The organism is Candidatus Nitrospira nitrosa, from assembly GCF_001458735.1.
Classification (GTDB): Bacteria; Nitrospirota; Nitrospiria; order Nitrospirales; family Nitrospiraceae; genus Nitrospira_D; species Nitrospira_D nitrosa.
The window spans coordinates 1-57,671 of the sequence record NZ_CZQA01000015.1 but is presented as its reverse complement, the minus strand read 5'-3'; the positions used below and the strand labels follow the sequence as shown (position 1 = coordinate 57,671).

46 protein-coding genes and 3 pseudogenes (1 of these 49 running past the window's edge) are annotated in these 57,671 nt (G+C 53.7%); 22 read left to right on the top strand and 27 right to left on the bottom strand.

Features of this window, described 5'->3' with window-relative positions:
- From COMA1_RS20365 to COMA1_RS20315, 12 genes are all read left to right on the top strand, one after another.
- Positions 1–2,104, top strand: the 3' portion of a protein-coding gene (locus COMA1_RS20365; protein WP_090751370.1) for a PAS domain S-box protein. The gene continues 161 nt to the left of window position 1, outside the view; only the last 2,104 of its 2,265 coding nucleotides appear in the window; the start codon falls outside the window, past its left edge; the stop codon is at positions 2,102–2,104.
- Positions 2,105–2,117: 13 nt separating this feature from the next.
- The gene (locus tag COMA1_RS20360; RefSeq protein ID WP_090751369.1) at positions 2,118–2,813 is read left to right on the top strand and encodes a response regulator transcription factor; all 696 of its coding nucleotides are present in this window, start codon (positions 2,118–2,120) and stop codon (positions 2,811–2,813) included.
- 144 nt (positions 2,814–2,957) lie between these two features.
- Entirely contained in the window at positions 2,958–3,491 is a 534-nt protein-coding gene (locus COMA1_RS20355) for a response regulator transcription factor (protein ID WP_090751368.1), read from the top strand.
- 60 nt (positions 3,492–3,551) lie between these two features.
- Positions 3,552–4,826, top strand: a complete 1,275-nt coding sequence (locus COMA1_RS20350) for a glycosyltransferase family protein (RefSeq protein WP_090751367.1) — start codon at positions 3,552–3,554, stop codon at positions 4,824–4,826.
- Between the two features lie 3 nt (positions 4,827–4,829).
- Positions 4,830–7,472, top strand: coding sequence for a glycosyltransferase (locus COMA1_RS20345; RefSeq protein ID WP_090751366.1), 2,643 nt, complete (start codon positions 4,830–4,832; stop codon positions 7,470–7,472).
- 22 nt (positions 7,473–7,494) lie between these two features.
- Positions 7,495–9,456 (top strand): alginate lyase family protein, encoded by a 1,962-nt coding sequence (locus COMA1_RS20340; RefSeq protein ID WP_176698227.1) that lies wholly within the window; start codon positions 7,495–7,497, stop codon positions 9,454–9,456.
- A gap of 125 nt (positions 9,457–9,581) precedes the next feature.
- On the top strand, positions 9,582–10,949 hold the full coding sequence (locus COMA1_RS20335; protein WP_176698226.1) for a phosphotransferase family protein: 1,368 nt from the start codon (positions 9,582–9,584) through the stop codon (positions 10,947–10,949).
- Positions 10,946–11,599 (top strand): histidine phosphatase family protein, encoded by a 654-nt coding sequence (locus COMA1_RS20330; RefSeq protein WP_090751363.1) that lies wholly within the window; start codon positions 10,946–10,948, stop codon positions 11,597–11,599. The genes COMA1_RS20335 and COMA1_RS20330 overlap by 4 nt, the downstream gene beginning before the upstream one ends.
- A 4-nt stretch (positions 11,600–11,603) precedes the next feature.
- Positions 11,604–13,001 carry a phosphotransferase family protein gene (locus tag COMA1_RS21295; RefSeq protein ID WP_176698225.1) on the top strand — a complete coding sequence of 466 codons (1,398 nt, stop codon included), beginning with the start codon at positions 11,604–11,606 and terminating at the stop codon, positions 12,999–13,001.
- A complete protein-coding gene (locus COMA1_RS20325; protein WP_176698224.1) occupies positions 12,998–15,037 on the top strand; it encodes a glycosyltransferase in 2,040 nt (679 codons plus the stop codon). Before COMA1_RS21295 ends, COMA1_RS20325 begins: the two co-directional genes overlap by 4 nt.
- On the top strand, positions 15,034–16,866 hold the full coding sequence (locus COMA1_RS20320; RefSeq protein WP_090751361.1) for an ABC transporter ATP-binding protein: 1,833 nt from the start codon (positions 15,034–15,036) through the stop codon (positions 16,864–16,866). Before COMA1_RS20325 ends, COMA1_RS20320 begins: the two co-directional genes overlap by 4 nt.
- 67 nt (positions 16,867–16,933) lie before the next feature.
- Complete coding sequence (locus COMA1_RS20315) at positions 16,934–18,364, top strand: alginate export family protein (RefSeq protein ID WP_176698223.1); 1,431 nt, start codon at positions 16,934–16,936, stop codon at positions 18,362–18,364.
- Positions 18,365–18,477: 113 nt separating this feature from the next.
- Here COMA1_RS20315 and COMA1_RS20310 read toward each other — a convergent pair whose 3' ends face one another.
- On the bottom strand, positions 18,478–19,032 hold the full coding sequence (locus COMA1_RS20310; protein WP_176698222.1) for a Slp family lipoprotein: 555 nt from the start codon (positions 19,030–19,032) through the stop codon (positions 18,478–18,480).
- Between the two features lie 166 nt (positions 19,033–19,198).
- Between COMA1_RS20310 and COMA1_RS20305 the strand changes: the two genes are divergently transcribed.
- The 3 genes from COMA1_RS20305 to COMA1_RS20295 are packed head-to-tail and all read left to right on the top strand — an operon-like array spanning position 19,199 to position 21,196.
- Positions 19,199–19,855 (top strand): DUF2959 domain-containing protein, encoded by a 657-nt coding sequence (locus COMA1_RS20305; RefSeq protein ID WP_090751358.1) that lies wholly within the window; start codon positions 19,199–19,201, stop codon positions 19,853–19,855.
- A 25-nt stretch (positions 19,856–19,880) separates the two neighbouring features.
- Positions 19,881–20,753, top strand: coding sequence for a KPN_02809 family neutral zinc metallopeptidase (gene ypfJ, locus COMA1_RS20300; RefSeq protein WP_090751357.1), 873 nt, complete (start codon positions 19,881–19,883; stop codon positions 20,751–20,753).
- Positions 20,750–21,196 carry an FUN14 domain-containing protein gene (locus COMA1_RS20295; protein WP_090751356.1) on the top strand — a complete coding sequence of 149 codons (447 nt, stop codon included), beginning with the start codon at positions 20,750–20,752 and terminating at the stop codon, positions 21,194–21,196. The genes ypfJ and COMA1_RS20295 overlap by 4 nt, the downstream gene beginning before the upstream one ends.
- 509 nt (positions 21,197–21,705) lie before the next feature.
- Here COMA1_RS20295 and COMA1_RS20285 read toward each other — a convergent pair.
- The 6 genes and pseudogenes from COMA1_RS20285 to COMA1_RS20260 all read right to left on the bottom strand — a co-directional run bounded on the left by COMA1_RS20285 (position 21,706) and on the right by COMA1_RS20260 (position 25,086).
- On the bottom strand, positions 21,706–22,071 hold the full coding sequence (locus COMA1_RS20285; RefSeq protein ID WP_090751354.1) for a hypothetical protein: 366 nt from the start codon (positions 22,069–22,071) through the stop codon (positions 21,706–21,708).
- A 59-nt stretch (positions 22,072–22,130) separates the two neighbouring features.
- A complete protein-coding gene (locus COMA1_RS21290; protein WP_176698221.1) occupies positions 22,131–22,619 on the bottom strand; it encodes a S16 family serine protease in 489 nt (162 codons plus the stop codon).
- A gap of 506 nt (positions 22,620–23,125) precedes the next feature.
- Positions 23,126–23,836 (bottom strand): annotated as a pseudogene (locus COMA1_RS22065) (ABC transporter ATP-binding protein); the annotation flags it as partial.
- Between the two features lie 135 nt (positions 23,837–23,971).
- Positions 23,972–24,400, bottom strand: a pseudogene (gene rnhA / locus COMA1_RS22060) (ribonuclease HI); the annotation flags it as partial.
- A 19-nt stretch (positions 24,401–24,419) separates the two neighbouring features.
- The gene (locus tag COMA1_RS20265; protein WP_090751352.1) at positions 24,420–24,740 is read right to left on the bottom strand and encodes a transcriptional regulator; all 321 of its coding nucleotides are present in this window, start codon (positions 24,738–24,740) and stop codon (positions 24,420–24,422) included.
- Positions 24,741–24,756: 16 nt separating this feature from the next.
- On the bottom strand, positions 24,757–25,086 hold the full coding sequence (locus tag COMA1_RS20260; RefSeq protein ID WP_090751392.1) for a type II toxin-antitoxin system RelE/ParE family toxin: 330 nt from the start codon (positions 25,084–25,086) through the stop codon (positions 24,757–24,759).
- A gap of 86 nt (positions 25,087–25,172) precedes the next feature.
- Between COMA1_RS20260 and crcB the strand changes: the two genes are divergently transcribed.
- Genes crcB through COMA1_RS20245 form a run of 3 tightly spaced genes read left to right on the top strand, consistent with a single transcriptional unit; the run spans position 25,173 to position 26,732 of the window.
- On the top strand, positions 25,173–25,685 hold the full coding sequence (gene crcB, locus COMA1_RS20255; RefSeq protein ID WP_218055442.1) for a fluoride efflux transporter CrcB: 513 nt from the start codon (positions 25,173–25,175) through the stop codon (positions 25,683–25,685).
- A 3-nt stretch (positions 25,686–25,688) separates the two neighbouring features.
- The gene (locus tag COMA1_RS20250) at positions 25,689–26,030 is read left to right on the top strand and encodes a DUF190 domain-containing protein (protein ID WP_090751351.1); all 342 of its coding nucleotides are present in this window, start codon (positions 25,689–25,691) and stop codon (positions 26,028–26,030) included.
- 30 nt (positions 26,031–26,060) lie between these two features.
- A complete protein-coding gene (locus tag COMA1_RS20245) occupies positions 26,061–26,732 on the top strand; it encodes a DJ-1/PfpI family protein (protein WP_090751350.1) in 672 nt (223 codons plus the stop codon).
- A gap of 224 nt (positions 26,733–26,956) precedes the next feature.
- On the opposite strand, the gene COMA1_RS20240 is transcribed toward COMA1_RS20245, so the two are convergent.
- From COMA1_RS20240 to COMA1_RS20195, 9 genes are all read right to left on the bottom strand, one after another.
- Positions 26,957–27,574, bottom strand: a complete 618-nt coding sequence (locus COMA1_RS20240) for an alpha/beta fold hydrolase (protein WP_176698220.1) — start codon at positions 27,572–27,574, stop codon at positions 26,957–26,959.
- A 275-nt stretch (positions 27,575–27,849) separates the two neighbouring features.
- Entirely contained in the window at positions 27,850–28,152 is a 303-nt protein-coding gene (locus tag COMA1_RS20230; RefSeq protein ID WP_090751347.1) for a HigA family addiction module antitoxin, read from the bottom strand.
- Positions 28,153–28,206: 54 nt separating this feature from the next.
- The gene (locus tag COMA1_RS20225; protein ID WP_090751346.1) at positions 28,207–28,623 is read right to left on the bottom strand and encodes an endonuclease domain-containing protein; all 417 of its coding nucleotides are present in this window, start codon (positions 28,621–28,623) and stop codon (positions 28,207–28,209) included.
- A gap of 36 nt (positions 28,624–28,659) precedes the next feature.
- Positions 28,660–29,763 (bottom strand): chorismate synthase, encoded by a 1,104-nt coding sequence (gene aroC, locus COMA1_RS20220; protein ID WP_090751345.1) that lies wholly within the window; start codon positions 29,761–29,763, stop codon positions 28,660–28,662.
- Between the two features lie 15 nt (positions 29,764–29,778).
- On the bottom strand, positions 29,779–31,542 hold the full coding sequence (aspS, locus tag COMA1_RS20215; protein ID WP_090751344.1) for an aspartate--tRNA ligase: 1,764 nt from the start codon (positions 31,540–31,542) through the stop codon (positions 29,779–29,781).
- Positions 31,539–32,384: a pseudouridine synthase gene (locus COMA1_RS20210; RefSeq protein WP_090751343.1), complete on the bottom strand. Its 846-nt coding sequence runs from the start codon at positions 32,382–32,384 to the stop codon at positions 31,539–31,541. Before COMA1_RS20210 ends, aspS begins: the two co-directional genes overlap by 4 nt.
- Before the next feature lie 87 nt (positions 32,385–32,471).
- Positions 32,472–34,028, bottom strand: a complete 1,557-nt coding sequence (guaA, locus tag COMA1_RS20205) for a glutamine-hydrolyzing GMP synthase (protein WP_090751342.1) — start codon at positions 34,026–34,028, stop codon at positions 32,472–32,474.
- Between the two features lie 106 nt (positions 34,029–34,134).
- A complete protein-coding gene (gene guaB / locus COMA1_RS20200) occupies positions 34,135–35,601 on the bottom strand; it encodes an IMP dehydrogenase (RefSeq protein WP_090751341.1) in 1,467 nt (488 codons plus the stop codon).
- A gap of 10 nt (positions 35,602–35,611) precedes the next feature.
- Positions 35,612–38,575: a 6-bladed beta-propeller gene (locus COMA1_RS20195; protein WP_090751340.1), complete on the bottom strand. Its 2,964-nt coding sequence runs from the start codon at positions 38,573–38,575 to the stop codon at positions 35,612–35,614.
- A 612-nt stretch (positions 38,576–39,187) separates the two neighbouring features.
- On the opposite strand from COMA1_RS20195, the gene COMA1_RS21285 reads away from it, so the two are divergent.
- Positions 39,188–39,361 carry a hypothetical protein gene (locus tag COMA1_RS21285; RefSeq protein WP_176698219.1) on the top strand — a complete coding sequence of 58 codons (174 nt, stop codon included), beginning with the start codon at positions 39,188–39,190 and terminating at the stop codon, positions 39,359–39,361.
- Positions 39,362–39,453: 92 nt separating this feature from the next.
- Positions 39,454–39,975 (top strand): hypothetical protein, encoded by a 522-nt coding sequence (locus tag COMA1_RS20185; protein WP_218055441.1) that lies wholly within the window; start codon positions 39,454–39,456, stop codon positions 39,973–39,975.
- Positions 39,976–40,091: 116 nt separating this feature from the next.
- Here the strand turns inward: COMA1_RS20185 and COMA1_RS20180 are convergent, their stop codons facing one another.
- From COMA1_RS20180 to COMA1_RS20170, 3 genes are all read right to left on the bottom strand, one after another.
- Entirely contained in the window at positions 40,092–42,425 is a 2,334-nt protein-coding gene (locus tag COMA1_RS20180) for a polysaccharide biosynthesis tyrosine autokinase (protein WP_090751338.1), read from the bottom strand.
- Positions 42,426–42,498: 73 nt separating this feature from the next.
- Positions 42,499–45,045, bottom strand: a complete 2,547-nt coding sequence (locus COMA1_RS20175) for an SDR family NAD(P)-dependent oxidoreductase (protein WP_090751337.1) — start codon at positions 45,043–45,045, stop codon at positions 42,499–42,501.
- Positions 45,045–46,202, bottom strand: a complete 1,158-nt coding sequence (locus COMA1_RS20170; RefSeq protein ID WP_090751336.1) for a DegT/DnrJ/EryC1/StrS family aminotransferase — start codon at positions 46,200–46,202, stop codon at positions 45,045–45,047. The genes COMA1_RS20175 and COMA1_RS20170 overlap by 1 nt, the downstream gene beginning before the upstream one ends.
- Positions 46,203–47,467: 1,265 nt before the next feature.
- Between COMA1_RS20170 and COMA1_RS22260 the strand changes: the two genes are divergently transcribed.
- On the top strand, positions 47,468–48,094 hold the full coding sequence (locus COMA1_RS22260) for a fibronectin type III domain-containing protein (RefSeq protein ID WP_090751333.1): 627 nt from the start codon (positions 47,468–47,470) through the stop codon (positions 48,092–48,094).
- A gap of 228 nt (positions 48,095–48,322) precedes the next feature.
- On the opposite strand, the gene COMA1_RS20150 is transcribed toward COMA1_RS22260, so the two are convergent.
- The 5 genes from COMA1_RS20150 to COMA1_RS20130 all read right to left on the bottom strand — a co-directional run bounded on the left by COMA1_RS20150 (position 48,323) and on the right by COMA1_RS20130 (position 54,156).
- Positions 48,323–49,459 carry a DegT/DnrJ/EryC1/StrS family aminotransferase gene (locus COMA1_RS20150; RefSeq protein ID WP_090751332.1) on the bottom strand — a complete coding sequence of 379 codons (1,137 nt, stop codon included), beginning with the start codon at positions 49,457–49,459 and terminating at the stop codon, positions 48,323–48,325.
- 445 nt (positions 49,460–49,904) lie between these two features.
- The gene (locus tag COMA1_RS20145; RefSeq protein WP_090751331.1) at positions 49,905–50,954 is read right to left on the bottom strand and encodes a glycosyltransferase family 2 protein; all 1,050 of its coding nucleotides are present in this window, start codon (positions 50,952–50,954) and stop codon (positions 49,905–49,907) included.
- Positions 50,955–51,300: 346 nt separating this feature from the next.
- The gene (locus COMA1_RS20140) at positions 51,301–52,236 is read right to left on the bottom strand and encodes a polysaccharide deacetylase family protein (RefSeq protein ID WP_090751330.1); all 936 of its coding nucleotides are present in this window, start codon (positions 52,234–52,236) and stop codon (positions 51,301–51,303) included.
- Positions 52,237–52,425: 189 nt separating this feature from the next.
- The gene (locus COMA1_RS20135; RefSeq protein ID WP_141654439.1) at positions 52,426–52,779 is read right to left on the bottom strand and encodes a hypothetical protein; all 354 of its coding nucleotides are present in this window, start codon (positions 52,777–52,779) and stop codon (positions 52,426–52,428) included.
- A 222-nt stretch (positions 52,780–53,001) separates the two neighbouring features.
- Positions 53,002–54,156: a glycosyltransferase family 4 protein gene (locus COMA1_RS20130; RefSeq protein ID WP_090751328.1), complete on the bottom strand. Its 1,155-nt coding sequence runs from the start codon at positions 54,154–54,156 to the stop codon at positions 53,002–53,004.
- A 444-nt stretch (positions 54,157–54,600) separates the two neighbouring features.
- On the opposite strand from COMA1_RS20130, the gene COMA1_RS20125 reads away from it, so the two are divergent.
- Entirely contained in the window at positions 54,601–55,827 is a 1,227-nt protein-coding gene (locus tag COMA1_RS20125) for a right-handed parallel beta-helix repeat-containing protein (RefSeq protein ID WP_176698218.1), read from the top strand.
- Between the two features lie 284 nt (positions 55,828–56,111).
- Here COMA1_RS20125 and COMA1_RS20120 read toward each other — a convergent pair.
- From COMA1_RS20120 to COMA1_RS20110, 3 genes and pseudogenes are all read right to left on the bottom strand, one after another.
- Positions 56,112–56,383: pseudogene (locus tag COMA1_RS20120) on the bottom strand (IS3 family transposase); the annotation flags it as partial.
- 64 nt (positions 56,384–56,447) lie between these two features.
- Positions 56,448–57,278: an IS3 family transposase gene (locus tag COMA1_RS20115; RefSeq protein WP_090751325.1), complete on the bottom strand. Its 831-nt coding sequence runs from the start codon at positions 57,276–57,278 to the stop codon at positions 56,448–56,450.
- Positions 57,275–57,601 (bottom strand): helix-turn-helix domain-containing protein, encoded by a 327-nt coding sequence (locus COMA1_RS20110; RefSeq protein ID WP_090747029.1) that lies wholly within the window; start codon positions 57,599–57,601, stop codon positions 57,275–57,277. Before COMA1_RS20110 ends, COMA1_RS20115 begins: the two co-directional genes overlap by 4 nt.
- Between the last annotated feature and the right edge of the window lie 70 nt (positions 57,602–57,671).

Genomic DNA, 57,671 nt, shown 5'->3' with positions numbered 1-57,671 from the left:
CAAGGCCATCGCGTCACAATCGCGAACAGATTATCAGGAGCAGGACGTTGAGGGGTTGACATCTCTTCTCCAGTCGCTTGGTGAGGGAGAAGATGTCGTCGCCATCCTCGCCTATCTCCCGTCCAAGGCCCTGTGGATTGAGTTTTCTGGAATCCAACTCACTCCCGAGGACCTGACTTTTCCGGAACTCGGTGATCTATGGGAAAGAGATTTGGTCCTCACCGAAGGGTATCGGATCTCCGCGTTCGGAAGCGCTGTGACTGACGCATCGATTCCTGCAAGGAAAGACAGCTCGGTCTCAGCTCAGCCCCTCGGATGGGTCAGAATCTTTCTGGATCGGAGCGCACTTGAACAACGGCTCAACGAATTGATTCACCAAACCATCGTAACCAGCATGCTGACGCTCTTGTTCGGAGGCGGACTCTTCATCTTTCTGCTCAGACAATCCTTACAGGTCATCGCCCCCCTCACCGACGCCACAAAGAAGGTGGCCGAAGGCGACTTGCACGCCACCGTGCCCGTATCCAGCCGCGATGAGTTGGGTGAGTTGGCAAAATGTTTTAACAGCATGACCGAGCAGTTGTTGCACACCACCGTGTCAAAGAACTACGTGGACAACGTCATACGCTCCATGACTGATCTCTTGATCGTCCTGAATCCCGACGGCACCATACGAAGCGTCAACCATGCCGCCCTCAAGCTGCTCGGGTATGAAGAGCAGGAACTGCTCGACCAAGACGCCACCCTGCTATTTCCGCCACATGACAACCCGCTGTGCGGAGAAACATATCAGAATATGCTTCGACAGGGATCGATTCATCAGATGGCAACGACCTATCTTGCAAAAGACGGGCGCACCGTTCCCATATTCTGGTCTGCAGCCGTCATGCGGGGTGAGGCTGGCCACATCGAAGGAATCGCCTGCGTGGCCAAGGACATGACGGTGCTGAAACAAGAGGAAGAACAAATTCGACTGCAGGGCACAGCACTCGAATCCGCCGCAAATGCCGTCATGATTATGAATCGAATCGGCCGCATCACCTGGGTCAATCCCTCCTTCACCTCATTGACCGGCTATGCATCTGAAGATGTGATCGGCCAAAACATCCGCAACCTGAACGCTGAGCAACGGGACCAACCGTTCTATCAAAACCAGTGGCAGACAATCATGCGCGGCAAGGTATGGCACGGCGAAAGCACCAATCGCAAAAAAGACGGCACCCTCTACACGGAAGAGGAAACGATCACTCCCGTCCGCGACCGGAATGGAGAGATCAGCCACTTCGTCAGTATCAAACAGGATGTCACGAAACGGAAACAAGCGGTGGAGACGATTCAGGATGCACACCAGAAACTGAAAGCGCTCGACCAATTACGGTCACAATTTTTTGCCGATATCAGCCATGAACTCAGGACACCCTTAACCGTGATCAGGGGCGAGGCTGAGGTGACGCTCCGAGGAAAAGACAAACCGATTTCCGAATACCGGAATACCTTGGAACGGATCGTCCAGCTGTCGAGTCAAATGAACAAGTTGGTCGGCGATATCCTGTTCTTGGCTCGGTCGGAATCGGGCACGTTGCAGATGGATCTGAAGCCAACCCCGCTGGCACCGCTTCTTGAAGACGTGCGCCGAGAAACGAACATTCTTGCCCAGTCACGAAACATGGCCGTGACATGTGAAGGGTTGTCGCATGGTGTAATGATGCAGGGGGATACAGAACGACTCAAACAACTCTTCATGATTCTCACGGACAATGCCGTCAAGTACGGACGGAAAGACGGTATGATTGTGATTCGATTAGAAACCGTGGATCGTGAGGCGCATATCACCGTAACCGACAACGGGCTTGGAATTCCCGAAACAGATCTTCCGCATGTCGTCAAACGAGCCTATCGCGTCTGGAGAGGCCGTCCGTCGGCTGTCGGTGGATCCGGGCTTGGTCTGCCGATCGCCAAGTGGATCGCGGAAGCACACCATGGAACGATCTCGATTGCCAGCATTCTCCACCATGGAACCACGGTGACTGTTCGGTTTCCCCTTGATCGCCCCGTGACATCACAATCCGGTAACGAAGCTAATTGGGCTTCACGCACACCATAAAGGACATAACCTAATGGCAGCGACACACATCCTCGTGATCGAAGACGATGAACGCATCTCGAGTTTCATCAAGCGCGGGTTGGAGGCGGAAGGGTATTTGGTGGATGTCGTCCACGACGGTCAAGAAGGCATCCAACGAGGTATGGCCCCCTATGACCTGATCATCCTCGACCTTCTGCTTCCCGACAAAAGCGGGCACGAGGTCTGCCAGGATCTACGCCGCGAACAAATTCATACTCCCATTCTGATTCTGACGGCTAAAGATGCGCTGGAGGACAAACTGAGCGGCTTCGACCACGGAGCGGATGACTATCTCACCAAGCCCTTTGCCTTCGAAGAACTCATCGCCCGCATCAAAGCACTCCTCCGACGTCGCTCCTCCTACAGAGAGGAACCATCCCACTTATTGCAAGTAGCGGATCTCACGCTTGACCAACGCTCCCGCGAAGTGCGCCGAGGGGGCGACGTGATTGCCTTGACCAGGAAAGAATTCGATCTGCTCGCATTCCTGATGTCCAATCCCAACAAAGCACTTAATCGCACATCCATCCTGGAACAGGTCTGGGGCTATCACCATGACACTCTGACCAATACCGTCGATGTGTACATCGGGTACCTGCGAAAAAAACTCGACAGCGGCTCGCAGACAAAACTGATTCAGACCGTGCGAGATTTCGGATACAAGATCTCTGACAATCAACCAGCTTGATCGACCCACTGAGATAATTCCAACTGGGCACGCATCTCAGTTCTTATCAATTTCTCATCTCGCTCTCAGTCGCCTCTCATCTCGTTCACGTACAGTAGCCTCCTGACCATAGTGCGTTTCACGGCACCCAGACAGAGGACAGCTGTGCACATTCTAATCGTGGAAGATGATGAACGGATTGTGAGCTTCATGAAGCGCGGACTTGAAGCTGAATCGTACGAAGTCGCCATCGCGTCAAGCAAAGCGCAAACCCTGGATCTCACCGCAACCTGCACCTACGACGTCATCATCCTCGATATCTTTCTGGGGCCTGATGACGGACTCGACATCTGTCGAGCCCTCAGACAGCGAGGGGTGAGATCCTCCATTCTGCTCATGACGGCCAAGGGAACGGCTGAAATGGAAAAGGCGAGCCGAAGTGCTGGTGCGGATGCCTATCTCGCGAAACCGTTCTGCTTCGACGATCTCATCGCAACCGTCACGCGCCTCGAAGCGAGCGGCGTCCGTAGCGAACGGCGCTGGCCGCCCCTTGAACGGCTGAGAGACTCTACGGAAACAATGGGGGCCGAACCGTTTACGAAATGCGATTCACCTCGTCCAACGAACATGACCTTATCTGAAACGGACAGAACCGAATGTATCAGCACAAGCTTGAGCAGGATATCGGAGCAATCGTGACCAAACGTCTCTTCTATCGAGCCCCAGAGGTTTCAGATAGCGAAGGATGGAACTGAACCTATGCTGATCATGCTCTACTCGCACGACAGTTACGGCCTCGGCCACATTCGCCGAACGCTGGAAATCGCAAGCCAGTTGGTGGAACACATCCCTGATGCTTCGTTGGTTATTTTAACCGGCTCCATGCAGGCCCATACGTATGCGCTGCCGCCCCGCACAGAATACATCAAGCTCCCGACGCTCACCAAAAATGAAGCCGGGCTCTACTGTTCCCGGTCATTGCCTCACCCAATCAATATTACCATCGAGCTGCGGCAGCGAATCATTTGGGAAAGCTTGTGCATGCTGAAACCAGATATTTTTTTGGTTGATAAATCCCCTGCGGGCATTAAAGGCGAATTACTTCCCGCCCTGCGACATTGCAAATCCTTCCTGCCTGAAACCAAGCTCGTACTCGGGATGCGTGACATTGAGGACGATCCCCGTCATGTGGCGGAGGAATGGAATAAATCCGGCGTCATCCCATTACTCGAACATATCTACGACGCCATTTTCCTGTACGGCACCCCCTCGTTGTATGATCCGGTTCAGGAATACGGACTATCATCCTGCATCAAACAGAAGCTCATTCCGTGCGGTTACATCGGCCGAACTCAGCCTTCACGTCCGAAGGAACAAATCCGAAACGAACTGGGGTTGCGTACGGACCGATTCGTGCTCGTCACGCCAGGGGGTGGTGATGACGGGTATGCCATCGTCGACACGCATGTCCGCATGCTGCGCGAGAAGATTCACCCTGGTCGCCACAAGTTTGATTCACTGATCGTCACCGGGCCGTTGATGTGTTCAGATAAACGCCGCGTGTTGAAGCAGGCCGCCGACGAAGATTTGGCCCTCAAAGTTATCGACTTCACCCCACATCTTTACGAGTACTTGCGCGCGGCTGACGTTGTTGTGTCCATGGGCGGGTACAACACCGTCGTAGAAATTTTAACTGCGAACCAACGCGGAATCATCGTGCCCAGGGTCCATCCGCGACTTGAGCAATGTATCCGAGCCGAACGACTAGCAGCCAAGGGCCTACTCAGCATGATTCACCCTACAGAACTCACTCCGGACAGCCTGTTCCGTGCTATCACACGGTCGTTCCAACAGCCACGGCCTCCTCGCCCCCAGGACATCGGCATCCCGCTTAATGGTGCGATCACTGTATCCAAAGCCATGAAACAATTATTCCTTGCGACTCAACAGCACAAGATGACTGCGGCGCACCTCCGTCACTCACCTCGGTTTCGAGAGATCGGAACCGTGGTGGCACAGAAATGGATGGCTTGACCCATGCTCAGCCAGCCCTCGACGAAAACAATTGGGTACCTGGTCAAGGTTTTTCCCAAGGTCTCAGAGACCTTCATTCTTCAAGAAGTCTTAGACTTGGAAGCCCTGGGACTGGACTTGTCGGTCTTCGCCCTTGAGCCGCCTACCGATCCCGTCACCCACGATTTGGTCGGCCAAGTCCGCGCATCGGTCACCTATCTGCCTCGCTCGCTCGGCACCTTGCGCCACAATCCGTTATGGGCCCATCTTCGACTCTTCATCATCTCCCCTCGGCGGTATGTCTCAACCGTTCAATTTTGGCGTCGATCCACCGAGCAGCCCTCGTGGCCAAAGTTTCTCCAGGCCGGTTCACTCGCTGTAGCGCTTCTCAACCAACGCATCGGTCACCTCCACGTCCACTTTGCGAATGCCCCCACGAGCGTCGCTGAACTGGCTCACCGGCTGACAGACATTCCGTACAGCATGACCTGCCACGCAAAGGATATCTTCCTCACGCCACCAGCCACACTCCAACGGAAAATGCACCATGCGGAATTCGTCATTACCTGCACCGAGGATAATCGGCAGTACCTCCAACGTCTGTCGGACAACGGTACCCCGCTGCTTCGTCTCTACCACGGCCTGAATCTGGCCCGATTCGACCGGCTACAGCACGATCATCCTACTGCACCGTCGGCGATCCCCGCGATCATAAGTGTCGCACGTTTTCGAGAAAAGAAAGGGCTACTCACGCTCATCCACGCCTGCCATTTGCTGAACATCCGTGGCTACCGGTTTCACTGCTGCATCGTCGGATTCGGTCCCTTGCAATCCGCTATGGAAGCGCTGATTCAAGAGTTCCATCTCGAACATCTCGTCATGTTGATGGGACAACAACCACTCGAAGAAGTCGTGGGGCTCTACCAGCGTGCCGACATCTTTGCCCTTCCCTGTCAGGTCGCTCAGGACGGCGATCGCGACGGGATTCCGAACGTCCTCATGGAAGCCATGGCATGCCGACTCCCCGTCGTCACGACTGGAGTTTCAGGTATTCCGGAACTTGTCCGACACGATCACAACGGTCTTCTTGTTCCCCAGCGCGACCCTGAAGCGCTAGCGCTGGCCCTCGCCCATCTTCTGGATAATCCGGCAATCCGGCAACGCTTAGGACAAGCCGGGCGTGAGACCATTGAGCAACACTTTTCCTCCGGCTATGCAAGCCACCATCTTAAAGCGCTTTTTCTCACGGGAACGGCACCGACGGATGCAGCGCTATCGCAGCCAGTAGAACCCTTCTCGAATCCAGACCAAGACAAGATAGCAACCCACTCGTCCGACAGCGCGATCGGCTATATCTTGAAGGGATTCCCTCGCCGATCGGAAGCCTTCATCAACAATGAAATTCTGCTCTTGGAGCAGATGGGGCTTCAGCTTCGCCTCTTCTCTGCGTTTCAAGGCGAAACGAACTGTACCGGTCCTCATGGAAAGGCTCTTATTTCACCGCTCACCTATCTGCCCGAAGATAGCGAGAAGACAGACAGCGGATTTCTGTCCTGGCTGATCGCAAATCTTCCCCGATATTGTTCTAGTCATGCTCGACTCATTCGTACCGTTCCGCGCCGATATCTGCATGCCGCATGGGAAGCCTGGATATTGAGCTTGAGCTATAGGAGCAGTTTCTTCTCGTGGCCCAAGAAAGTGTTCTACAAGGATTTTATTCGTGCTGGTGCGATCGCCGACTGCGTTCTCGTTTCAGGAAACATCCGTCATCTGCACGCCCACTTTTGCCATGGCGCGACAACCATGGCGATGTTCGCAAGCATGCTGAGCGACCTCCCCTTCAGCTTTACCGCCCACGCCAAGGACATTTATCTACCTAAACTGAACCCCGGCGATCTGCTGTCACTTAAGCTACGTCGAGCGAAGTTCGTCGTGACCTGCACAGCAGCCAACCATCATCACTTACGGGGTGTCTCCCCACAGAGTGCACCCATACACACCATCTATCATGGAGTCGATACGACGCGTTTCGCTCCCGCCATTGACCGAGAGACGCTGGCAATCCCGACAATCCTGTCGGTCGGACGCTTCGTCGAAAAGAAAGGGTTTCCCTTTTTGATCGAGGCCTGTCGGCTCATTCATGAGCACGGAATCCCGTTCCGCTGCCGGATCGTCGGTGAACCGGATGAGCAGACCGATGTGGTACAGGACCTGATTCGCCGGTATGGGCTTGAAGAAGTAATCTCAATCGAACCGGGTGTGACACAAGACGCGCTCCGTGCGATCTATCAAGAGGCGACGGTCTTCGTACTCCCCTGTCATATCGTGGACAACGGTGATCGAGACGGCATCCCGAACGTCCTCGCCGAAGCCATGGCCTCCGGAGTCCCTGTGATTTCCACATTAGTCTCCGGCATTCCGGAAATTATTGAAGATCGACGTAATGGCCTGCTGGTCGCACCACGCGACCCGGTGGCACTCGCGAAAGCCATCGAAGAACTGTTGGTCGACTCCAACTTCCGCAACAGTCTTGCTCACGCAGGGCGTGAGACGATGTGCCGACTCTTTGACTCGAATCAGACCACGAAACAGCTCTTTGACCTTTTTCGGATGGAAACTGTTGGGACCACCACCAACCACCAGGAAACCCATGCAGCTTGCCACTAGTCAGCACCCTTCAAATGAACAGATGGATTCCCGGCACCTCTTTACAGAACCCTTCCAAGACTTGACCGTTGACGCCTTACTAGACCATTTCCAGACCAGGACGACGATCCACTATTTCCCGGTCCCTGATGCGGGTGAAACGGCACGCCCGAAGATGGACGACATACTGATGAATGAGTTTGAGTTCAACGGCGAACGTCACATCTTTACCGCATCACCGCTCTGGCTCACGAACCTCAGCAGCGACCAGGAATGGCTGATCCTGCTGCATAAATTCTATTACGCCGTCGGGCTCGGTATGGCCTATCGTGAAACAGATGATCGTCGATACGTCGAGAAATGGGTTGATCTCACGAGTTCTTGGATTCGAACGGTTCCGCTCGATTTCCTCCCCAGCGACGTTGCAGGACGGCGGATTCAGAATTGGATCTTCGCGCACTACTATTTTGTGAACGCTACCCTACCGAGCTGCGTCACCCCAGATTTCTATCGTTCTTTTCTGGAATCGCTGCACCACCAGGTCTCGTACCTTCGAGACCATGTCACGCCGTCTCGGAACCACCGGACCTTGGAGCTCTGCGCGATCTTTTTGGCTGCGGTCGTGTTCCCCGAATTCGTTGAATCCCCCGAATGGCTCCGGTGGTCGCGAGATGAGCTGGTCAAAAACATTCAATTTGATCTGCAACCCGATGGTGTCCATTGTGAGCAATCCACCGATTACCACCATTTGGTACTCAAGAACTATCTCTGGATCAATAGGCTGGCGCGCCTCAACCAGATCGAAATGCCGGAGCAGTTTGATCAGCTGATCAGGAAGGCTTTGGAGTTTTCGCTCTATTCCCATCGACCAGACGGCCTGATCCCCGCCCTCAGCGATGGCGATAGCCGCTGTTTCCTGGACCTCTTGCAGCAGGGCTATGACCTCTATGGAGGGGAAGACCTCTTGTACGTCGCGTCGCGAGGAGAAAAAGGACACGCTCCAACTGTGCGATCAAAAGGATTTCCCCATAGCGGCTATTATGTATTGCGAAGCGGCTGGGGTGACCAGGATGCACCCTATGAGGACGAACGCTATTTGATCTTTGATGGCGGACCTCTCGGCGCCGGCAATCATGGACATCTCGATCTATTCAGTTTCGAAGCCTATGCCTATGGCAGACCACTGATCGTGGACCCAGGTCGCTATACCTATGATGAATCAGGCCCCGTCAACTGGCGCGGCATCTTTCGTAGCACCGCCTACCACAATACTGTGCTGGTCGATGGGCGAAATCAAACTCGGTATGAGTGGAAAAGGAATCGGTTCAAGATTTCAGGGCCGGACCCTGAACGAACGGTGGCCGCATTTGTCAGCAAGCCCGGACTCGACTATCTGCATGGTATAGCGCGTAGCTATGAGTATCCGGTGATTCATGAACGGAAGGTGCTGTTCATCAACGGAGAGTACTGGATCATTTTTGACCTCCTGCGTGCAGACGAATCCCACCGGTATGACCTTCACTTCCATTTCGCACCATCCGCACAAGGGGAGGTTTCGCTCTCGCGGTCGCACGACACCTTGTCAGTCTACTCGCCCAAGCTAATCCTTGCACAGCCGCTGGTGCCGACCGTGCGCCCCTCCATCGAGGAAGGTTTTGTCTCCATTTCGTACGGCAAGAAAGAACGGGCGCCGATCGTCCAGCTGACGCAAGATGCCTCAAGCACGTGCTTTCTGACCGTCTTGTACCCCTACAAGCACGAGACACCAAAGATTTCCATCGCTACTCAACAGATCTCTGACATCGTCGGACCGGTGGGAGGAAAACATCGGGCAACTGTGTCTATCACCATCGCTCACACGAATAGCCATCAGTATTGCGATGAACTGGTCTTTATCGAGCATCAAGTCCAAGACAATGCCTCACTCGTGCCTTCCTATACAGATCATGTGTGCGTCACGCGCACAGGCAGCGATGGTCGACCACTATTTCAACATCACGCCTAGCCATGATGAATAACACCGTGATCCCGACAACAGGGACATCTCGAACTTCTCAGCGTGATGGACGTGACGACATTCCAATGGATGTCCGACTGCCACAGCTTTCGATGATCTTAGACACAGAAGCCATGAGAAAGACGTTGTGGAATGGCATGTTCGACTCGGCCAGTGTTCGAGACCGATTCCTGATCCGGCAGTGCGACATTATCCAGATCCGGTACAAACCGACATCGTCCTGCATGGTCAGCTATCGCCTGAACGTCGAGAACGTCGAAACGGGAGAGAGAGGGGAACAGATTCTCTGCGGCCGTGCGTTCCCGGACGGCCGCTCGCTGCCACAATGGGAAAAGGCCTCGACACGGGCCCTCGTGCAGCCGAGATTCGGGAAGCCACTGATCCATCTTCCCGAGGTCGAGATGGTTCTCTGGAGCTTTCCAAACGATCGCAAGATGCACACACTGCCGGCCTCCAGCCACGCAGCCTTCAGCACATCGAACATTCCGCCCAGCTGGATCCTGGCGCATGTAGGCACAGGCTGGCAGGTGGCCGATACCAAATCCCGTGTGATGCACTATGTCGGGGAACACACCTGCACGGTGCAGACATCATTTGAACTGATTCACTCATCCCAGGAGACGAGGCAGACACTGACGATCTTCGGTAAGACTTATTACAACGAAGAAGGGGCTCAGACAGATCTGGTGATGCGGCAACTCTGGGACAGTGAGGCCCGACGCAGTGGGCGGCTCGGACTCGCGCGGCCGGTGTGGTATGACACACGCCTCAAAACCCTCTGGCAAGAAGGTATTCAGGGCACTACGCTGGAGAACCACTCCATTGAAACCCCAGCCGGCATTACCCTTCTGAAGAAAGCGGCCCACACCGTCGCCACGTTCCACACAACCCCTTTGTCGAATATTCCGTCTACCCCAGTGTTGGAGCTACTCGACAAGCTCGAAGTCGTTGGATCCATCTTGATGCAGTGCCGACCATCTTGCCGCCCCACACTGGCTCCGCTGCGGGATCGATTAAGAGCACAGGCCAAAACCATTTCTCTTGGGCCGACCGCGACGCTTCACGGTGATCTCCACATGAAGAATCTGTTCCTGACACACGATAGCATTGCCTTGATCGATCTTGACAACGTTTATCAGGGACATCCTGGTCAGGATATCGGCAGTTTTATTGCCGGATTACTGACAACGGCATTGGCGAAGCAGATGCCATTGTCTCAGCTAGCAGGCCCACTGCAGGCATTTCTCCAGCACTACAATCAACGGACACCATGGAAGCTTGACCATCCAACGCTCGCCTGGTTTACCACCATGGCCTTGGTCACCGAGCGCTCATATCGTTGCGTGACTCGTCTCAAGGACGGTCGATTAGGGTTAATGGAACTCCTACTCAACCTCGCTGACGACATTTCCAAGACCGGTTCATTACTGTTGCCGATTGACGAATTGACAACCACCTGTGAAAGGAACCGTGGACAGTGATTACCCAGACAACAGTCCGCCACACCACAGTCTACCTGGTTCGGCATGGGGAAAGTCTGTTGAACCGAGAAAAACGTGTGTCCGGCCAGCTCGACACCTCGCTCTCTTCAAATGGTATCCAGAAGGGCCAACTCCTTGCCGATCGGCTTCGACAGGTCGCGTTAACGGGAATCTACACGAGCGCCTTGACGCGAACAATCGAGACCGCTCGACTGACGGCAGAACACCATGGTCTACCGATTCAGCGCACACCCGAATTGAATGAACTGCATATGGGAGTCCTCGAAGGCCGCTTTCGAGATACCCGTGATCCCGAAGCCAGCGCAATTTGGCAGGAACATAAAAAAGATAAACGCCACTACCGCATTCCGGGAGGAGAATGTTTCCTCGACCTTGCGAAACGGGTCAAGGCCTCATTCGGTGACATTCTCGCCCGTGAAAACGGCGGCGTCATCCTGATCGTCGGACATCGCAACGTGAACAGAGCGTTATTCGGTTTACTTATGCACCTGCCTGAAATCGGGTGGCCGGATCTGGATCTCAAAAGTCGGTATGTGTACCAGATTATGACGGAAAAACAGCCACGAATGAATATGGTCCGTCTCCTGGCTCAAACAGAGGACGGTGCCAGGACACAGCCCATGGTGTAGGGACATGGCACGTACTCACGCCATCAGAACAGAAGCCGCTGATACGCTCATGGGCGACGTCGATTGGGGAACGATGTATCGAGCATTTCACCGGTTCACCAGTCCGGCGACCGCGTCCAAGATCCTTCTGTCTTGCCTGCCTGAGCTGTCGCAGCATTCTCATGAAACCAGCACCTGTACGATTCAGGATGCGCGACTAAAGACCTTCGTGAAGTCTTCGAGCAAGATCAAATCCACATTGTCAGCTTGTTACCAACTCACCACAAGTGCCCCTTTAACGAATCAACGTTCTCAACGTTTCATTTATCTCAAAGCCTTTCTTGACGGACGGAGTGCTGAAACCTTTCGTTGCCTCACTCACAGATCTGCCGATTCAGAATGTGACCAAGCCGTGATCCATGTCCCAGAATACGATGCCATTATCTGGAGATTCCCCCACGACCCGGCCCTTCCTCACTTGCGTCAACTTATCGATCTGACGGCAGTCAAACGGCACCTCCCGGCAGAAGGCCTGGTCCAGATCGGCATGAGTAGGACACCGCGGGTCTTAGAAAGCCATGTCGTCAACTATCGTCCAGAAATTCGGTGCACCAACCGGTATGATCTCCATGATCCGATCCAAGACCGTACCTACCAACTGTTCGGCAAAACTTTCCACAATGGGGACGGGCGCTCCCTCAATCAACGCTTGGACTACTTCTGGAACCGGTCTCTCGCCAACCCGGATGCGATGGCTGTGGCGCGCCCTCTGGGATATTCAGAACAGACCCACACCGTCTGGCAACTTGGAGTCCTCGGTACACCGCTGCTTCAGATCCTCAACTCATCCAACTACGAGCAGTACAGCAGGACGATCTCGAAAGGGTTAGCATCGTTGCACACAAGTGATGCCGCCGGCTTACTGACACACTCGCCGGCGGACCACATTGCAGAGATCCAGAAGAAACTCGGGAAGCTTTCGGATGCCATTCCCCTCCTCTCCAGAAGATTGCACGCCTTAGGTGCTGAACTTGAACGGATCGCACCGCAGCCCTCGGCGATCCCGTTTTGCCCCATCCACTGGGACTTTCATATTGAACAACTGCTCGCCAGACAGGAGCAAATCATCTTTTGCGATCTCGACGAGCTCATCATCGGAGACCCGGTACAAGATCTTGCCAATTTCATGGTCGACCTGCATTTCCGAAACATCGACAAACAACTCATGCGCCTGATCACTGCGGAACTCTATTACGCTTATCGACAACAGGTGACATGGAGTGTCCCGATCGACCGCTTGGCCTGGCATGCCCGTCTCCAGTTTATCAACAAGGCCTACCGACATTACCTGCGATTCGCGCCAGGCTTCGAGGACACAGTCGAGCGGATACTTCAGTTGGCCGAGAGAGGATTCAGTCTATGAAAGACGAGCCCACATACAAAACGGATGACACGGAGAAACCACGCATCCTCATCTATTGCCAACATGTCCTGGGAATGGGCCATCTCATCCGAAGCATGGCTATCGCACGAGCGCTGAAGCATTGCACCGTTGTGTTCGTCAACGGAGGGGAATCGCTTTCCGGCGTGGAGGTTCCACCGTGGGTCACCGTCGTCAACCTGCCGCCGATCAGCTCTGACAGTGAATTCCAAGGGCTGAACATCCACAGCGACAACAGCACGCTTGAACAGGTTCAACTCGCCAGAAAGAAAGTATTGTTTGGGCTCTTCGATCATTTTCATCCCGACGTCGTGGTCATCGAGCTGTTCCCATTTGGGAGAAAGCGGTTTGCGTTTGAACTCCTGCCGTTGCTGGCCCATATCCGGCTTGCCGCTCCCTCAACGCAAGTCGTCTGTAGCCTGCGGGACATCCTGGTCACCAAGCCGGATCAGACTCGCCACGAGGATTGGGTGGTCAGCCTCATGAATCGATACTTCAACGTGCTCCTGATCCATTCGGATCCGACGTTCCAGACCTTGGACGAGACTTTTTCACGCTGCCAAGATCTCCACTGTGAGATTCAGTACACGGGTTTTGTGACCCAAGACTCCGATGTAGTAACGAGTTGTCAGACCCCGGGAGGCGACTCAATTCCTCCTGGTGTGCCTCTGGTCCTCGCCAGCGTCGGTGGAGGACGCGTGGGCTACGAACTGCTCGACGGTAGCATACGTGCCTCCGCGTTACTGATTCAGAAACTCACCCATCGGATGCTCGTGTTCACAGGTCCCTATATGCCCGAGCAACAGTACGTGGAGCTCCATGATCTTGCAGCTCAGCACTCACATATCCACGTTTGTCGTTTCACCTCATCGTTTGAATTCCTCATGCGTCAGGCCGCCCTCTCCATCTCAATGGCCGGCTACAACACCTGCATGAATCTGTTGAATACCGGCACACGCGCACTAGTGTGGCCCTTCACTGGACACAAGAATGACGAGCAAACCATTCGAGCACAGAAGCTGGAACAACGTGGGCTCCTCACCCTGCTACGGCCCGCCGACCTCGCCCCTGAACATCTCGCAGAAAAGATCCTCGCCTCTCTGCGTGGTTCGCACGCTCGTACTCCACATTCCATCAATACTAACGGTGGACGAGAAACGGCTCTGTCGATTGAACGGCTCGCTCAACAGCCGGACAATCGGACCACTCGCTCAGCGTGGGGATCGGTCTCCATGCCTCAACCTGGGCAATGGCACACCGCACTGAGACGGTTTCTGGACGAAAAAGAGACCGAAGGTCGAGAGCTCCATCTCTTTCTTCGAGATGACGATGTCGATGAAGACGAGGAATCGCTGAAGCATCTGCTCGACCTCGCGTTGGCCAGAGGCGTGCCGATGAATCTAGAAATCGTCCCCGGTCGGCTCACACCGGCCTGTACGGCCACTCTTAAGAATGTCCTTCGAGCCGACCGTGCGTTGTTAAGCCTGGACCAACATGGCTGGAAACATTCAAATCATGAAATGGAGGGGAGAAAATGTGAGTTCGGCCCTTCCCGTTCGTTTACGCAACAACTGAACGACATCGCGCAGGGGAAAGCGATTCTTGAATCCACGTTTGAGGACTTGTTTTTCCCAGCCTTCACCCCCCCGTGGAATCGCTGTACCACAGACACCTATCAAGTCCTTGATGAACTCGGCTTTCAGGTCTTGTCCAAAGATCGTGGGAAGGACGGCATCACTGGGTACAGGTTCTCCGAGATCTCCACAACGCTGGATCTCTACACCTGGAAACACGGAGCCCACATGAAGGCTCCGCATGAGATTGTTCAGGTCCTGATGTCGCAGATGGACATGCTGCCGATCGTGGGACTACTGCTCCACCACAAGGTGATGGAGCGCGAGGCCTTCCTCTTTCTCGACCAGCTCCTCGCTGAGCTTACGCGATCCGCAGCGGTGCGACTCCATACCTTTCGAACCTTGCTGCCGCTCACACGAGAGTCACAGATGGTGCCACAATGAAACAGACGGAGATCGCTCATCGGGGCCATGCTCGCTTCCGATCTATCATCGTCTCGCACTTACGCTCCGCCAAACGCCATCTGGCTCTGGCCGCCGGCTGTCTACTGGGTGTCACCGTCATGCAGCTCGTGGCGCCCTGGCCGCTCAAACTTATTTTCGATTACATCCTCCTGCAAAAGCCCTTGCCGCCGTCATTGACCTTCCTCGATCCGCTCATACAGTCATGGCCATTGGCCGTGCTGAGCGGTCTAGCCGCATCGCTTGCCGTCATCGCCGCCCTGAACGGTGCCTTGTCGTATGCCCAATCATTTGTGACGAGCAAGATCGGCCATCGCTTGGTCTTTACGATCCGGCAACACCTCTTCGCTCACGTCCAAGGGCTTTCGTTGTCCTTCCACTCGCAGACCCGTTCTGGTGAACTCTTGACGAAGCTCGCGGGCGATACCCAGACGTTGAAGAACGCCTTCACGGACATTCCATTGGCCGTGTCCGGTCACACGCTCACGTTCATCGGCATGTTCGTGGTTATGTTCACCGTCAATTGGGAACTGAGCCTGATCATCCTGGCTACGATGCCGATCCTCGTCACGGCACTCTTCATCCTAAATCGAAAAATCCTTGCGACCACGCGTGATCAGCGGGAACGGGACAGTCACATGACCTCCCGGCTGAATGAATGGCTGTCGTCCATTTCGGTCGTGCAGACCTTCGGACGAGAACGAGTAGAGCAAGACCGGTTCAACCAGGAAAGTACCAAACACCTTCACACCGGGCTTCGTACGGCCAGAACAACTGCCGCAGTGGCGCGGGTGGTATCGATCATTGGCGCAATCAGTACTGCCGCCACCATCTTTTTGGGGGCCTGGCAAGTCCTGAAGGCACGCATGACTCCGGGCGACCTGCTGGTCTTCGTCAGCTACATGAAGAATATTTATGGTCCGATCAAGGACATGTCCAAGCTCTCATCCCAATTTTCCCAGGCGATGGTCAGCGCCCAACGCATCGCTGATTTGCTCGGCAACGAACCGGACATTCAAGACCGCCCGGATGCCGTCAAGGCCGATCGGCTACAGGGAGCTATTCGTTTGGAGCACGTCTCATTCAGTTACCTTGAAGGGTGCCCGGTGTTGCATGACCTCTCCCTCCAGATTGCGCCTGGCGAGCGTATCGCGTTGGTCGGTCCGTCTGGAGCCGGCAAATCGACCGTACTCAGCCTGCTGCTCCGCCTCTATCAGCCATCTCAGGGAACGATCTTCCTCGACGGCAGGAGTCTTGCCGACTATGAGCGCGAGTCACTCCGCCATTCGATCGGCATGGTGCCGCAAGAGACACTTCTGTTCCGAGCCAGTATCGCAGACAACATCGCCTACGGCATCGAACAGGCAACTCAGGAGCAGCTTATCGAGGCAGCCCGGGAGGCGAATGCCCATGAGTTCATCATGGACCTCCCCGATGGGTACGAGACAGTCATTGGGGAACGGGGAAGCACCTTGTCAGGTGGACAACGGCAACGGATTTGCCTCGCACGCGCACTCGTCAAGCAGCCATCGATTCTGATGCTTGATGAACCCACCGCCTCACTGGACCACCGATCAGCCACCTATGTACGTGAAGCCATCGCACGGATCCAAGCTGATCGGACTACGATCGTCATTACCCATCACTTGGTTGGGATGGACCTGTTCGATCGCATCTTTGTTTTAGAGCAAAGCCGCCTCGTCGAACAAGGGACACACCTGGAATTGCTAAACCGCCAAGGGCTCTATGCAAACCTCTACGCGCAACAGTCGGATGATCTGGTTCGTCCTGCATCCCACAATCTGACCTAGCTCAACATATTTCTCTTTAATGGGCACGAACAAGGTCACGCCGACGCGTGCATTGCGTCCAACAGACATGAATCATATCTCTGTAGCTCGACTCACTCTACTGGCGGCAGCGTTGACCCTCGGGTTCACCAACATGGTGCATGCCGAAACGAAACCCACCGAAGAACCGACAAATCCATCAACTGTGCCATCGAACCAGCCTCCCGCAACGAATGGTCCGATCCTCCCAACCTACAGCGCCACGAACGGTCAAGCGACCGGTTCAACGATCGAGCCGTTTGACCCGAACGCCCCACCACGAGCCACGATCCCCATCGGTCCCAATTTGTTCGTCGGCGGCTATACCTCGCTCGAAGGAGAGACCAATCGTCACTATGACCTCTCGTCGACCTTGGGCAAAGCCGATACCACCTTGACGCCGATCTTCGCTCCCGCGTTCGCATATGAGCCCAATCAATATCTGCAGCTCTACGTGAATCCAGTGCTCGAAATACCGCTTGCCGTCGAGGAGATCGAGGAGAAGTCACAGACCACCGAGTTGAACATGAATCTTGCCTTTCTCACCGTGAAAAACGTGGTCCCTGGCGCACGACTCCAAGTCGGACGACAACGCTTCATCGACTCCCGGCGTTGGCTGTTCAATGAAAACATGGACGCGATCAGGCTGGGCTACCAGTATGAACAATTTTCGGTAGAGCTCTCAGTCAGCCAACTGAACCTCGTTCAGCGGAATCTCCTGAGGCGGGAGGCGGAAGAGGACGAGGAAGGGTTCATCAATTATTACGCGTATGCCGACTATAAATTCGGCAAAAAAAACCATATCGGACTCTTTGCACTCTATCAGGATCAGCAACGGCTCGGGACGGCCCAACCGATCACGTTCGGTCTCCAATCGGGTGGGCGGCTTTTCGACAACCTAAAATACTGGCTGCAAACTGCCGCGGTCCGTGGCTCAGATGGAGGCCAGCGCATTCGAGGTGAGGCGATCGACGTCGGACTCACCCAGGTATTCGAGAGGGCCTGGGAGCCGTCCATCACCATCGGATACGCCTATGGGACAGGAGACAGCAATCCCAACGACCACGTCGATTCGCGGTTTCGACAGTCTGGGTTTCAAGGCAACTCTGACAAACTCAATGGCGTTGCACGCTTTAAATACTATGGCGAGGTCTTGGATCCCAGACTAACCAACCTCATGGTCTTTACTGGTGGCCTGGGAATCAAACCGTTCTCCAAGACCTCCTTCGACCTGGTCTATCACTATTACCTACAAGATCATGCCTCGAAGCGCATTGGTGGATCCGACCTTGACACGGACCCGACGGGACTCAGCAAGCATATCGGCAGCGAAGTGGACCTTGTGGTGGGCTATCAAGGCATACCGCATCTGCAGACCAAGTTCGTCCTGGGGTACTTCTTCCCCGGAAAGGCCTTTAGCGAAACGTGGCATGATGGGGCACTCCTTGCCAGCTTCCTACTACGATATAATTTTTACTAGCTCAGATGGGTGAAATGTGAATGGCAAAAAGTAAACTGGATACTCTTCATTCAGTCATCAGTTAGGAGTAGGGAAATGAGACGGTCCACCGTCCAGGCTCCTCAACGCCTCACTCAAAATCCAATGGCGAATCCACCACCCCCACCAAGGCCGACTCCTGTCCCGCCCCCAAGCCCAATTGAGAATCTGGGCCGTGGGTGAGTATGGGTATACGACGGAGCCAGCCAGGAATGGAGGTGTTTTATGATCACAACCGGGTACCGGTATTCCACGTCATCGAGATAGTCGGTCTTGGCCACGGACACTTCTCCGACAATGGTCATGGCTGTTCCCTCAACAATCGTGGCAGGATCGAGAAATTCCTGTTGAATCGCCAAGAATCGCCCCTGTGATTGTTGGCGGTCAAGAATTGGCCTTTCGCCTGTATCGAGGGGTAACTGTAGGAGCTCGATCTGCGTCCCCGCCTTCAGACGCTTTGCCTTGAGGGCCACCCCACCGAGAATCACAACCTTCCCCTGGTACGATTCTGGAGTACTCAGGAGTTCATGAAAGCTGACAGTTCGGTCGACGAGAGGTTCAAGCGACTCCGGGACCACCCGTTGCGAAGAGCACGCTGTAACAAGAATAAACGCCGCCACCCACAAAGACTTGAAAGAGGCAAGACGCATAGGCACACTATAGCGCGAAGATGATGCCGTTTCCACGTACCAGCTTTCGTGAGAGCGGCAACTTAGGGGTTTTCTCGCCATACATCTTCAGTTATGATGCAGTGTCGAGCCGCCACCCAGCATGCAGGCTCGCTCGTTGACGCCATCCCAAGGGAGAGAGGTGAAGATGTTCAGGTTCCTCCTAGCCGCCATATTATCACTACTACCATTGAGTCTCGCCTCCTGCGATAAGGCCTATATGGCCACGATGGAGAAGATGGGCTATGCCAAACGCGATATCCTAAGCACCCGCGTCAAGTCAGCGCGAGATGCACAAGAAGATGCCAAGCAAGAAATACAAACTACGCTCGAACAATTCGGAAAAGTCGTCGCCTACGAAGGTGGCGACCTGGAAGCCACCTATAAGAAGCTGAACGGCGAGCTCGAGAACAGCGAGGACAGTGCCGAAGCGGTCCGGAAGAAAATCTCCGACGTCGAGAGCGTGGCCGATGCGCTCTTTTCCGAATGGGAAACAGAACTCGGGCAATACTCCAGCGCCGACCTCCGCCGGAAAAGTCAGGCTAAACTCACCCAGACCAAGGGCCGCTACCGAGAGATGCTGGGCGCCATGAAGCGGGCAGAGCAGCGAATTGAACCGGTTCTTAAACCGCTGCGCGACCAGGTCCTGTATCTGAAACACAATCTGAATGCGCGGGCACTCTCCGCCATCAAGGGCGAACTCGTGAAAGTGGACGCGCAGGTTGATCAGCTGGTGAAAGATATGAACCGTTCTATTGCTGAGGCCGACAAGTTCATTCAAACGATGGAGAAGGAATCGGACTGATCGTGCGAGGCACGAGGGAATTGTTATGCGGATCGACGACCAACGCGAAAGCGACAATATTGAAGATCGCCGTGGAATGGGCCCGGCCCGGATCGGCGGACGAGGCGGCTTTGGTATCGGGACTATTGTGCTGGCCCTGGCGGTCAGCTATTTTACCGGTGTCAATCCACTGACTGTTCTGAACCTCCTCACGGGTGTGCAAAGCGTGACCGAAACAATCGCGCCCTCAGCCCCATCTGAATCAGGAGCGGTCGGGGCTCCCAAAGATGAACTGGGGCGCTTTGCGTCCGTCGTCCTCGCCGACACGGAAACGACCTGGCGGGAGCTCCTTGGTTCACGATATCAAGACCCTCGCATGGTGCTGTTTACCGGCGCGGTGCAATCCGCCTGCGGGACCACGTCATCGGCAGTTGGCCCGTTCTACTGTCCCAACGACCGACGGGTTTATCTCGACCTATCGTTCTTCAATCAGCTGGCACAGCAGTTGGGCGCCACGGGTGACTTCGCCCAGGCCTATGTGATCGCGCACGAAGTCGGTCACCATGTGCAAAATGTCCTGGGCGTCGCCGAAAAAGTCCACCGCCTCCAGCAACGGGCTTCTGAAGTGGAAGGCAATGCCCTGTCGGTTCGCATGGAACTGCAGGCCGATTGCTATGCCGGTGTATGGGGCTATCACGCCAAACGTAACCGGAACTTAATCGAGCCTGGAGATTTCGAGGAGGGCCTCCGCGCAGCCGCAGCCATCGGCGACGACCGCCTGCAAAAGAAGTCACGTGGACACGTTCAACCGGAAAGCTGGACCCACGGTTCGTCAGAGCAGCGGATGACCTGGCTCAAGCGCGGGCTGGAATCCGGCGACCCAGCGGTCTGCAATACGTTTGAGAATAGTCGGCTATGAGCAATCCAGCTCCTGGGGCAAAAAGCAGCCTGCTTGCGAAAACACTAGGGCCCTTGCTGTCCGACCCGCCATGGGCCGCGAAGCCGTTCCTTGCCGCCGGCGCCACAACCGTGGCGGGGCTCGGAGCGTGGCTCACCGATATGATGTCTCCGGCGCTCGCCCGCGGGGGCGCCAGCTTTCTCGGTGGATTCTTAGTCGGGTGGGCCTTTCGGAAGACTCTCAAAATTGCCGTGATCATTACGCTCTCATTGGCGGCACTCGTCGCGATCCTGAAAACCACCGGTTGGATTCACCTCGAGTGGAACCTGATTCAGAGCGATGTGAATCGCACGCTCAATTGGGCACAAGGCCAAGCCCAGAGTTTGAAAGAAGTGGCGGTTGGCTACCTCCCCTCAGCCGGTGCGGGTGTCGCCGGAGCGTTTTTTGGATTACGGAAGAAGTAGCTGAACTTGTTGCCCGATTTCCCTTAACGTTTGAGCTTCATACTCTGATGCTGAAGTGGTAAAGCCGTAGGTAAAGATGACAGACGGTCTATGGGCATAACGATTCAGTTAGAAGACGAAAGCGGTAACCCCGAAGGAGAATTGCTGCTAGATACTTTTCTCTTCCTTGCAATTCCCCAAGCCACGAATAGTTCGTATGCTTGCCTCCGCTTTATCGATCTGTACGGAAACACGATTTTCAATCGGCTTCAGATACCAGTGCTCATAGAAGAGCTACATCGCATAGCTGATATCGCTAAAACGAACGAGGATAAACAATTCCTAACCAAGCTGCTAACCCTCACCGAAAAATGCCGAGCCAAACCTCACCTCTATCTCAGATTTATTGGAGATTAGTATTGTTTCAAGACTTGAACAAGTAAAGATGATCGCGTCAGTGGATTGTTTGTCAAGATTTGATTGCTGATCTTCTGCAGGAGACAGGAGTACGAATTCTGGCATGATATTTTTCAATACTTCTGCACCGCTTTCACGTCCAACGTCCCCAAATAATGCCCCTCGATCGTGACCTGATCGCCGTCTTTGAGAAGGACCGGCCCCATCTGACAGAGCGCCGCATAGCTGGCCTCGATCATTCCGCTCCCGTCATCAACGAGAAAGTTTTGAATACACTTCTCCAGCTTCGAGTTGCTCCCAATGAAGTGGTGCATCTGATAGCCACTGACCATCCCCGTGATCTGGACAACCTTCATCTTGTACGCTTCGGGATAGGCCTGCAGAGAGCTGATGGAGACCGGATCCGCTGCTCGTACGACGGAAACCAGCCCGGCTAGGCCCATCAGCGTCACCGCCATCACGCGTATGGTGGGGTTCATCACGTTGCCTCCTCTTTGTGAAATATGCTGCTCATGAAGCATTCCGGATCGTGACAGTTTTACGGAACGTGACGCAGAGCTTGCCCGGTAGCGGCACTATAGGCCTCCCCGAGTGTATGCACCTCGATCACCTGAATGGACCGCTCCGCCCCGGTGAAGCTCAGGTGACTGTTATCCAACGCATCGGGCACAATCATGGTGGTCTTTCTCAGTTCCCGACAAGCATTCATCTTATCCACGAGTCGCCCCACGGCTTGAATCTGCTCGTCCGATTCGATTGTCCCCGACATACAGATATCCGGGCGGATCGAATCACCAAGTAGGGCTGCCGCAATGCCCACGGCAAAAATCCCGCCGGCACTGGGCCCATCCATTCGCGTCGGAACCAAGATACGGACCGTGAGATAGCGAGGATCGTACCCCACCGCCTTGGTGGCAACGGCGACCGCTGTCTGAAAAGAAAGGGCAGAGACGAGCATCAAGTTTGAGTCTCCAAGAATCTCCGGCCCCTTCCCATCAGCCTTGTACCCGACGGCAAGTTGCGCCACATACCCCCTCCAGGAACCAGTAATCACACCAACCCGATCTTGCCCAACACTCAAGAGGGGCAAAGACAATGTGACGTCTGAGAAGGGCAAGGGCTTTCTCCCCGATGGTTGCTGTGAAAATTCTGACGAGACGGGATTCGCAACCGATGGGGAAAGATTGCGGCTTGGCGGCGCCTTTGACGCTGGGGATACAGTCAGCGGGGAATACGTCTTTCCGTCCCCGAGCTGCCGACAGCCCGGGTATTCACGGTCCGTATACAGATCTGCTTGCCCTGGCCTGGGACAGACCCAGGTCTCAGCCCAGGCGGGGCTAAGAAGGGTAGAGGCCATTGTACAAAAGTGACAAATGACAAGGAGAAAGGTCAGGTTCCGCCGCAACGTGAATTTCGAGAAGCCTTGATGCATACCTGGTTTACAAGAAAGATCAGCATCAGAAGCCTAGCTCTCGAACAAAATTTCGTCAAAAAACGGTGTTTTGAGGCATTGCCAGAGAAGCGAGTACGGTATTACCCAGGCAGAGCCTGATACCATCCATTGGCTTGCAAAAGCGTGGTTTTACTATCGAAGAGTCGGCTGACCTGCTCACTGGTCAGTAATTTTGACTTGGGACCGTCCGCAACAATGTTCCCCTCTTTGAGGAAGATGACTCGGTCGATCTCCGGTGGGATTTCATGAAGATGGTGGGTCACAAGGAGAACGGTCTTTCCTTTGGCCATCTGGGCGCGCAGCAGATCGAGATATTGGAAGCAGGCCTTGAGATCAAGACTGCTGGTTGGCTCATCAAACACCAATACCGGCGGATCATGTACGAGGGCTCGGCCTAATAGAAACCGCCGCTGCTCCCCGGTGGACATATGGCCGAAGCGGCGACCAGACAAGTCCATCACTCCCAATTCCTGCATCACCTCATACGCCCTGGTCATCTGTGTCTTGCTGAACTCTTGATAGGCATAGGTATCGTTGCTCGCATAGAATCCTGACAAGATCACATTCAGCCCTTCAGCACAGATCAAATAGTCTCGTTGCAGGTCATGCGACACAATACCGATCTGTTTACGCACATCCCAGACATTCCACTGTTCGTCGCCGAAAAGCGCCCACCGCGTCTCATCGTTCGGCATCGCGTGCACTTCACCCGACAACAACTTGAGCAACGTGGATTTCCCTGCCCCATTCGGGCCAAGGATGGCCGCATGCTCACCCTTATAGAGCGCAAAGGAAAAATCTGAGAAGACACAGGTGTCCCCTCGATAGACCGTCGCATGCTGAATCTCGACGATCGCCGTCGTCTTGGCTGAAGGAGGAGGCGGTTCGACAGGAACCGCCGCTGACCGATCGGCTGGTTTCCTACCTCGGCGTGCCTGCTCAAGCCCGGCTCGGGCCAGCGCATCGACCCGCTCATTCTCAGGGTGCCCGTTATGCCCCCTGACCCAATGCCATTCGAGCGTATGGCTGGCAGCCAACGTATCAAGCCTCCGCCACAGATCCTCATTCTTGACAGGCTCCTTGCCGGCAGTCTTCCACCCACGCTGCTTCCAGCTATGAATCCATTCGCTGATGCCTTTTTGCACATACTGCGAATCGGTGTAGACTCGGGCCTGCACCGGCTGAGAAAACGACTGTAAAGCCTCAATCACGGCGAGCAACTCCATCCGGTTGTTTGTCGTCGCCGGCTCGCCACCTGAGAATTCCGTTTCCGTCTTCCCGTCACGCACCAAGACACCCCAGCCCCCAGGCCCAGGATTCCCACTGCACGCTCCATCGGTATAGATGTCGATCATTCGCCTGTTACGCATTCGGTTAACTCGCTTTTGCGGTCACACGTAATTTCACACGCGCCTTCTTCTGGAGGGCGCAGACAATGCTAAAGAAATTGTCCGTGCTGGGATTACCACGAGGTGCCAACATCCGATGTAAACTCTTACTGGGTTTTTTCAGAGTCATGGCTAGTTCTTCGAACCCGACCGTTGCATTGACAAGATCCCGCAACATTGCCTTTCCCACAGTCGTATCTCCAGAAAAATATGCATTGAGCGCCTCAGTAAATAGAACTTCACGAAATCGAGGATCACGTTGTACTCGGGCCACTACGGTATGCCTAAATTCCCTCGTCAATGCCATGTTACCTCCCTAAACGTCAACCTATCTTGCTACTCTTACGACGTTTGTAGTCTGCCCATCGCTCTATGGCCGTCTTAATCGCCTGCTGCTGTCTCTGCTTTGTACTGCCTCCCAATAGAATAACGAGTTGGGCACCGTCCTTACCAAAATAGATTCGATACCCAGGCCCCGCATGGATCTTTCGCTCAAAGACAACTGACCCCACACCCTTTACATTTGACCAATTGCCAGTAGTAATCTGATAGAGCGCTGTTGTTACCTTAGCAGCCGCCTCAGCATTCAGCCCCTCAAACCAAATAGAAAACGGTGAGCGAGCCTGCAGATCAAGATATTCAAGTATACGGATATCCAACATACTCTATAGTAACTCATACGTTACCACCATGGCACCACAGGACGCAATAACTTACCGCTGAGCATTAGAATAAGTTCATGAGGGACGACAAACAACGTAGATCAACAATTCTCCCTCTACTCGCTCTCACCTGTTCACGTGACTCGACTGAAGCACTTCAGTACAATGAGGCGTCAATCGAGTGGACCTTTACAGAGAGTCATATTCTGCGAACGCTTTTCCTCATCGGCACCGGAGGGTTCATCGGCTCGATCCTTCGCTATCTGGTGAGCGGCTATGCTCAACAATTGAGCAAGAGCATTCAATTCCCGTTCGGCACCCTGGCAGTCAATATTCTCGGCTGCGCACTGGTCGGCTTCCTTGCGGAACTGGCTGATCAACGAGGTGTGATCACTGGGGAAACTCGAGCCTTTCTGATAGTCGGGCTGCTTGGTGGGTTCACCACGTTTTCAGCGTTTGGGAACGAAACGATGAACCTCTTACGTGATGGAGAACTGTGGCTCGCCTGCGGCAACATCATCGGCCATACGGTCCTGGGCCTTGGCGCCGTCTGGCTCGGCTACTCCACGGCCTATCTGTTATGGAAATGACCGATGCCTATTGAAAACGGTTGTGTTCTGAGAATCTACGCAGGGGAAGCGGACAAACACAACGGGCGGCCGCTTTATGAATGGATCGTCGCTCAAGCCCATGCCCGGCAACTAGCAGGCGCTACCGTCTACCGAGGGCTCATGGGATTCGGGCCCCACACCCGTGTGATCCACACCTTCAAGATTGAACGGTTGGCTGAGAATCTCCCCATCACCATTGAGATTATCGATACGCGCGACAAAGTCGAAGAGTTCCTCGCCTTCCTCGAACCACAGGTCTCGACAGACCTCTTCACCACGGTGCAGATGATCGAAATACGCTCTATTCAAGGACAGACCAAGTAATGGGTGTCCATGAAATATAAGGAGAGGGCAATGGAACAGGCAAGTGATGGAAAGAACTTACAAGTTGCGATCTTATTGTACGACGGCATGACCGCGCTGGACGCGATCGGCCCTTACGAAGTCCTTCAGGCACCAGGGCTCAAGACCGATGTCCGCTTTGTCGCAACTCAGCGAGGTGTGAAACGAACGGATTTTGGCAAACTTCGCCTCACCGCTGACTACTCGCTGGACGAGACACCCAGACCCGATATTCTCCTCATCCCCGGCACACCCTATCCGCAAGCCGTGATGGGCGATCCCAAAGTCATCGAGTGGATCACGCAGGCGCACAAGACCACCAAGTGGACGACTTCGGTCTGTACCGGGGCCTTAGCCCTTGCCGCAGCTGGCGTGCTTCAAGGCCTGCAAGCGACGACCCATTGGCTCGCCATTGATGCCCTGAAACAATTCGGCGCGATCCCGACCAAGGAGCGAGTCGTCCGTCAGGGGAAGGTCCTCACGGCTGCCGGCGTCTCATCCGGAATTGATATGGCACTCACCTTGGTCGCCGAAGAATTCGGCGCCGATGCCGCTCAGCTCACACAACTCCTCATTGAGTACGACCCGCAGCCCCCATTCAATGCCGGGAGTCCAGACAAGGCGCCGGCACAGATCGTCACCGCAGCCAGTGAGGCCTTCGCCAAACTCCAGGCGACGCAGTAGTGACATCGTAGCTTAGAAGGTCTGCTTTGATGTCTGTCCGTGAAATAAAGCAAGACAAAGCTTATTGGATTATCCTATGGAGGAAACACTATCCAGCGCGTCTGCCTTGAGATTAACAAGAGTCCCGGTCTACCATAGGCACATCGGATTTTGACTTTATGTCCGCGTGATCCACACCTTACTCCAATCCTTCCACATACATGGTGAGACATGACAGACCCTTATTAGCCAATCCGTTGGTTAGTCATGATAAATGTCACACACTCCTCTGCATGCGTCATTGAGATTAGGTGCCCACCATCAAGTAATAGATCAGCCTGCATTGGTACAGGAATAACAATGTCGTGTTTACCGTGGATTCGAAAGACCTTTGTGTTTGTAGCCCCAAGCCCGTCCCATTGGAAAATGGCTGAACACATTGCCCGAATAAATGAAGGCTCAATCTCCGCGAACATCTGTGCGACATCCATCGGGATCTTGCCTGCTAAAAATCGAAGCCACTCGATCGGGGCAATCTTCGCAAGCGGATGAAGCAGAGCCAAAAGTCCGTTAATCTCCTCTTTTTGTACCGCACTGCCAATCAAGTATAGAACCGGAATGCTTCTGATTTTTGTTATCTCGCATGCAACCATCCCTCCCAAAGAAGAACCCACAAGGATATCGCCGTCCTCAATGGACATTGCTTCACACATTGACCGAGCCACATCGGCCAGACTCAGCTCATTCGCATAGGGCATCCAGTCGTGCGCGAAGAATTCAGGCAGACTTGACCATGGAATTGGATACATGCGGCGGTCAGCACCCATACCGGGAATGGCATGGATCATAATGGTGTAGAACAATTCAATGTTTCACTGGCTAACCCAGTAGATATTTTCAGCAAATCCCCTGCTGACACCAAACCATCCATATGGACTGACCAGAAGTGTTTCATACACACAAAGCTATTACGCTTCGGTAGGATAAGGATTGACCCTCGATGCAGGTTTCAGCTTGTCTTACGAGTTCATCCGTTTGACCAATCCAGGAATTCTTGGCGTGGGGGGTGTTTACGTCCGCGTTCTGCGCCCAATGCAGCAGCGCATGGTCCATGAGGACAAGGGCCATCATGGCATTGTCACGCGACATAGGCCTGAATACATCGCTCAATTTCAGGCCCGATTGTGCGTTTGGTCACTCGTAAATCAAATTCCCCTTGGAGTCCGATCCAGAGGTCCGACGACGTCCTTAAATACTTGCCCAATCGAAGCGCCGTATCGGCACTGATGGCGCGTTTTCCATTCACAATGGAGCTGATCCGTCCCGGAGATACCTGGATATCCCGAGCCAACCGGTTGATGCTGATGCCCATGGGCTTCATAAACTCTTCGAACAAGATCTCACCTGGATGAATCGGCTCAAGCACCCGTTTCCGTGCCATTTGGCACCTTTCCCCTCTTGGGCTCTTTGGGCAATCGTGTGAATTGCCCTCTCCTCACCCTCTCCTTCTCAGAGGGAGAGGGTGGGACAAGGCCTGTTCAATCGCCTGCAATACAGCCTCACGATTAGCTAGCACATCGTGATCCCAAAACCGAAGTACCTGATAGCCACGCTGCATGAGGAAGGTTGTTCGCCGCTCATCTGCACGAATCTGCGCAGCATGGTAGCCGCCATCGAGCTCCACCACGAGTCGGTAGGCCGGACAACAGAAATCGACGATGTATGGACCGATGGGATGCTGTCGACGAAATTTGGACTGATGGAGTTGCCGGTCACGCAACCGCTGCCAAAGCACCCGCTCACTCTCGGTCTGTCTTCGGCGAAGCCCTCTGGCATGCCCAGAACTCCTGGCCCCCTCACCCTTGCCCTCTCCCCCGTTGGGGGCGAGGAAGTCTTGATCTTGTTGCGCCATCCGACTTCCACACGCATAAACCGAAAGCACTCTTTACTATTTCGAAGCTGATCCGGGAAGTTTAGGCGTGGCTGTCTTCACGTCCGCATTCTGCGCGCGATGCAGCAGCGCATGGTCCATGAGGACGAGGGCCATCATGGCTTCGGCGATCGGTGTGGCGCGGATGCCGACGCAGGGGTCGTGGCGGCCGTTGGTTTCGACCATGACCGGATTGCCTTGCTTATCGATAGATTTGCGTGGGATGCGAATGCTCGATGTGGGCTTAATACCGATCGTCACAACAACATCTTGACCGGTTGAAATCCCACCGAGAATTCCGCCGGCGTTGTTGGAGAGAAAGCCTTCCGGGGTCAGTTCGTCGCCATGTTCCGATCCGCGCTGAGTGACCGAGGCGAAGCCTGATCCAACTTCAACCGCTTTCACGGCATTGATGCTCATCATGGCAGCGGCCAAGTCCGAATCCAATTTGGCATAGACCGGTGCGCCCCATCCAACCGGCACATGTTCGGCGATCGTCGTAATCTTAGCGCCAACGGAATCACCGGCTTTCCGCAGTTCATCCATGAAGGCTTCCAGTTTGGCAACTGCATCGGGATCGGCTGAGAAGAATGGATTCTGCCCCACAGCATCCCAACTTTTGAACGGCAACTCATGCGGTCCGAGCTGGCTGAGATAGCCACGAATCACGACCCCATACTTTTCATTGAGCCACTTTCTTGCAATGGCCGCCGCAGCGACACGAACCGCTGTCTCACGAGCCGAGGCACGTCCACCACCTCGATAATCGCGAATGCCGTACTTCTGCCAATAGGTGTAATCGGCGTGTCCTGGCCGGAACGTATCAACCAAATTGCCGTAATCCCGGCTCCGTTGGTCTTCGTTCCGAATCAAGAGCGCGATCGACGTACCAGTCGTCTTGCCTTCGAACACCCCTGAGAGAATTTCAACGGTATCGGACTCCTGCCGCTGGGTCACATGGCGGGAAGTTCCAGGCTTACGCCGGTCGAGGTCTTTTTGAATATCTTCGGCTGAGAGTGCCAGCCCAGGTGGGCAGCCATCGACGACACAGCCGATCGCCGGCCCATGGCTTTCGCCGAAGGAGGTAACGGCAAAGATGTGACCAAATGTATTACCGGCCATATAGAGGGACACTCCCTACTCGACCAGATCTAGCTTAATGCGCAGCTCCTTCAGTTGATCAGCCGCGACAGCGGAGGGTGCGTCGGTCAGTGGACATTGCGCGCGTTGAGTCTTGGGAAACGCGATGACATCACGAATCGAATCGGCGTTGCCCAGCAGCATGACCAGGCGATCAAGCCCAAAGGCGATCCCGCCGTGCGGTGGCGCGCCATACTCCAGCGCCTCAAGCAAAAAGCCAAACTTGAGGACCGCATCATCCTTCCCGATCCCAAGCAGATCAAACACTTTGCTTTGTACATCGCGACGGTGGATACGGATGCTGCCGCCGCCGATTTCGCTGCCGTTCAGCACCATATCGTATGCCTTGGCCCGCGCTTTCAGCGGATCGGACTCCAATAACGGGAGATCCTCATCGAGCGGCGCCGTGAAGGGATGGTGGATGGCCATGTACCGCTTCTGCTCCGCATCATAATCCAGCATGGGGAAATCGATGACCCATAGAGGCTTCCAGGCGGTCTTGTCGATGAGATTGAGTTCTTCTCCCAACAGGAGACGGATGCGCCCCATCACGTCATGCACGACAGCCGGCTTGTCGGCGCCAAAGAGGACCAGGTCTCCCGGCTTCGCCTCCGGTAGTGCCACTGCAAAAGCCTTCGCGTCCAAGAACTTCGCAATCACAGACTCCAACTGCCCTTCTGCCGTCAACTTCAACCAAGCGAGACCTTTCGCGCCAAAACTCTTGGCCGTTTCTCCCAAGGCATCGATTCGAGTCCGGGACAGTGTCGCGCCACCCTTCACGACCAATGCTTTGACGATCCCACCCTTCGTCGCCGCATCCTTGAAGACCTTAAACTCACTCGCCGCGCCGAAGGCCGTCATATCATGGAGCGGCATATCAAACCGAAGATCCGGCTTATCAGACCCATAGCGGCCCATCGCCTCCGCATAGGTCATCCTAGGAAATGGCGTCGGCAACTGCACTCCTCCGACGTTGCGAAAAATCGTGACGATCATCCGCTCCATCAGGCTCATGATCTGTTCACGATCGACAAACGACATTTCCAAATCGATCTGCGTAAACTCCGGCTGCCGATCATTGCGGAGGTCTTCGTCTCGGAAACAGCGCGCGATTTGATAGTAGCGATCGACGCCGCTCACCATCAGCACCTGTTTGAATAGTTGCGGTGACTGCGGCAACGCAAAGAACTGCCCCGCATTCACCCGGCTCGGCACGAGATAATCACGAGCCCCCTCCGGCGTGCTTTTGGTCAGAATCGGCGTCTCGACCTCCAAAAAGCCTTCGGCATTCACAAATTCTCTGGTGGCTTGCGTAATACCGTGCCGAAGACTCAACAACTGCTGCATCCTGGGGCGACGAAGATCCAAGAACCGATACTTCAGTCGGATGGACTCCGTGACATCCGCATCGTCTTCGATTAAGAAGGGCGGCGTCTTGGCTTCGTTGAGAATCTCCACCTCGTCGACAAAGACTTCGATGTCACCGGTCGAGAGATCAGGGTTTTTCGACTCATCCGGTCGCGCCATGACCTGCCCGGTCACGGAGACAACACATTCACTGCGGAGCGAGTGAGCCGCTTGATGACACTGAAGATTGCGTTCAGCATTGAAGACCACCTGCGTAATCCCCGTGCGATCCCGCAGATCGATAAAGATGACCATGCCATGGTCTCGTCGGCGCTGTACCCAGCCGTTCAAGACTACGGTCTGGCCCACCTGGGCCTTCTTCAACTCTCCACAGCGATGCGTACGAATCTTCATGCCCCCCTGACTTTCTTCGAAGAAAATTGTTTCGCTCGCGCCGGCTTGGCCCATCCCGCTTGCCGAACTGGGCGCTTCGATTTTGGCGTCGGCTCTTCTCCCCGCTCAACCGCATCTTTCCGTTCTTCTACGAGCTCTCGCAGTGCGTTTGCTTCCCGATCGCTCAAGAATCGAAATTCACCTGGGGCAAGCCCACCCAAGGACAAGGGCCCCATCCGTATTCGCTGTAATTTCAGCACGGGATGTCCGACTGACTCCAACATCCGTTTGACTTGATGTTTCCGCCCTTCTCGGATGGTGACCTCTAGCCAAGAGTTCTGCTCCGCCTTCTTCACCTTCTTCACATAGGCGGGACCGGTCATGCCATCTTCGAGCCTCACCCCCTGCTCCAACTGTCTGATCTCCTCGTCCCCCAACACGCCCTTCACCTTGATCAGATAGGTTTTGGGAACATGGTATCGCGGATGTAACAGGGCCTGGGCCAGCTCACCATGATTCGTCAATAACATCAACCCTTCGCTATCAAAATCCAATCGTCCGACTGGAAACACTCGCACCAGCACACCGTGCAAAAAATCCTTCACGGTTGGGCGCCCGCCCGGATCATCTAAAGTGGACATCACGTTCTTCGGTTTGTTCAACACCAGATACACAAACGGTTGTGCGGAAGTCAGGTGTTTGCCATCGACCTTCACGTGGTCGCGCCCGGCATCGACCTTCGTTCCAAGTTCGGTCACGACCTTGCCGTTGACCGTCACGCGGCCGCTGGCGATCATCATCTCCGCCTTCCGGCGAGACGACAGCCCAGTACTGGCGATGAGCTTCTGCAATCTTATTTCCATAACTCCTAGCGACGGGTGACCAATGTGGGTTCTACTGCGCGCATGCGCCGAGCACAGAAGCCACCTGGCCGCACGTTGCCTCTCCTCCTACTCCCATTCAATCGTACTCGGCGGTTTCGAGCTGATGTCGTAGACCACCCGATTCACACCCTTCACTTCGTTGATGATCCGGTTCGACATGCGACCGAGTACCTCGTTGGGAATCTTCGCCCAATCGGCCGTCATCCCATCGACGCTGGTCACCGCGCGAATCGCAACGACGTGCTCATACGTCCGCTGATCGCCCATCACTCCCACCGTGCGAATCGGCAACAGCACGGCAAAAGCCTGCCAGATTTCACGGTAGAGTCCCGCGCTCCGAATTTCCTCATCGACGATGGCTTCCGCCCCGCGAAGAATTGCCAACCGTTCCGGCGTCACCGCACCCAACACACGAATGGCCAATCCCGGTCCTGGGAACGGCTGCCTCCAGACGATGTCGTCGGGCAATCCCAGTTCTGTTCCCAGCACCCGCACCTCATCTTTGAAGAGCTCTCGTAGCGGTTCAATCAGCTTGAGCTTCATACGCGCCGGCAATCCACCGACGTTATGGTGGGTTTTAATCGTAGCGGAAGGCCCCTTGAAGCTCACGCTCTCGATGACGTCCGGGTAGAGCGTCCCCTGAACAAGATACTTGCTGCCTTTCAATTTCTTGGATTCCACCTCAAACATCTTGATGAACTGCCGGCCGATGATCTTTCGCTTTCGTTCAGGATCCGTCACATTCTTCAGTGCAGCCAGAAATGGCTTCGTCCCATCAAGCACGCGGAGATTCAAATGCAGCTGCGAGGCAAAGGTCTTCTGCACTTGTTCCCGTTCGCCAGCCCGCAGGACACCGTTATCAACAAAAATACAGGTAAGCTGATCCCCGATCGCCCGATGCGTCAGCGCTGCTGCGACAGAAGAATCCACCCCTCCGCTCAACGCACAGATGACTCGCTCTTTGCCGACCTGTTCACGAATCTGCTTGACCGCCGTGTCGACATAGGACTGCATGGTCCAAGTTGGTTTGCAGCCACAGATCTCATACACGAAGTTGCGGAGAATCTTCGTCCCCTCCGGCGTGTGCGCCACTTCAGGATGGAACTGTAAACAATAGATCCGCCGCTCGGCATCGTCCCGCTTCATCGCCGCAACGGGAGAGTTACCGGTATGCGCGATCGATCGGAATCCCGGCGGCATCCGTTCGATCCGATCCCCATGCGACATCCAGACCGTCGTCAGCTTCTTGCTCCCCACGCCTTGAAAGAGATCACTCGCATCATCGATCATGAGCTCTGCACGACCATATTCACGATGGGTCGACTTGGCGACTTCTCCTCCAGACAGATGCGTCACCAGCTGCATTCCGTAGCAGATCCCCAAGATCGGGATGTTTTGATCAAATAGCTCCTTGGCAATGATCGGGGCCTTTTTTTCGTAGACGCTGGACGGTCCGCCGGACAGCACAATGCCCTTCGGCCGATAGGCCAGGATAGTCGCCAGTGAGGCCGTACAGGGGAAAATCTGCGAGTAGACCTGCGCCTCGCGAATGCGGCGGGCAATCAACTGCGTATACTGCGACCCGAAGTCCAAAACCAGAATTCTATCGTGCCAGAGTTCCATCTTGATGCGGTAAAGAATAAGAGGTGAGGCGTAAGGGGGACCTATTCATCACAGGACTGGTTAGGACTCGGCCCCCTCACTCCTTACTCCTAACCCCTTACCGAAACTATTCCCAATCCATTCGATAGTTCGGCGCTTCTTTGGTAATGATCACATCGTGGACATGACTCTCTCGGAGACCGGCGACGGACTGCCTGATGAATGTGGCGTTCTTCTGGAGATCGGAAATCGACTTACACCCGCAGTATCCCATGCCGGATCGGACACCACCGACCAATTGATACACCACAGCCGCCAAGGGCCCCTTGTACGGCACACGCCCTTCGATTCCTTCAGGAACCAACTTCTGCGCCGGGCGTCCCCCCTGTCCATAGCGATCGCCGCCTCCGCGCTCCATCGCGCCGATGGACCCCATGCCGCGGTAGACCTTATACGTTCTGGCCTGATACAGCACGGTCTCTCCGGGAGACTCTTCCGTTCCGGCAAACAGCCCACCGAGCATCACCGACGAGGCCCCCGCCGCGAGCGCTTTGGCAATGTCACCGGAAAACTTGATCCCGCCATCCGCAATGACCGGGACTCCGGTCCCCCGCAAAACCTTGGCACAATCAGCAATGGCCGTCAGCTGCGGCATACCGGCACCGGACACAATCCGCGTCGTACAGATCGACCCCGGCCCAACTCCAACCTTCACCGCATCGACCCCGACTTTCAGCAGATCCTTTGCCGCCTCTGCCGTACCAATGTTGCCCGCAACCAGCTCAAGGTCCGGATACAGCTTTTTGATCATCTTCGCCGTATTCAACACGGCTTGTGAGTGGCCGTGGGCGGTATCAATCACCACAAGATCCACGCCTGCCTTCTTCAACAGAGTCACGCGTTCTTGAGTATCCTGCCCAACACCGACCGCTGCTCCGACCCGCAAGCGTCCATGCCCGTCCTTGCACGCATTGGGATACTTGATTCGCTTTTCGATGTCCTTGATGGTAATGAGCCCCTTCAATTCGTACGCTTTGTTGACGACCGGCAACTTTTCAATCCGGTGTTCGTGAAGGATCTCCCGCGCTTTCTCGAGGCTCGTGCCTTCCGGCGCCGTCACGAGACGATCCCGTTTCATCACCTGCGACACTTTCAGGTCCATTCTGCTCTCGAACCGCAAATCTCGATTGGTCAAAATCCCCACCAGCTTGCGCCCCTTGGTAACGGGAATCCCGGAAATCCTATATTTCGCCATGAGCTGATGCGCGTCTCGGATAGTTTCATCAGGAGAAATCGTGACGGGATCCATGATCATCCCGCTTTCGGACTTCTTGACTCGATCCACCTCCATGGCTTGATCCGCCGGAGAGAGGACCCGATGCATAATACCGATTCCCCCCTCACGGGCCATCGCAATCGCCAATCGCGACTCTGTCACCGTATCCATGGCCGCACTGACCAGCGGAATATTGATCCTGATGTTCCGGGAAACGAAGGTGCTCGTATCGACTTCATTGGGCAGAACCTGTGACTTAGCCGGTACCAGAATCACGTCATCGTAGGTCAGTCCCAATCGCGGCTCTTTATCAAGCATCGTTCCCTCGTCAGACCTTCTGAGTTCGTTGCGTTTTTTCCAACTCGGCCAGATCCTCTGCCTCGTCTTGCAACCGCTCGCTCCCCTCTTCCGCTGGCATGAACTGCTGCACTCTGGTGTTACCGCTATCGATGACAAACACACTGCCTTTGGCATCGACGGTGACCCCGTACGGGAAATTAAACTGCCCGTCACCGTTGCCGAACCCGCCCCACTGTGTGATGAAATTGCCCTCGCGGTCGAACTTTTCGATCCGATGATTCCCCGTATCCGTTACATAGACATCGCCAGCTCCATCAACGGTGATGCCCCATGGCGAGCGCAGCTGCCCGGCCTCCTGCGCCAAGGAACTGCTGGCATGTCCGGCTGCCGGACTGCCTCCCCATTTCGTCAAGAGCTGCGGCAAGACGTTGGTACTGGTGTCGAATTTCTGAATGCGGTGATTGCCCATGTCGACGACGTAGACGGTTCCGTCCTCTTGGTCGACGGCCACTCCACGTGGGAAATAGAACTGCCCATCACCGTTACCAAAGCTGCCCCAGGCCATGATGAACTCGCCCGTCATGTCGAACTTTTGCACGCGGAAATTGGCACTGTCGACGACATAGACATAGCCCCGCACACGGTCGACGGCAATGCCCCAGGGGGCATTGAACTGCCCCTCGCCATTCCCGCGTGAGCCGAACTTCATCAAATAGCCACCGAGCTTTCCATCGAACTTCTGCACGCGATGGTTGTTGGTATCGACCACCCAAACATCGCCCTTTCCGTCACAGGCAATGCCGGTGGGGTTATGGAAGTTGGAATTCGCTGAACCGAAACTCCCCCACAAGATAATAAAGTTGCCCGCGCTGTCGAATTTCTGTACGCGATTGTTGCCGTTATCCACGACAAACAGCGATCCCTGCTGATCCACGCAGAGTCCGTACATCGGCGCCATGAATTCTCCGCCGTGCAACAATGATGCACCGCGGCCAGGCTTCCCCCATTTTGCGACACAGAGATAGCCCGAGGTATTGACAAGGATGGTGGTACTCGCCGGGGTCGAGACGTTGCCTCCAATGTCCTTAAACCATACATAAATCGTTTTCTGGCCGTCGGCTGGAGACAGAATGAACGGGATCGTCGCTCCAAACTTGATCGCCGGCGTCACTTCCACCCATCCCGGCGTGCCGGCCATGGGTGTCAATGGACTCTCGGAAATGAAATACGCCCCGACGCCTGTGTCCAAGTCCGTCGCGGAGATGGTCACCACCACATCCGGCGAATTCGTCATGAAGGCCCCGTGGTTAATCACGGCATAGGGGTTCTGCGGAGCCGTGATATCGATCAGCACAGGCATCGCCGTCACTTCTTCGGACAACCCGCTTTCCGTCCCATCTTCAAACGATGCCGTTACAGCATAAAAATAGGGGGTATCATTGGTAAGCCCCTCGTGCGTGTAGGGATTCGTCACGCCTTCAATCTTGGTAGCCCCCTCAACCGTAATGTGGGGTGAGGTACTAAAATAGAGGTTGTAGGCCTGCGCGCCCGACACCTCCATCCAGCTCAGAAAGACCTCCGTATCACCTGCCTTGACGGCAAGACTGCGAGGTGGCTGTACCACTCCGGGATCGGCAGCCTGTGCAGGCTGCTCTTTGCCGCGGTTTAATTCCTCTTCAGTCGGCACATACTTGAGAATGCGGTTATTCCCGCTATCGACGACGAAGACACAGCCTTCCTTGTCCACGGCGATCCCGTAGGGAAAGTTGAGCTGCCCCTCCGTCTTCCCGCGATTGCCAAATGAGCAGAGAAAAGTCCCGTTCCCATCGAACTTCTGGATCCGGTGATTGCCACTATCGACCACATACACATTCCCCAGGGCATCACAGGCGATCCCCCAGGGAGACCGGAATTGACCAGGCCCACTCCCCTCACGCCCCCACTTTGTTAAAAAACTTCCACGCGTGTCGAATTTCTGAATACGATTGTTGCTTTCGTCGGCCACATAGATATTTCCGACAAAATCCACCGCGACCCCGCGTGGGAAAAAGAAGGCACCATCGAAGCTGCCGTCTCGCCCCCACTTCAACAGCGGCTGCCCATCGGCTTGAAACTTCTGAATCCGCGCGTTGCTCGTATCGGACACATAGACATTGCCGTCTTGATCCGTTGTGATACCCCATGGCACATCGAACCTGCCCATCTCGGCGCCGCGCCAGGCAAACCCGAACTTTCCCCAGGCCTTCTGGGCGTTGCCTTCGAGATCGAACTTCTGCACGCGATTATTCCCGCTGTCTGCCACATAGACAACATCGTCCGGTCCGACAGCCAACCCACGAGGGTAGTAGAACTGCCCTTCTTGCGAACTGGGTTCTCCTCCCCATCGAGCCAGAAACTTCCCCGTCTTGTCGAACTTCTGAATAGAATGGTTATCGGTATCCGCCACATAGAGATTGCCTTCCTTGTCGAGCGTGATACCGGTCGGAGAACTGAGCTCCCCATCATCGACTCCCTCGCATCCAATCACCATGGCGAGGAGATACGGCGATGGAATCGCCATGACTTCTTGAGATTCGAGGCTTTCACCTTTCGACGTCACCACCGTGACGACATAGTGGTAGCAGGTGCCATTGGCGAGGTCGTCATGGACGTAGGGACTGGAGGCCCCTTCCAAGCAAGTCGACTTGTCCTTCTTGACCCCGATGGCGCTCTTAAAATCTTCGGGACCAGCGATGGGTCTGGTCAGCTCGGAAAACTTGATCTGCACACCCTTTGTTGTCTGAAAGTAGAGATTGTAGTACATGGCATCCGGAACCGGATCCCAGGTGATGGTAATGCGCCCATTCCCAGGCTTGGCATGGACACTTTGTGGAGGCAGCGGCAGCTCTTCTTCTTCAGCTACCGAATCTCCAGCACCCCATTCTCCTTGGAGCCCATCGATACATAGGCGACGATTGAAGCGATGCAAGTCATCACACAACCAGGCGTTCATCACAATATTGCCTCAGTGTTACTCGTGGAAATGGTTCAGAAACGGTGGAACTTTCAAATATTTAGATTGGTTCAGCACTCTAACAAAGCGATGGAAATAGAGTCAAGGCAACGACTGTGTGGCCATACACATCTTCTAGCTCAGACAAGACATGTCACTATGGTATCTGAGGCCGGATCGATTAAAATACCCTTGCTACTCGATAGGAAACTCCCGTGAAAGGTGACCATCCCCTCACGCCCCCATCCCCGGACGTGGGATAGATCTAAAGAAAGGAGCCTGACAGCAAAACGATGTGGAATTTCATACTCGGTGTTATAGTGGGCACCGTTCTCACCACCATACTGGTCCAAGCCGCCGGGAAAGATGGAGTCGGTGGGACTACACGACCTCTAGGCCTGAACGACGAGAGAGCGCGGCACTTTCAGCTTCAACTTGAACAGATGCGGCAACAGACGGAGCTGGAGCAGGAACGAATGCAGGGGAAAAAGAGACCCTGCTAACGGATCATCGGTCCACCGAGCTGATGACGTCTAGGGTCATTCTGAAGTGACCGGAGAGCTCCCAGTTGCTGGATCAATGACCAAAGAATACGCACAAAGGTGAATCAATATGAGAATGTTTCAAGTCAAACAGACAGTGAGCTATGAGCTCACCTTGGCTGCAGGAACGGAGCAGGAGGCCATTCTCAAAGCGAAAAGCATTCCACTAGCCCAATGGACTGCGGAGCCAGAGGAAGTCATGGTGGAGATGCTCGATGAAACTGACGAAATCGATGATTACTAACCACTACCCTTCCCACACTCCAGCATGAACAATCGATGATTGTACTCAGCCGTACACGATCCATAAAGAAGCGCATAGGAGGGGACGACACCATGCACATGACACGAGTCATCCATGCAATACCGTTATGTCTCGGGCTTGTTATCACGCTCGTCACAGGAGCGATAGCTGGTGAACAGACCAGGGCAAGTGGTCAGCCGCAGGCTTTGGATAGGAAGACTGCCGATCATGCACGGTATATCATCAAAATCGCTGGTTGTAACGATTGTCATACGACCGGCTACGCGGAGGCTGCAGGGAAAATCCCAGAGAAAGACTGGCTCAAAGGAGATGCGATGGGATGGCGGGGCCCCTGGGGTACCACCTATGCAAGCAACTTACGGCTATACATGTACAAGCTTTCAGAGGAGCAGTGGGTTCGGATTGCTCGCTCGGTCGAGTTTCGCCCCCCTATGCCCTGGTTTGTCCTGCGCGAAATGAAGGAGCAGGACTTGCGTGTTATTTACCGGTTTATCAGATATCTAGGACCAGCTGGTGACCAAGCGCCTGCCTACGTCCCACCAGATCAGGAACCTAGGCAACCGTTCATTCTGTTTCCTGCAGCCTCCCAATAGAGAGGCTGCGTCCCCCCCCTCCTGCCAGACCGCTTTGGCCTGAGGGGAGGGAGCCGCTGGTTTCAAGAACGACGGGAGATTTCTATCCATTTCACACTTATCCAGGGGCCCAATGCCTATACCGCCACGGACCGTTCCTTTGGCGAATAATCCAGCATGTAGCTTGGAAGTGAGTTGGACGCCACGCCATTTAGGATCACATGGATGGGCTTTTGCGCCCGTAGCGAACCAAGTGCCTGCTTGACCGCCTGCTTTGACGTCACATTTGCCCGCACGACAAGCACATGGAGGTCGCAATGGCTTTCCAGCACATTCATGGTTGCCACGGGGAGAATGGGAGGCGCATTCAGAAGGATGTAATCAAACTCCTCTCGCAACTGTGACAGCACTCGGCTTAGTTGCCCAGCTCGTAACAATTCATTAGAACCAGCAACCGATTGGCCTGCAGGCATAATCCAACAGGACACATCGGAAAAGGCGCCCATCGCTTGCTGTGGGGGAATATTGGTTCGTAAGCAATCAACAAGTCCATACTCGACGGGTGCTTCAAGAAACGCCGCCATTTCAGGAAATACAAAATCACAATCCACGAGGAGTACTCGTCTTCCAAAATCTCGGGCCAGTGTATACCCAAGATTGATCACGGTCGTGGTTTTGCCCTCACCCTTAATTGCACTTGTCACAGATACAACGATTGGCCCACCCGCTCCATTGGCGAGCTGTAACCGCGCTGCGGCCACTCGATATTGCTCGGCTGCCATGGAACGCGGGAAGAGTTTCGTAACAAATCTTCGATCAAGCTCCTGGAAGCTCGATTGCGCTACGGCAGATCGATTGTTGAGTGCAACCTCAGATCGGGAGTTCATGGTCATGCCGAGGGAAAGCCTTGGCAATGCGGATCGCTGCGGTGAATCTGAACCATTACCTGTCTGCCACAAGGATGAAAAATCAGGAATAGCAGCCAACAATCGAGGCCCCGCAAGTAGAAATTCCACATCCTCTGGACTTCGGAATTGTTCCGTCAGTCGTTCGCGTAGGATCGCCAGCCCTCCTCCTAACACACAGCCGAACAAAAGTCCTAGCGCCAACACTTTCACTTTGTTTGGGGCAACTGGTGCCAGCGGGAGCATAGCATGCTCGATGATGCGGAACTTCCCGCCTTGCTGTCGTTTCTCGATGTTCTCCTGGACGCGTGTGTGCAAGCGTTTATCGAGAATTTTTGCATAATTGTCCTTCAGATTACTGTAGTCGCGTTCAAGAACCAGGAGTTCTTGTTCAACGATGGGCGACCGCTCCAGTCGTTTTTCAAGATCTTGCCTGGAAACTTGTAATTGCCCGAGGCGCCGCTGGAGCAGCGAAATCTCTGCCCTCTCTTCACTCTGCAACTTCGCAAGGTCCTGAAGATACGGATCGAGCGGTGCCTTATCCGACCGGATTGCGTCTCGGCCATACACATTTACTAACTCATCCTCGACTTGTCGAATTTCTTCCTTTACTAAAACCACCTCGGGATACCCATCCCAGAACTCAGCCCTCAATTTCACAAGTTGTTCTCGCAGTTCTCGAAGCCTCTTAAACAACGGATCTGGTTCCATGGATCGTGAGGTTACAAGACTAGGACTTTGCTGCCCAGACGCTCGGTACTGCTGCACCGCTTGATTCAGCATGGTAAGCTTCTCAGAATGGCGCTGTAGATCCTCGTTCGTCTTCACGAGATCCACTTCCACACGATCCAGTGAACGCATATTGGCTTCTCCCTGGCTGGGAAGCCCTCCTACGTGTGTCTTCTTAAACTGACTGATGCGCTCTTCTTTTTTCTCCAATTCACGCTTCATCTGCTGCAACTCTTGATCCAAAAACTCTCCGGCACCCTCGACTTCCTTTTCACGTTCCTTGTTCGTATCTTCAATGAATTTGTCGGCCATGCGCGTCGTCACCCGCATGGCAGTTTTCGGATCCTGATCCATATAAGCGATCACAAATCCTTCCAAAAAAGTCGAGCTACTAAAGCCAGCCGATGCATCCATTTTGACACGTTCAACTCGTGTCCTGCGGGCTACCTGATAGAGAATATCTGCCTGCCCTTCTTCATCCAGCCCATCGGCATATAAACCCGTTTCCTTGGCAACTTCCCCCAAAAAATCAGGGCTGATGATTTGTCGCTGAATAAGAAACAGGATTTGATCAAATTTATCTTCGAGGTCGCCCTTTCTCCCTCCACTATCGAACCTATCGATGACACTATTGATGCCCTTTGGGCCTTCGGCAACGATTAACGTGTTCGATTGATAATACTTGGTGGCAATGAGGTAATACGCCAACGCCAAGACCAGAGAAAGTGCAAGTGATCCGAGAATGACCCATTTATTACGTGAAGCGATGACCAGATACTCACGAGCGGCACGAAAGCCATCTTGCTCTACGTGTACAGGGGCCTCAAAATGTTGCATGGTTACCTATGCTCCAAGTTTTGTGGGAAGACACGACCACGATGTGGACCTGTAATGCTTCTCCCTGTCGCCATCACTGTTTCACGAAAGAATCGACTCCGCTTGGAATGGCTTCCAGTTCAGACTCCGTACCCGCTGTCGCAAACATCGGAACAATTTCCTTCAGGTGTTCAAGCACGACAATGGGCTCATCATGAGAGCTGGCAACTTCCAGCGCCGATAGTTTCTCTCGAAATATGTCGAAGTCGAGAGGATTGACCGTCCGGATTTGCAAAATCTTGTCCAGCGGGGAGTTCACCGCGATCTCTCCCTCACCGACTAACTCCTCATACAGCTTCTCTCCCGGACGAAGCCCTACAAATCGAATAGGAACATCTCTACCGGGGACAAGTCCGGACAAACGAATAAGACTTCGAGCAATATCCAGCACTTTGATTTGCTCCCCCATATCGAGAATGTAGGTATGACCTTGCTCCCCAATAGTGGCCGCCTGGAGAACCAGCTGCACCGCCTCCGGAATCAGCATGAAGTAGCGTCGGATCTCCGGGTGCGTCACCGTCACCGGACCACCAGATCTGATCTGTTCCTGGAAACGAAGCAAGACGCTCCCACTACTGCCGAGAACATTTCCAAACCGAACGAGAAGAAATCTCGTCCGGCTGGTTCTGGCAATGTCCTGAATAACGAGCTCAGCCACTCGTTTGGTCGCACCCATCACACTCGATGGGTTGACTGCTTTGTCAGTCGAAATATGGACGAATTGCTCTACTCCATAAAGACTGGCCGCTTCAGCCACGATACGCGTGCCAATGCAATTATTCTTCACGGCCTCAACAGGATTCGCCTCAACAAGAGGGACATGCTTGTGCGCCGCTGCATGAAACAAAATCTGCGGACGGTATCGCTCAAGTACGGCCGAAAGTCTTTGTGCATCTGTAATATCCCCAATCAATGGAATAATTGAGAAGGGATACTTCTTATCATCAAGCTCCTTATGGATGTTATAGAGACTGTTCTCGTGACGCTCATACAACAACAGCACCTTGGGCTCGAACGACGCAATTTGGCGAGCCAATTCTGACCCAATCGATCCACCTGCACCAGTAATCATGACCGTTTTATCTCGCACTAGCTGTCTCGTGGCACGACTGTCGAGATTCACAGGGGCACGAGACAAAAGATCGGGGATGGACACATTTCGAATCTGACTAACAGCGCTTTGATCCGTGAGAAGCTCTTCCTTGCCAGGCAAGGTCTTAATTGACACATCATATGGCTCTAGCTTGATGACCAGGTCACGAAGGAACTCCGGTGTCGGATTGGGCACCGCAACCACAACAACCTCTGGCTTGAGCGTTTCCATCAGCTTAGGGATATCTTGCATGGCCCCCAGCACGCGAACTCCGTGAATACGCTGATTGAGGAGTAGACCATTGTCGTCAACAAGCCCAACAGGTTGGCAATTAAATACGCTGCGCGTCTTCATCTCTCGCACAACCCGCTCGCCCGAATCTCCAGCACCAATCACCAATACCCTTCGCCGTTTCTGAAATACGACTTTATCGCGCAAAACTCTCGAGGATAATCTCACGCCTGCAAGGAACCCCACTACGAGTATGGCATCGATAGCAAATATGGAACGAGGGTAGCTGTAAATCCCCATCACCCAATAAACCCAGCCGACAAACGCGACTGTGCTCGCCAGGACACCCTTCAGAATATTCTGAAGATCCCACAAGCTGGTGTATCGCCACAAACCTTCGTTCAGGCCATACAAAGCAAATGCAACTCCCCTGACGGCAACCAACCCCAGTACAGTCTGCTCAAAGACGTAGCGCTCGCCCTGGGGAATATTCCCATCGTATCGCAGGAAAAATGCTAGGTAGTTAGCCAGAATGATAAGCCCTACGTCGATTACAACAATAATGGGCCGCCTCCATCTGATAATGAAAGCAGACAAGCCTGACCATGGAGAATCGGTCGAAACCTCAACTGCAGCCTTGAGCTCCGGAAGCGTAAGAACCACAAGGGGCAATTTGGCAATACGAAGCACGGTCTGCAAGATAATGGCGAAATCAAGCCGCAAAGACATATGGCGGATATAGAGCTTTGCCAGCCGTAGCTTTTCCGGAAGAACTTTATGCTGATACTCTTCCTCAGGGTTCGCCGAAGCGTCGAGAATTGCGGCTTCATTAATGTACTTCAACGACGCCAAGTCCGTGATACCAGGTCGCACCGTAAGCACTTCGGCAAATTCCGCACGTGCACACTCCACATAACGAGGAACTTCCGGTCTTGGCCCCACAAGGCTCATATCCCCTAGAAGGACATTCCATAACTGTGGCAATTCATCAAGCTTAAGCCCCCGCAAAATATGCCCAACCCTCGTGATACGACGATCTCGACCAACAGTGACAAGTGGGCCGCCCACTGAATCAGTCGCGACCATTGTGCGAAACTTTCGAATCGCGAATGGGCGGAATCCTTGCCCGACACGAATCTGCCGGAAGATCACAGGCCCTGACGAGTCAAGCTTGATCAACAGAGCAATCAGAGCCAGGAGCGGCGAGGTGATGAGCAATCCAAGAGTTGCCAAACAAATATCACACGTACGTTTCATTAGCGTCGGCTCCTCGTCACAAGATCACGAACGATCCCGATGACTCGATCAATCTCATCTTCCGTCATCTTTGAATACAACGGCAACGAAACGATCCGCTGGAACATCTTGCTCGAGACTGGGAAATCTTCAGGTCGATAGCTTCCCTTATCTCGGTGATAGGGATGCAAATGAAGGGGGATGAAATGCACACTACACCCAACACCAGCTTCCTGAAGTTGACGAATGAACTCATCACGGCTAATCCGCAGGCGGTCCAACTCCAACTGGATCACGTACAAATGCCACGCATGTTGCACGTGTGCTGCAGCTTCAGGGCAGACAATCTCAGGCAGATCTTTAAACCCTTCCCGATACCTAGCCGCATATTGCTCGCGCCCCTTCCAAAACCGATCGCACTTCTTCAGCTGAGCCAACCCGAGGGCAGCAGCAATATCCGTCAAGTTATACTTAAAACCGGGTGACAAAATTTCGTAATACCATGACCCCTTCGAGGAATAGCGATTCCACGCATCACGACTGAGTCCGTGTAAACTCATCATCCGCATACGGGCAGCCCACTCAGCGTTATCCGTAGTAATCATTCCGCCTTCGCCGGTAGTAATATTCTTTGTCGCGTAGAAGGAAAAGCATGTGATATCAGAAATACTCCCAATCATTTTCCCGTGATATCGTGCCGGTAGCGCGTGTGCCGCATCTTCGATCACATGCAAGTTATTCGTTTTCGCAATCGTATGAATCGGCTTGAGATCGCACGGATGTCCTGCAAAATGGACAGGAATGATCGCCTTTGTCTTCTTCGAGATGGCTTTCTCAATCAAATCCGTGTTCAGGTTCAAGGTACCTTCAGTACAGTCCAGTAACACAGGCTTGGCCCTAAAGTACGTCACTACCTCGGCTGTCGCCGCAAACGTCATGGTTGGAACCAGGACCTCATCACCTTCACCTATGCCAATGGCCTCAAGGGCAAGATGGAGAGCAGCCGTGCAAGAATTAACAGCAATGGCATGCTGGGCCCCAACCATCGCAGCAAATTCTCTCTCGAATTCTCGCACCTTAGGACCCGTTGTCAGCCAGCCGGATCGAAGAACTTCAACGACTTCAGCGACTTCCTCTTCACCCACATCAGACCTATGAAACGGCAGAAAGTCTTTCATTCACTGAACTCCTCTCTGGCTAAAGGCCGCTCACCAAACAAGACACACTTTCCCATAACTTCAAAAATTCACAATCCTTCTTTGGGGGGGGCAGAAGAAACACGGCTACCCTGAAGGGAGGCTTTCTTGAGTGGAACACAGTCTACCCTCGTCATAATACAACACTAGGAAACTTAAGGCTATTAGAGAATATCGAGATTAAAGCGTTATAATCAACAATTCCACGAATAGGGGGTAAAATAGACAATCAGGAAGAGATGCCGTGGGCGTACGGCGTACATTTGGATGACCAGCACGGTATGGACAGCTAGCCCATGCTGGAGCTACCGAGCATCATCCGCCTTCAGTCAACTCTCAGTCCACCTACACCGTAATGGGCAGCCCCGCGGAGGGCGATGCAGGTAGTGGAACAACACTGCCCACCCCTACAGGCGCACAGCAAACCGGAATCGAAGTCGTCGGGCCCGTGCAATCAGATGGGCACAGCCAGATATGGCCACCCTTCCACAGTCAGCACACATGTACAATATCGATGCCCCAGACCTTATCCGGTCACCCGGTGACAACCATTTTAGCTAATTAGGCCCTCCCCACCAGCAGTAAGTGCTTTGCCCCGTTGTGGTCATGAACCCGGCACACCTGCGTGCAGCCTAGGTCCAGCTTCTTCCACAGCTGCCTAATGCTCCGGACCCCAACAAGGAACCCGCCGTAACGGAATTCTGCCTGGAGGCGCTCCGGCCCATAAATCTGCCCGGCGCGCACATGTGCGGCCTGAATCGCCACTTCTAAACGCACGGCCTTCTGAGCGCGTTTCGGAGAATTGGGGTTTTGACCAGGCAGGGTAGCCGCTTGGGGACACCAAAAGTGTCCTACACAACAGGATCTTGGCTAAATTGGCACCTCACACGCACAAGAATCGCCTAGACCTGCCTCCCATGTCTGTCGGTAACCATAGCAGAACACGGCAATGAGCTGTGATGCTCCACCAATCGGGATCGGTACCTTCATCCACGGCATTCACCTGGACGATTGTGAAGGGTGCCCCCTTCAGCTCACTACACTGCCAAAGTTTAGTATCAAAAACTATCCTCATAATTTTAAGGAGTTTGATAACAATTCTTACTGGCATATGTTTTGCTTTTTCCTGGCTTGCCAGCAAAAATTGGACGATGAATGATGATGTTGGGGTCTGGTTTGGCATACCACAATGGGCTAGTGCACCTACCACTTTTCGAGTAACCAGGTGATATAGGAAGACCTCTCTAATGTTAAAGAATAAAACGTGGTTAATTTTAGGCTATCGTATACTAATAGCAATCACGGTTCCTTTCGCGTTGTCGACTATCTTGGGATGCGGAGGGGGTGGAGAAAACAGTCCCTTACCATCTAGTCTCTCCACAACACCGTCTGCTGAAGCAGGCTCCGCCTCCAGAGAAGCGGACTCACCATCATCAGATGTAGCGTCCCTCCCTGATGAGTTACACGCCGGTGATGCAGAGGCCCCAGAAGATGCACTCGCTCTCACCCCTGATGCAAGTTTGACTGCTGGCTCTGCTGAGGAACCAGCAGCAGATAGTCCTCCGCCACAAGCCCCTACAGGAACCCCTCTGGTAGCTTTAAATTCAACGCCGTCGGGAGCCACGGCGGAAGTGACGTGGCAACCAAGTACAGATTCAAACGTGAATGGCTACTACATATACTACGGGAAACAATCTTCTGGAGAACCAGGAGTATGCTCCTATGAGGAGAGATATTCGGTTGAATCGCCCTCTGTTACGATTACGGAGCTTGAACCTAACACACCCTATTTCTTTGCTGTGAGTTCATACTCCAGTCATGAAAGTCCATGCTCGAACGAAACAGCTATAATAACACCACCTGCTAGAGCTTAGTATACATACCCAGTTGAAACCACCAACCATTATTCAGGGTAACGCAACATGAAGACACATGAACCACGGAATCTCTAATTGCAGTGGCCTATATCGTGCTCTTGCAGCCTCAAAACTCACAAAACATACCATACCAGGCGCTCACTAGCGCACAACCTCACTGTTGCGCGCTAAGCCCTGCAACATTGTTGAGAATAGTGCTCCTATTACGAGTACCGCCCTTCGTAGCTACCCGTAGAAGGCCGTCACCGTCTCAACCACCTCAACTTGCTGTTCCATCGTCAACTCCGGATAGATCGGAAGAGCGATCGTTTCTTTGGCCGCGCGCTCGGACTCAGGGAAATCCCCTTCCTTATATCCCAAATACCCAAAACATTCCTGGAGATGGAAGGGAACCGGATAGTAGATTTCCACCCCGATCTCCTTCTGCTTGAGGTATGCCACCAGCGCATCTCGTCGATCTACTCGAAGAATAAATTGGTTGTAGATGTGGTAATGATGAACACCTGATTCTCGATAAACCGGTGCTGGCAACCGTACCTTTGCCTTATCCAGGAGCCCGCTCAGCTTAAAGAGCTCTCCGTACCGGATCGCGTTTTTCTGCCGCTTTCTCGTCCATTCATCCAAATAGTTCAGTTTGATGTTGAGAACCGCAGCCTGAATCGTATCCAACCGAAAGTTTCCACCGATCAGCTTATGGTAGTATTTCGGTTTGCTCCCATGAACTCGCAAAATCTTCATCCGCTCCGCAAGCTCAGGATCACTGGTCACAGCCATCCCCCCATCACCTAAGCAACCCAAGTTCTTACTCGGGAAAAACGACAAACAGCCGATAGTCCCTATGCTGCAGGCCCGACGACCATCGCGGTATTCTGAGCCAATCGCTTGCGCTGCATCTTCAATAATGCTCAGTTTGTGCTGTTTGGCTACCTCCATGATCGGCTCCATATCAGCACATTGACCATAAAGATGGACTGGGATGATGGCTTTGGTTTTGGTCGTCACAACCTGGCTGATCTTGGCAGGATCAATATTATAGGTTATAGGATCGATGTCGACAAGAACCGGCTTCGCACCAAGACGAACAACAACTCCAGCCGTCGCAAAAAATGAATAGGGCGTCGTGATCACCTCATCCCCTGGAGCAATCCCGAGAGCCATGAGTGCAATCAAAAGTGCATCCGTCCCAGACGTGACTCCGACTCCATATTGAGATTGGCAGTAGGCGGCTATCCGCTCTTCCAACCTGCCCACATCGGGACCCAAGATAAACGCCTGGCTCTTAAAGATTTGTTCCAACGCCATCATGATTTCCTGGTGAAGCGGCTCATGATGTACTTTGAGATCAAGTAAAGGAACCCCCATGCAACTCCCCCTCCTTTGTGGAACACCAAGGAATCTTATGCGCGAGATTTCCCAGGGACAACCGCAGGCTGAAGGCTGAGAATCTTCCACATCGCGTCAACTCTGAGATCAGTTGGCTGTGAACAATTGAGGAATTTTGAGTCTTCATATCTTGATTTCTAGGTCCAAGCGCAACGCTACACGCCCGAATGGGCTAAAGGTGTTGCCATAAACACAACCTGCTATAGGCATTTATGTCTTGAAAAGCGAGTGACCTCCGAACTCCGGCCTTGCCCCAGTGGTGGAGGCCCCTGACATCGTGAGTATCTATCTCTCGACTACTTATGCTTCAATATGCCTAATAACATCGTTCCGAACCTAGCTCCATGTTCTCGGAGCTCTCTCCGGTTACCCGGATGGAATACAACATCCCTCATCATGTGATGAATGCATCTAGCGCTAATACCTATCGTGACAGTTGAAGTGCGAATGGATCAGATGCTTCTTGCTTCCTTAGAATAAGAAAGTCCAGGACCCCTTTCAAATACCCGATCCCGTAACTGATGTGCAGAATTGGGAAAACGATTGTCGACCACAGGCCACAACGGACACCTTTTTTAATGGCCACACTACTCCCAATACCGAGATCAACCAGGATATACGCAGTCCCACCAATTCCACAGAAGAAAGCCATGAGAGACGACCAGGGCGCTAATAGGGCCGTGACGAGCAACCACATCACAAAAGCTGATGGCACCAGTTGTCGCATCGTGACCACTGTCCCAAGCATACGTACAGCGAGCGGCTTATAGTAGCCATATTGGTAGTACATAACCCAAAGCTTCTTGAGGGAATCTCTGGCGGTATAGTAAGAGACGATCTCTGGGACAAGCAGAATCCGCCCCCCTCCCTTCGTGATCAATCGATGATTCAGCTCGTCATCTTGATTACGTACAAGCCGCTCGTCGAACAACCCGATCCGGTCAAACACTTCTCTTCGATAGCATCCAAACGGAACATGATCAACCCACTTTGGCTCGGTGACTCCTATCCTAAAATGCGAATTGCCGACTCCCCAAGGATGGGAAAGCCCAACAGCAATCGCGTGCGCCTTCGGACTTTCGTTGGCAGGTTGCGTGATGCAGACCCCACCGACATTGTCGGCACCACTTCGTTCTAGCCACTCGATCAACTTCGACACATAATCAGATGGATAGACAGTATGGGCATCCATCCGGATCACGATGTTCCCTTTTGCAGATTGAATACCGATATTGAGAGCGGCTGGAGTAATTCTTCGCGCATTCTCGAGGAGTCTAATCCAGGGGTATTGCTGACTGAACTCATCAACAATGTCTCTTGTTCTATCATCACTCTGACCATCGACAACCAACAATTCGAGCTGACCCTTCGGATAGTCGCTCCTAGCAACTGATTCTAAGCAAGAGCGGATCCCCTTTGCCTCATTCCTGCACGGGATAATAATTGACACGTGTGGTGATTGAACGTTTGTCATTTCCCCTCACGATCCGCCTATGGCCAAACATCAAACGGCAAAGACCTAGCTCACTGAAATATATCTAAACTCATCTGTGGATAAAGACCAGTCGCACAGGCGACAGATTAACGGCACCGCATGAATGTCCAACCTTGAACTCGTGGCATCCCTCCATAGTTCGCATCATAATATTTCTTAATGTGCGCTATTTTTCTGGCAAAGGCTTCGCTGGCTGGTTTACCCGTCCTCTGGCACGCCAGCTTGCCCTGTCCTTCTTCACAGGTAGGATCAGGAATATTCATTATTGTAGTGCCCATCGGCTGATATTCCCCGTTACGTTTTCACCTTACAAGATCCCAGGTGGCTAGTTGCGATCAGTGACTCCACCCGGTCTTGATCTCTCACTGTGAAGCCAGCTTTGGTCGAGCACGGGATCCAAGCTGCTCAGGCGAAATTCCTGCCACAGCTGCGAAGAAAGCATCTCCTGCATGGAGTATCCACCAAAACATCTCAGGAAGTCCCGAAATCGTTGTTCAAACCATCTCCGCCCGGCTCCTTGATAAAATCGAGTCGTAGGAGGAACAGGAATAGTAATCTCGCTGAGCTCTCGGATATCGAACTCATACGGATGGCAGTAAAATATGAACGGAACTTCCATCATGACCTTTCTCGCACAGTATCGACTTGCAAAACCCGGCAACAAACGATGGTACCCACCTCCACCTACCGGCCAATTTCGTCCGAGCACACGAAATGTCGGCAGTGGAGCCTCTAAAATACTGCTACCGGAACTGAGTTGCACCCGGACGGGGAGGACCGGCCAACCGGCGATCCCATAGCGAGGAAGTCGTGCCGGGACGATGCTCGAGTCATACTCGAATCCTGCCGCTGCAAGTACGTCGAGAGCCCACAGGGTCTCTCGGACAATGGAAAAATCTGGGGCACGATACCCTTTGATTGGCTTCCCCGTGATCTGCTCAAGAACGTCCTTGGAATGACGAATATCATCAAAAAACTCATCGGGAGACTGCCGGAAAACTTCCAGGTGTCCATGGCCATGACACGCTACCTCATGACCATCAGCCTGTATGTCTTTCACGACTTCAGGAAAGCGATCGGCAAACTTACCGAGGACGAACATCGTGGTTCTCACGTCCGCCTCACCTAGAATTCGGAGAAGGCGTCTGGTGTTCTGAGCCGCCCGTTCAGTAATTGGAAGACTCCGGTCCCAGGTTGACTGCGGCCAATCTTCCACATCAATAGAGATGACCGGTGTATTGTACTTCATCCCTTCAAACATACATAAAATTCCGTTCCCGCACTCGCAATTTACTGAATTCGGACGCCTGCAAATTTCGGCTTTTGACTAAAGGGCAAGAACCCTAATCTCCAGCTAAGTCGGGCTGAGTGCCAGGATGTGGACTCGTGCTAGCGCCACGATGGCCAGCTGCGCTGCAGTGGCGAGGCGTGACAGCGTACGGCGCGCATGCTAAATGACCTTTCCGACCGTATTGAGAACCAGAAACCGCATTCGCTTTGGTCGTGCCTCCGACAAATCTCCGGGTAAGGCCAGCTGCTCAGTGCACGTCACAGGGTGTCGGTCAGCACATTTCGCAGATTGCGCTGGGGCCTCGCACTCACGCTGCCAGGCGTACTCCGGCAGCCGCGTGATGGCGGCGTACAACTGCGAACCCAAATCGGCACTGATCGTAGAGCCGATCCCACGCGCTGGGGCCTCGCACCACGCCAGCACCGTCTGCTCATATAAGGCGCCGTCGCCTCGGACGAAGCGCTGCATGCTTCCCGGTAACAGGCTCGCAACGGCCCGCTCTAGAATTCGCACGTTACCTCACCCACTCGATGATTTCACACGCAATATAGGCACTCTGTGGAACGCCGAACCTCAGACGGTCGGACGCCACAGTGGGATCTTTCGGGCTCATGCTTAACCGGAGACGTAGGGGGAAATTTTAGGATCACAAAATGAATTAGGACCCAACTTAACGCTCTGCCCGAATTTCCAGAACCCCTCGGATCGCTACTCTTGCCCAAAATATTAAAGTTTTCAAGAAAGCGTTCGTTGGTATCTTGATGTGACCCCCTCGTACAACTCACCGATTCTTTTGCTCCACTGACCCAGCGAATGGTTCTCGATAACATACTGACTGTTCGCCTGGCCGAGGGAGCGTCGCTCATCTGCTTGCAACAATACGCCTTTCTCCATAAGCTCGGCCAGCATCTTCCAATCTTCCGTTGGAAACAACCAGGCCCCATTGGAGCGCCCATAGGTCTCCCGAGCTGCGGGAAGAGCAGAAGATATAACAAGCTTCCCTGCCGTCATTGCCTCCAGAACGGCGTAGGGCAAACCTTCGCTACGACTAGCCAAAACCAGTACATCGGTCACCTTCAATATAACGCTAAAATCTTCAACTGGATCAACAACTCGAAAGGCATCAGGACTGAGGGGGGATTTGTACCTTAATTGCGAAACAAACTCACGGGTTTCTTCTTTTCCCACGACAAGAAATTTGCAATTCGTAAACTTTCTGCCCAACTCTTCTGCAGCCTTGAAGAAAATATCGACACCCTTTCTCCGCGGACTCCAGCCCAGAAGCAAAAAAACCATGTCCTCACTCGAGAGGCCCAGGGTCTTTCGCGCTTCAGGTACAACTTCGCATTTATTAAAAAAACGTCCTATATTGACACCATTGTGGAGCAATATGGCTTTGTCAGGAGCCAGGCCCGCATCTCTGACGCTCTTGTACACTCCATCTCCAACGGCAATACAGTAATTCCCCAAGAGGTTGAGAAGTAATCTAATCTTCAGCACATCTTTGATGCTTTGCTTAACACTGCCTCCGCAGGGGTTATGGTAGTGCCAGACAATCCCTGAATTTTTGAACGTTGTATACTTAAGCAGAACTGTAGTCAGATCATACGTGAAAAAATGACTGTGTAAGACCAGCGGTTCCCGGCCCACTAGAAGGCTACGGATCGGTCCTGCAACATTCCTTTTGTGTGGAACAAAACCATATCCTATCCCCTCCGCATCCAAATTCGACAACCAACTCCGGTTCTTGGCCCTGTCCGGAAATATACAGAACGTGGCGACCTGCAATTTATCACGACAGTATCGGCTCAGGAACAAGAGCGAATCGATAAATGTCCCACCATATTGTGAGCCATAGTCACAGATGTGGCAGATGGTCGGGGTTTTCATGCAAAATCGCCCTTTCTCCAAATTAGAATTCTGTTTCGAGTAGGCACAGCTTAGGGAAGGTCTGATTAATTCAGTTTTTCGGCCAATGAACTTTCAAAACACCTGATATTTGACTGGCCCGCGATCGAAATTCAGAATAAATCAGACCTTCCTTAGGATAGACCTTCCTAACACCCGATTCCTCATCCACTATGCAACCTTCTAATGCCCAAACGTCAAGATAGGGTTCTCGAAGAAGCTGCACATTACAGTAGCGTTCACATCTACATACACTTCTGCAGATAATCAGAAAACACCACGACTCACAATTTCAACATTATTAGAATTTTACACTAAACCAGAATGGCACGAAACATGCTCTTATGAAATTCTGCATGGGGCTTCACCGCCTACCAAAAAAATAATAGGAAGACACAATTTTACACTGCCGTCAAGGAGATGAGGATGAGAAAACAACCGCATTACTTCCAACGCCGGTTCCTGTTCCCAATCTGTGCAGCGCCGCTTCTACTAGCTCTTCTAGGATCCGTGACGGCGCAAGCCGCGACATACTATGTATCGCTTTCTGGCAACGATTCATATCCGGGCACACAGGCTCAACCATTCCGAAACTTTGCGAGAGCCATCAGCCCACTTCGTCCTGGTGACACACTCTATATTCGTGGGGGAGTATGGACTCAACAGATTGATCTCCTAACGCCCAACAAGAGTGGGACGTCAGGAAATTATATCAAGATAGCAGGATACCCAGGGGAGACGGTCACAATTCGGTACGCTGACCCTTACGTCGCCTCTTATGGCCCGATAAAGTCTCGAGGAAATCGAGGGTACTTGATTTTTGAGAATCTTATACTCGACGGCAGCAACACCACGGAAAAGACCAACTGGCAAATTCGTGATGGCAACCACCATTTCATTCTTCGTAATATTGAAATCAAGAACTTCCGTGCATCAGGACTCTTTGTTCAAGCGAACGACATACAAGTCATCAATTGCAGCATCCACGATCAGCGTACCGTGGGGACGAGCCGGCATTACGGAATCTATTTCAATGGTGCTAATGGAGTAATCCAAGGTAACAGGATTTACAACAATCCGGGTGGTGGCGTTCACGCATATCCTGGCCCCATCTCGAATCTCATCATACGGGGCAATACCATTTACAATAACAGTACGAAACCGGATACGACAGTTGGGGGCATCCTCGTCTGGGGAAGCTCCTCGTCCAACATTAGCAACACTCAAATTTATAATAACCTCGTGTATAAAAACATCCCTTCAGTGTCCAACTCAACAGGTGGAATTCTCGTCGGCCCTTATACCAGCGGGACAAAGGTCTGGAACAACACTTTATATGGAAATAAAGGGAATGGACTGCAAATTGGGTTTAACTCTTTATTCGCCACGACTAAGTCCACAGTGGCTCAAAACAATATCAGCTACGGCAATGGCCAGGCAAACTATCTGAACGCTGGCACTAGCACAGTCTTTACCAACAACGTCACCACAGATCCGAAGTTTGTCAATGCCCCAGTCAACAACTTCCAACTTCAGCCGAGCAGTCCCGCCGCCAATAAGGGAGTTGTGTTGAGCAGTGTAAAAACTGACTATAGGAACCTCCCAAGACCCAAGGGTGCAACTTACGATGTCGGCGGGTATGAAAACTATTGAATATTTAGGGTTGGACAGTACCCGCTCACGATTTCTTGGACACGGTTATAGCCATATTGGACCAGGCCTGTGGTCGCGCCGCTGGGCGATCGCTGTTTCTGAGCCAACTGTGGGGGTCGTTTTTTGAGGGGCCACTTCACAAGCCACCCCCAACCCTCATTGATCGACCTGCTGGTCACGCGCCCTCCGAGGTGACCAGCAGGTCACAACGAACCTGGCGTGGTGAGCCGAACCGATGCCGCTCGACCAACCACTGCTCATTATAAAAACGGTAACCAGTCGAAATGATCCACGCCGATGAAGACCGTGACGGCTCCGTCCACCACCGTACTGGTCGCATCGATGCCCCACATCTGATTCGGGCGCTCGGTGGTAATCGTGCCATCGTGAACCCCAGTCCCACGACGCGCGGCACCCGGCTGGGAGCCAAGAGGTCGACCTGCCGCATGAGTCGGAGCACGCGGGGTTTGGACGTGCGAATCCCTTGCGCCCGCAGCCGCGCCCAGACTTTGCGATGTCCTTCCCCAAGAAACGGAGAAGTGGCCAGCACCGGGCGTGTCAAGTTTTCTGTGTAACTGATTGTGGTTAATCCCTGGTGGGCATGTAGTGCTCCCCTAAAATCAAGCCACCTGAGTTGATTGTTGGGCCCGATATTGGACGGGGCTTCGATAGCCCAGCGCTTGATGCGGGCGCTCTTCGTTGTACCACCGCAGCCAGTCTCGAATGACCCGCCGCGCCTCCTCAAACGTCTGGAACGCGTGCTGCCAGACACATTCCTCTTTGAGACTCCGAAAGAACCGTTCGATGATCCCATTCTGTTCCGGCGTGTACGGCGTGATGAACTCCTGCTGCAGCCGATAGTCTCGACAGGCTTGCCGGAACCGACGGCTCTGAAAGATCAGGCCATTGTCGCTGCGGAGGACCGGTGCGCCCACCGGACGCAAGGTCCCAAATCGCTGTAGGCACGCCGCTTCGACCGCCCGTTCAGCCTCCTTCGCCCGACTGCGCAAGGCAAACTCGTAGCCCATCACTTCCCGATCATGACAATCAATCACCGCCGCCAGATGCGCCCAGCCATCTTGTCCACAATCAATATGCGTCACATCCATGGCCCAACGTTCGTTGCTGCGATCCGCCCGACTCGTCCAGCCTTGCACGCGAGGACGTGGGGTGGAGACGCGTTGATGCACCAACCACCGTTTCTGTTTCAGCACACGATAGACGGCCTTCCGATTGATGCGGAGTCCGTCCCCGAATCGCAAGAGCACCCACAGCCGCCGATATCCGAACGTTGGATACTGTTGGATCAGCTGCCGCAATCGCTCCGTCCACGGCGGATCCGCCACAGAGCGTCGCCGGTCGCTCCCTGCCGTCCGAGGCAGGCCCGCGCGGCTGACACCGAGTACCTGGCAACTCCGCCGCTCCGAGACACCCGACACCGTGCCTCTCACGCGTCGGATGTCTTCCGGTCCAAAGGGTAGGGTTTCAAGGCCTCCCGTAAGATGTCGTTGTCCAGGACCAGATCGCCGATCTTCTGTTTCAACTTCTTGATCTGCTCGTCCTTAAGCGCCTCTTCGTCCCGTGGCCGAGTCCGAAGCGCGTTCTCCGCTCCCACCAGAAACTTCTCCCGCCAGTCGTCGATCTCGGCCACCGTCAGCCCATGCAGCCGGGCTGCTTCGGCCACCGACGTCTCTCCCTTCAGGAGACTGACCACCAGCGCCACGCGCCGTTTGGCCGTCCACCGTTCAATCGGTTCGGTTGTGTCTGTTGCCATCTCGCCACCTCCTCGGTCCGCTCAGGACCATGTCGTGAAGGTGGTCTCAATTTCAAGGGGTGCAGGATAC

What these genes read in the sequence shown, in the direction of transcription:
- COMA1_RS20360 (WP_090751369.1), top strand. Translation starts at nt 2,118, where the DNA reads ATGGCAGCGACACACATCCTCGTGATCGAAGACGATGAACGCATCTCG.
- COMA1_RS20350 (WP_090751367.1), top strand. Translation starts at nt 3,552, where the DNA reads ATGCTGATCATGCTCTACTCGCACGACAGTTACGGCCTCGGCCACATT.
- COMA1_RS20345 (WP_090751366.1), top strand. Translation starts at nt 4,830, where the DNA reads ATGCTCAGCCAGCCCTCGACGAAAACAATTGGGTACCTGGTCAAGGTT.
- COMA1_RS20340 (WP_176698227.1), top strand. Translation starts at nt 7,495, where the DNA reads ATGGATTCCCGGCACCTCTTTACAGAACCCTTCCAAGACTTGACCGTT.
- COMA1_RS20335 (WP_176698226.1), top strand. Translation starts at nt 9,582, where the DNA reads ATGAGAAAGACGTTGTGGAATGGCATGTTCGACTCGGCCAGTGTTCGA.
- COMA1_RS21295 (WP_176698225.1), top strand. Translation starts at nt 11,604, where the DNA reads ATGGCACGTACTCACGCCATCAGAACAGAAGCCGCTGATACGCTCATG.
- COMA1_RS20325 (WP_176698224.1), top strand. Translation starts at nt 12,998, where the DNA reads ATGAAAGACGAGCCCACATACAAAACGGATGACACGGAGAAACCACGC.
- COMA1_RS20320 (WP_090751361.1), top strand. Translation starts at nt 15,034, where the DNA reads ATGAAACAGACGGAGATCGCTCATCGGGGCCATGCTCGCTTCCGATCT.
- COMA1_RS20315 (WP_176698223.1), top strand. Translation starts at nt 16,934, where the DNA reads ATGAATCATATCTCTGTAGCTCGACTCACTCTACTGGCGGCAGCGTTG.
- COMA1_RS20310 (WP_176698222.1), bottom strand. Translation starts at nt 19,032, where the DNA reads ATGCGTCTTGCCTCTTTCAAGTCTTTGTGGGTGGCGGCGTTTATTCTT.
- COMA1_RS20305 (WP_090751358.1), top strand. Translation starts at nt 19,199, where the DNA reads ATGTTCAGGTTCCTCCTAGCCGCCATATTATCACTACTACCATTGAGT.
- ypfJ (WP_090751357.1), top strand. Translation starts at nt 19,881, where the DNA reads ATGCGGATCGACGACCAACGCGAAAGCGACAATATTGAAGATCGCCGT.
- COMA1_RS20295 (WP_090751356.1), top strand. Translation starts at nt 20,750, where the DNA reads ATGAGCAATCCAGCTCCTGGGGCAAAAAGCAGCCTGCTTGCGAAAACA.
- COMA1_RS20285 (WP_090751354.1), bottom strand. Translation starts at nt 22,071, where the DNA reads ATGAACCCCACCATACGCGTGATGGCGGTGACGCTGATGGGCCTAGCC.
- COMA1_RS20265 (WP_090751352.1), bottom strand. Translation starts at nt 24,740, where the DNA reads ATGGCATTGACGAGGGAATTTAGGCATACCGTAGTGGCCCGAGTACAA.
- crcB (WP_218055442.1), top strand. Translation starts at nt 25,173, where the DNA reads ATGAGGGACGACAAACAACGTAGATCAACAATTCTCCCTCTACTCGCT.
- COMA1_RS20250 (WP_090751351.1), top strand. Translation starts at nt 25,689, where the DNA reads ATGCCTATTGAAAACGGTTGTGTTCTGAGAATCTACGCAGGGGAAGCG.
- COMA1_RS20245 (WP_090751350.1), top strand. Translation starts at nt 26,061, where the DNA reads ATGGAACAGGCAAGTGATGGAAAGAACTTACAAGTTGCGATCTTATTG.
- COMA1_RS20230 (WP_090751347.1), bottom strand. Translation starts at nt 28,152, where the DNA reads ATGGCACGGAAACGGGTGCTTGAGCCGATTCATCCAGGTGAGATCTTG.
- COMA1_RS20225 (WP_090751346.1), bottom strand. Translation starts at nt 28,623, where the DNA reads ATGGCGCAACAAGATCAAGACTTCCTCGCCCCCAACGGGGGAGAGGGC.
- aroC (WP_090751345.1), bottom strand. Translation starts at nt 29,763, where the DNA reads ATGGCCGGTAATACATTTGGTCACATCTTTGCCGTTACCTCCTTCGGC.
- aspS (WP_090751344.1), bottom strand. Translation starts at nt 31,542, where the DNA reads ATGAAGATTCGTACGCATCGCTGTGGAGAGTTGAAGAAGGCCCAGGTG.
- COMA1_RS20210 (WP_090751343.1), bottom strand. Translation starts at nt 32,384, where the DNA reads ATGGAAATAAGATTGCAGAAGCTCATCGCCAGTACTGGGCTGTCGTCT.
- guaA (WP_090751342.1), bottom strand. Translation starts at nt 34,028, where the DNA reads ATGGAACTCTGGCACGATAGAATTCTGGTTTTGGACTTCGGGTCGCAG.
- guaB (WP_090751341.1), bottom strand. Translation starts at nt 35,601, where the DNA reads ATGCTTGATAAAGAGCCGCGATTGGGACTGACCTACGATGACGTGATT.
- COMA1_RS20195 (WP_090751340.1), bottom strand. Translation starts at nt 38,575, where the DNA reads ATGAACGCCTGGTTGTGTGATGACTTGCATCGCTTCAATCGTCGCCTA.
- COMA1_RS21285 (WP_176698219.1), top strand. Translation starts at nt 39,188, where the DNA reads ATGAGAATGTTTCAAGTCAAACAGACAGTGAGCTATGAGCTCACCTTG.
- COMA1_RS20185 (WP_218055441.1), top strand. Translation starts at nt 39,454, where the DNA reads ATGCACATGACACGAGTCATCCATGCAATACCGTTATGTCTCGGGCTT.
- COMA1_RS20180 (WP_090751338.1), bottom strand. Translation starts at nt 42,425, where the DNA reads ATGCAACATTTTGAGGCCCCTGTACACGTAGAGCAAGATGGCTTTCGT.
- COMA1_RS20175 (WP_090751337.1), bottom strand. Translation starts at nt 45,045, where the DNA reads ATGAAACGTACGTGTGATATTTGTTTGGCAACTCTTGGATTGCTCATC.
- COMA1_RS20170 (WP_090751336.1), bottom strand. Translation starts at nt 46,202, where the DNA reads ATGAAAGACTTTCTGCCGTTTCATAGGTCTGATGTGGGTGAAGAGGAA.
- COMA1_RS22260 (WP_090751333.1), top strand. Translation starts at nt 47,468, where the DNA reads ATGTTAAAGAATAAAACGTGGTTAATTTTAGGCTATCGTATACTAATA.
- COMA1_RS20150 (WP_090751332.1), bottom strand. Translation starts at nt 49,459, where the DNA reads ATGGGGGTTCCTTTACTTGATCTCAAAGTACATCATGAGCCGCTTCAC.
- COMA1_RS20145 (WP_090751331.1), bottom strand. Translation starts at nt 50,954, where the DNA reads ATGACAAACGTTCAATCACCACACGTGTCAATTATTATCCCGTGCAGG.
- COMA1_RS20140 (WP_090751330.1), bottom strand. Translation starts at nt 52,236, where the DNA reads ATGTTTGAAGGGATGAAGTACAATACACCGGTCATCTCTATTGATGTG.
- COMA1_RS20130 (WP_090751328.1), bottom strand. Translation starts at nt 54,156, where the DNA reads ATGAAAACCCCGACCATCTGCCACATCTGTGACTATGGCTCACAATAT.
- COMA1_RS20125 (WP_176698218.1), top strand. Translation starts at nt 54,601, where the DNA reads ATGAGAAAACAACCGCATTACTTCCAACGCCGGTTCCTGTTCCCAATC.
- COMA1_RS20110 (WP_090747029.1), bottom strand. Translation starts at nt 57,601, where the DNA reads ATGGCAACAGACACAACCGAACCGATTGAACGGTGGACGGCCAAACGG.